Source organism: Pseudomonas abietaniphila, assembly GCF_900100795.1.
Classification (GTDB): Bacteria; Pseudomonadota; Gammaproteobacteria; order Pseudomonadales; family Pseudomonadaceae; genus Aquipseudomonas; species Aquipseudomonas abietaniphila.
On record NZ_FNCO01000004.1, the window covers coordinates 343,286 to 400,956 of the forward strand.

General features: G+C 58.9%; 46 protein-coding genes, 1 tRNA gene and 2 pseudogenes (2 of these 49 running past the window's edge). 23 read left to right on the forward strand and 26 right to left on the reverse strand.

The genetic code is table 11. The features are described from left to right. Positions 1 to 1,357, reverse strand: the 5' portion of a protein-coding gene (dibA, locus tag BLS87_RS10750; protein WP_074752462.1) for a phosphodiesterase DibA. Its footprint begins 566 nt before the window's first position; the window shows 1,357 of its 1,923 coding nt (coding positions 1-1,357); the start codon lies at positions 1,355 to 1,357; the stop codon falls past the left edge of the window. A gap of 181 nt (positions 1,358 to 1,538) precedes the next feature. Between dibA and desA the strand changes: the two genes are divergently transcribed. After that, a complete protein-coding gene (gene desA, locus BLS87_RS10755) occupies positions 1,539 to 2,723 on the forward strand; it encodes a delta-9 fatty acid desaturase DesA (RefSeq protein ID WP_074752463.1) in 1,185 nt (394 codons plus the stop codon). A 142-nt stretch (positions 2,724 to 2,865) separates the two neighbouring features. After that, positions 2,866 to 3,843, forward strand: coding sequence for a GGDEF domain-containing protein (locus BLS87_RS10760; RefSeq protein WP_074752464.1), 978 nt, complete (start codon positions 2,866 to 2,868; stop codon positions 3,841 to 3,843). 45 nt (positions 3,844 to 3,888) lie between these two features. On the opposite strand, the gene BLS87_RS10765 is transcribed toward BLS87_RS10760, so the two are convergent. The 4 genes from BLS87_RS10765 to gabD all read right to left on the reverse strand — a co-directional run bounded on the left by BLS87_RS10765 (position 3,889) and on the right by gabD (position 8,917). After that, positions 3,889 to 4,329 (reverse strand): hypothetical protein, encoded by a 441-nt coding sequence (locus BLS87_RS10765; RefSeq protein WP_074752465.1) that lies wholly within the window; start codon positions 4,327 to 4,329, stop codon positions 3,889 to 3,891. A gap of 188 nt (positions 4,330 to 4,517) precedes the next feature. Further along, positions 4,518 to 5,738 (reverse strand): HDOD domain-containing protein, encoded by a 1,221-nt coding sequence (locus BLS87_RS10770; protein WP_074752466.1) that lies wholly within the window; start codon positions 5,736 to 5,738, stop codon positions 4,518 to 4,520. A 157-nt stretch (positions 5,739 to 5,895) separates the two neighbouring features. Further along, positions 5,896 to 7,176: a 4-aminobutyrate--2-oxoglutarate transaminase gene (gene gabT / locus BLS87_RS10775; RefSeq protein WP_074752467.1), complete on the reverse strand. Its 1,281-nt coding sequence runs from the start codon at positions 7,174 to 7,176 to the stop codon at positions 5,896 to 5,898. A 298-nt stretch (positions 7,177 to 7,474) separates the two neighbouring features. Further along, on the reverse strand, positions 7,475 to 8,917 hold the full coding sequence (gene gabD / locus BLS87_RS10780) for an NADP-dependent succinate-semialdehyde dehydrogenase (protein WP_074752468.1): 1,443 nt from the start codon (positions 8,915 to 8,917) through the stop codon (positions 7,475 to 7,477). A 340-nt stretch (positions 8,918 to 9,257) separates the two neighbouring features. Between gabD and BLS87_RS10785 the strand changes: the two genes are divergently transcribed. Beyond that, positions 9,258 to 9,334 (forward strand) — tRNA-Arg (locus BLS87_RS10785). A gap of 115 nt (positions 9,335 to 9,449) precedes the next feature. Here the strand turns inward: BLS87_RS10785 and BLS87_RS10790 are convergent. From BLS87_RS10790 to tagH, 13 genes are all read right to left on the reverse strand, one after another. Beyond that, positions 9,450 to 10,175 carry a DUF4431 domain-containing protein gene (locus BLS87_RS10790; RefSeq protein ID WP_074752469.1) on the reverse strand — a complete coding sequence of 242 codons (726 nt, stop codon included), beginning with the start codon at positions 10,173 to 10,175 and terminating at the stop codon, positions 9,450 to 9,452. A 218-nt stretch (positions 10,176 to 10,393) separates the two neighbouring features. After that, the gene (tagQ, locus tag BLS87_RS10795; protein WP_074752470.1) at positions 10,394 to 11,323 is read right to left on the reverse strand and encodes a type VI secretion system-associated lipoprotein TagQ; all 930 of its coding nucleotides are present in this window, start codon (positions 11,321 to 11,323) and stop codon (positions 10,394 to 10,396) included. 82 nt (positions 11,324 to 11,405) lie between these two features. Beyond that, a complete protein-coding gene (locus BLS87_RS10800) occupies positions 11,406 to 13,130 on the reverse strand; it encodes a formylglycine-generating enzyme family protein (RefSeq protein ID WP_074752471.1) in 1,725 nt (574 codons plus the stop codon). After that, entirely contained in the window at positions 13,123 to 14,325 is a 1,203-nt protein-coding gene (locus BLS87_RS10805) for an FtsX-like permease family protein (RefSeq protein ID WP_074752472.1), read from the reverse strand. The genes BLS87_RS10800 and BLS87_RS10805 overlap by 8 nt, the downstream gene beginning before the upstream one ends. After that, a complete protein-coding gene (locus tag BLS87_RS10810) occupies positions 14,325 to 15,041 on the reverse strand; it encodes an ABC transporter ATP-binding protein (protein WP_074752473.1) in 717 nt (238 codons plus the stop codon). Before BLS87_RS10810 ends, BLS87_RS10805 begins: the two co-directional genes overlap by 1 nt. Further along, the gene (locus BLS87_RS10815) at positions 15,041 to 18,133 is read right to left on the reverse strand and encodes a serine/threonine-protein kinase (protein WP_074752474.1); all 3,093 of its coding nucleotides are present in this window, start codon (positions 18,131 to 18,133) and stop codon (positions 15,041 to 15,043) included. Before BLS87_RS10815 ends, BLS87_RS10810 begins: the two co-directional genes overlap by 1 nt. Positions 18,134 to 18,144: 11 nt before the next feature. Next, entirely contained in the window at positions 18,145 to 18,876 is a 732-nt protein-coding gene (locus BLS87_RS10820) for a PP2C family protein-serine/threonine phosphatase (RefSeq protein ID WP_074752475.1), read from the reverse strand. Next, entirely contained in the window at positions 18,877 to 19,530 is a 654-nt protein-coding gene (gene tagF, locus BLS87_RS10825; RefSeq protein WP_074752476.1) for a type VI secretion system-associated protein TagF, read from the reverse strand. It abuts the gene before it with no gap. Further along, on the reverse strand, positions 19,527 to 23,030 hold the full coding sequence (gene tssM / locus BLS87_RS10830) for a type VI secretion system membrane subunit TssM (RefSeq protein ID WP_074752477.1): 3,504 nt from the start codon (positions 23,028 to 23,030) through the stop codon (positions 19,527 to 19,529). Before tssM ends, tagF begins: the two co-directional genes overlap by 4 nt. Continuing rightward, on the reverse strand, positions 23,027 to 24,358 hold the full coding sequence (locus BLS87_RS10835; protein ID WP_074752478.1) for a DotU family type VI secretion system protein: 1,332 nt from the start codon (positions 24,356 to 24,358) through the stop codon (positions 23,027 to 23,029). The genes tssM and BLS87_RS10835 overlap by 4 nt, the downstream gene beginning before the upstream one ends. A gap of 6 nt (positions 24,359 to 24,364) precedes the next feature. Next, positions 24,365 to 25,699, reverse strand: a complete 1,335-nt coding sequence (gene tssK / locus BLS87_RS10840; RefSeq protein ID WP_074752479.1) for a type VI secretion system baseplate subunit TssK — start codon at positions 25,697 to 25,699, stop codon at positions 24,365 to 24,367. Between the two features lie 15 nt (positions 25,700 to 25,714). After that, a complete protein-coding gene (gene tssJ, locus BLS87_RS10845; RefSeq protein WP_074752480.1) occupies positions 25,715 to 26,221 on the reverse strand; it encodes a type VI secretion system lipoprotein TssJ in 507 nt (168 codons plus the stop codon). 56 nt (positions 26,222 to 26,277) lie between these two features. Beyond that, positions 26,278 to 27,642 (reverse strand): type VI secretion system-associated FHA domain protein TagH, encoded by a 1,365-nt coding sequence (gene tagH, locus BLS87_RS10850; protein WP_074752481.1) that lies wholly within the window; start codon positions 27,640 to 27,642, stop codon positions 26,278 to 26,280. Positions 27,643 to 28,112: 470 nt separating this feature from the next. Here tagH and tssA point away from each other — a divergent pair, with 470 nt between their 5' ends. From tssA to tssI, 9 genes are all read left to right on the forward strand, one after another. Next, entirely contained in the window at positions 28,113 to 29,132 is a 1,020-nt protein-coding gene (gene tssA / locus BLS87_RS10855; protein ID WP_074752537.1) for a type VI secretion system protein TssA, read from the forward strand. 105 nt (positions 29,133 to 29,237) lie between these two features. Further along, positions 29,238 to 29,768, forward strand: coding sequence for a type VI secretion system contractile sheath small subunit (gene tssB / locus BLS87_RS10860; RefSeq protein ID WP_074752482.1), 531 nt, complete (start codon positions 29,238 to 29,240; stop codon positions 29,766 to 29,768). A 15-nt stretch (positions 29,769 to 29,783) separates the two neighbouring features. Further along, positions 29,784 to 31,277 carry a type VI secretion system contractile sheath large subunit gene (gene tssC, locus BLS87_RS10865; protein WP_074752483.1) on the forward strand — a complete coding sequence of 498 codons (1,494 nt, stop codon included), beginning with the start codon at positions 29,784 to 29,786 and terminating at the stop codon, positions 31,275 to 31,277. Between the two features lie 77 nt (positions 31,278 to 31,354). Then, positions 31,355 to 31,843 (forward strand): Hcp family type VI secretion system effector, encoded by a 489-nt coding sequence (locus BLS87_RS10870; protein ID WP_074752484.1) that lies wholly within the window; start codon positions 31,355 to 31,357, stop codon positions 31,841 to 31,843. 78 nt (positions 31,844 to 31,921) lie between these two features. Beyond that, the gene (gene tssE, locus BLS87_RS10875; protein WP_143024353.1) at positions 31,922 to 32,443 is read left to right on the forward strand and encodes a type VI secretion system baseplate subunit TssE; all 522 of its coding nucleotides are present in this window, start codon (positions 31,922 to 31,924) and stop codon (positions 32,441 to 32,443) included. Beyond that, positions 32,440 to 34,299, forward strand: a complete 1,860-nt coding sequence (gene tssF / locus BLS87_RS10880) for a type VI secretion system baseplate subunit TssF (protein ID WP_074752485.1) — start codon at positions 32,440 to 32,442, stop codon at positions 34,297 to 34,299. Before tssE ends, tssF begins: the two co-directional genes overlap by 4 nt. Continuing rightward, complete coding sequence (gene tssG / locus BLS87_RS10885; protein ID WP_074752486.1) at positions 34,263 to 35,342, forward strand: type VI secretion system baseplate subunit TssG; 1,080 nt, start codon at positions 34,263 to 34,265, stop codon at positions 35,340 to 35,342. The genes tssF and tssG overlap by 37 nt, the downstream gene beginning before the upstream one ends. Further along, positions 35,335 to 38,013 carry a type VI secretion system ATPase TssH gene (gene tssH / locus BLS87_RS10890; RefSeq protein WP_074752487.1) on the forward strand — a complete coding sequence of 893 codons (2,679 nt, stop codon included), beginning with the start codon at positions 35,335 to 35,337 and terminating at the stop codon, positions 38,011 to 38,013. Before tssG ends, tssH begins: the two co-directional genes overlap by 8 nt. Positions 38,014 to 38,144: 131 nt before the next feature. Further along, entirely contained in the window at positions 38,145 to 40,085 is a 1,941-nt protein-coding gene (gene tssI, locus BLS87_RS10895; protein WP_074752488.1) for a type VI secretion system tip protein TssI/VgrG, read from the forward strand. Positions 40,086 to 40,106: 21 nt separating this feature from the next. Here the strand turns inward: tssI and BLS87_RS10900 are convergent, their stop codons facing one another. The 6 genes and pseudogenes from BLS87_RS10900 to BLS87_RS10925 form a co-directional block, all read right to left on the reverse strand. Continuing rightward, positions 40,107 to 40,532 carry a GTP pyrophosphokinase gene (locus tag BLS87_RS10900; protein ID WP_208605154.1) on the reverse strand — a complete coding sequence of 142 codons (426 nt, stop codon included), beginning with the start codon at positions 40,530 to 40,532 and terminating at the stop codon, positions 40,107 to 40,109. 103 nt (positions 40,533 to 40,635) lie between these two features. Next, positions 40,636 to 40,926 carry a hypothetical protein gene (locus tag BLS87_RS10905; protein WP_244165826.1) on the reverse strand — a complete coding sequence of 97 codons (291 nt, stop codon included), beginning with the start codon at positions 40,924 to 40,926 and terminating at the stop codon, positions 40,636 to 40,638. Between the two features lie 140 nt (positions 40,927 to 41,066). Next, a pseudogene (locus BLS87_RS34615) lies at positions 41,067 to 41,328 on the reverse strand (hypothetical protein). 225 nt (positions 41,329 to 41,553) lie between these two features. Then, on the reverse strand, positions 41,554 to 41,886 hold the full coding sequence (locus tag BLS87_RS10915; RefSeq protein ID WP_074752491.1) for a hypothetical protein: 333 nt from the start codon (positions 41,884 to 41,886) through the stop codon (positions 41,554 to 41,556). After that, positions 41,883 to 43,091: a PAAR domain-containing protein gene (locus BLS87_RS10920; RefSeq protein WP_074752492.1), complete on the reverse strand. Its 1,209-nt coding sequence runs from the start codon at positions 43,089 to 43,091 to the stop codon at positions 41,883 to 41,885. The genes BLS87_RS10915 and BLS87_RS10920 overlap by 4 nt, the downstream gene beginning before the upstream one ends. A 44-nt stretch (positions 43,092 to 43,135) precedes the next feature. Continuing rightward, positions 43,136 to 43,570, reverse strand: coding sequence for a DUF1795 domain-containing protein (locus BLS87_RS10925; RefSeq protein WP_074752493.1), 435 nt, complete (start codon positions 43,568 to 43,570; stop codon positions 43,136 to 43,138). A 280-nt stretch (positions 43,571 to 43,850) separates the two neighbouring features. Between BLS87_RS10925 and BLS87_RS10930 the strand changes: the two are divergent. The 7 genes and pseudogenes from BLS87_RS10930 to BLS87_RS10960 form a co-directional block, all read left to right on the forward strand. Next, positions 43,851 to 44,984 (forward strand): annotated as a pseudogene (locus BLS87_RS10930) (RHS repeat domain-containing protein); the annotation flags it as partial. Between the two features lies 1 nt (position 44,985). Next, positions 44,986 to 45,384 carry a hypothetical protein gene (locus BLS87_RS10935; protein ID WP_074752494.1) on the forward strand — a complete coding sequence of 133 codons (399 nt, stop codon included), beginning with the start codon at positions 44,986 to 44,988 and terminating at the stop codon, positions 45,382 to 45,384. Between the two features lie 278 nt (positions 45,385 to 45,662). After that, positions 45,663 to 47,360, forward strand: coding sequence for a molecular chaperone HscC (locus BLS87_RS10940; protein WP_074752495.1), 1,698 nt, complete (start codon positions 45,663 to 45,665; stop codon positions 47,358 to 47,360). 563 nt (positions 47,361 to 47,923) lie between these two features. Then, positions 47,924 to 49,198 carry a hypothetical protein gene (locus BLS87_RS10945; protein ID WP_143024354.1) on the forward strand — a complete coding sequence of 425 codons (1,275 nt, stop codon included), beginning with the start codon at positions 47,924 to 47,926 and terminating at the stop codon, positions 49,196 to 49,198. Between the two features lie 214 nt (positions 49,199 to 49,412). Beyond that, positions 49,413 to 50,111 carry a sulfotransferase family 2 domain-containing protein gene (locus BLS87_RS10950; protein ID WP_074752497.1) on the forward strand — a complete coding sequence of 233 codons (699 nt, stop codon included), beginning with the start codon at positions 49,413 to 49,415 and terminating at the stop codon, positions 50,109 to 50,111. Next, positions 50,104 to 50,763: an adenylyl-sulfate kinase gene (gene cysC, locus BLS87_RS10955; RefSeq protein ID WP_074752498.1), complete on the forward strand. Its 660-nt coding sequence runs from the start codon at positions 50,104 to 50,106 to the stop codon at positions 50,761 to 50,763. Before BLS87_RS10950 ends, cysC begins: the two co-directional genes overlap by 8 nt. 108 nt (positions 50,764 to 50,871) lie before the next feature. Beyond that, entirely contained in the window at positions 50,872 to 52,002 is a 1,131-nt protein-coding gene (locus BLS87_RS10960; RefSeq protein ID WP_074752499.1) for a mechanosensitive ion channel family protein, read from the forward strand. A 175-nt stretch (positions 52,003 to 52,177) separates the two neighbouring features. Here BLS87_RS10960 and BLS87_RS10965 read toward each other — a convergent pair whose 3' ends face one another. Next, complete coding sequence (locus BLS87_RS10965; protein ID WP_074752500.1) at positions 52,178 to 53,665, reverse strand: YdgA family protein; 1,488 nt, start codon at positions 53,663 to 53,665, stop codon at positions 52,178 to 52,180. 217 nt (positions 53,666 to 53,882) lie between these two features. Here BLS87_RS10965 and BLS87_RS10970 point away from each other — a divergent pair, with 217 nt between their 5' ends. After that, positions 53,883 to 54,575 carry an HAD-IA family hydrolase gene (locus tag BLS87_RS10970; RefSeq protein ID WP_074752501.1) on the forward strand — a complete coding sequence of 231 codons (693 nt, stop codon included), beginning with the start codon at positions 53,883 to 53,885 and terminating at the stop codon, positions 54,573 to 54,575. Between the two features lie 31 nt (positions 54,576 to 54,606). On the opposite strand, the gene BLS87_RS10975 is transcribed toward BLS87_RS10970, so the two are convergent. Beyond that, the gene (locus BLS87_RS10975; protein WP_074752502.1) at positions 54,607 to 55,572 is read right to left on the reverse strand and encodes a LysR family transcriptional regulator; all 966 of its coding nucleotides are present in this window, start codon (positions 55,570 to 55,572) and stop codon (positions 54,607 to 54,609) included. Positions 55,573 to 55,884: 312 nt separating this feature from the next. Between BLS87_RS10975 and BLS87_RS10985 the strand changes: the two genes are divergently transcribed. The 3 genes in view from BLS87_RS10985 to BLS87_RS10995 are tightly spaced (at most 22 nt apart) and all read left to right on the forward strand, a layout consistent with a single transcriptional unit that may run on beyond the window. Further along, positions 55,885 to 56,763, forward strand: coding sequence for an amino acid ABC transporter permease (locus tag BLS87_RS10985; protein WP_074752504.1), 879 nt, complete (start codon positions 55,885 to 55,887; stop codon positions 56,761 to 56,763). 20 nt (positions 56,764 to 56,783) lie between these two features. After that, positions 56,784 to 57,548: an amino acid ABC transporter ATP-binding protein gene (locus BLS87_RS10990; protein WP_074752505.1), complete on the forward strand. Its 765-nt coding sequence runs from the start codon at positions 56,784 to 56,786 to the stop codon at positions 57,546 to 57,548. A gap of 22 nt (positions 57,549 to 57,570) precedes the next feature. Then, on the forward strand, positions 57,571 to 57,671 hold the beginning of the coding sequence (locus BLS87_RS10995; RefSeq protein WP_074752506.1) for an ABC transporter substrate-binding protein. It continues 721 nt past the right edge of the window; only the first 101 of its 822 coding nucleotides appear in the window; it begins with the start codon at positions 57,571 to 57,573; the stop codon falls past the right edge of the window.

Consider the following 57,671-nt stretch of genomic DNA (forward strand, 5'->3'; position numbering starts at 1 on the left):
CCCAGTTATCTATATCGGCGATCAAGCCGCTTTGCTCGGCGATCGGAATGAATTCGCCCGGAGACACCATGCCGCGCTGAGGATGCTGCCAGCGCACCAGCGCTTCGACCCCTTCGATGCGGCGGGTCTGCAGGTTATGGATCGGCTGATAGAACACGCGCAATTCGTTCTGCACGATGGCGCGACGCAACTCGCCGGTCAGCTCCACGCGGCGCTGGGCATGGGCCGTCAATTCTTCGGTGTACAACGCATAACTTTCCCGGCCCTGACTCTTGGCCTGAAACAACGCAGCGTCGGCGTTGCGCAACAGCTGTTCGGCACTCAATGCATCGTTGGGAAAAATGCTGATGCCGATGCTCGCCGTGAGGAACAGCGCTTGAGCGTCGATCAGGAACGGTTCGCGCAACCCGTCCAACACGCCCTGCGCCAGCTCAGCAGCCTGCACGGCCTGCTGAGGATTCTCGAGGAGCACGGCGAACTCGTCGCCACCGAGCCGAGCAAGCGTCACGCCCTTCTCCATCAATTGCGCGAGTCGCTCGCTGACGGCCTTCAACACCTCATCGCCGATGTTGTGACCCAGGCTGTCGTTGATGTGCTTGAAATGGTCGAGGTCGATCAGCAGCAGCGCCAGATTCTGTTTGTTGCGCCGGGCATGGGTCTGCGCCTGCTCCGCACGGTCGGCGAACAGCAGCCGGTTGGGCAAACCGGTCAGCGCGTCGAAATGGGCCAGATGAGCCAGTTCGCGTTCGGAATGCTTGATACTGGTGATGTCCGAGAACACGGCGACAAAATGGGTGATCGAGCCGCGGTCATCTTTGATCGAGCGAATGCTCTGCCATTGCGGATAGATTTCGCCGTTCTTGCGTCGATTCCAGATCTCGCCGCTCCACTGCCCGGCGGCGAGAATGGTCTTGTACATGCGCTCGTAGAAATCCGGGCCGTGGCGCCCGGATTTGAATTTGCTCGGGCGCATGCCGAGCACTTCGTCCTGCTGGTAACCGGTGATCGACATAAACGCCCGGTTCACGTGCACGATCACGCCGCCGGAATCGGTGACCAGTACGCCTTCCAGCGTGCTGTCAAACACGGCCGCGGCCAGACGCAGATGCTGCAGATCCCGATCCTGCTGTTTCCGCGCGTCAATGCCGATGAAGCCGAGCAATCGGGAACGGGCAAGGTAGATCGAACCCGCGCTGAGTGCCAGCCAGGCATAACCGCTCATCAGTTGGGCACGCGCCAGCTGAATCGAATCTTCGATCAGGAACGGCAGCACGTAGTCGCTGAACATGAGCCAGAAAATGGACAGCAGCCCATACATCAGCGCGGTTTTCAGCGCATCTCGGGTGATAGATGACATAGAAAAGTCAAAAACCTTACGAAAGTACGGGATTATAGAGTAAGAAACATCCTGCGACGCTTATCTAAAACAGCGACTGGTTTTATCTGGTGGCTAAGTGATAATGCGCGCTGCTGTACGGGGTCTGTACACACAACGACCTCCTCACCTGTTCACGTTACAACCGAGGGCAACTCAGCCTATGTGGAACAACGGTCTGCTCGACCTTTCCGTCTGGCAATTGGTCGCAGTCACCCTGGCGATGACACATATCACCATTGTCAGCGTCACGGTCTATCTCCATCGCTATTCAGCTCACCGCTCGCTCGAACTCAACGCCGGGCTCAAGCACTTTTTCCGCTTCTGGCTGTGGCTCACCACGGCGCAGAACACCCGCGAGTGGACCGCTATCCACCGCAAGCATCACGCCAAATGCGAAACCGCCGATGACCCGCACAGCCCGGTCGTCAAAGGGTTGTCTACCGTGCTGCGCAAAGGCGCCGAGCTGTATCGCGCCGAAGCGGAGAACCCGGAGACGCTGCGCATCTACGGCAAGAACTGCCCGGAAGACTGGATCGAGCGCAACCTGTACTCGCGCTACCCACGCCTGGGCGTGATGATCATGGGTGTGATCGACCTGGCGCTGTTCGGGGTCATCGGCATCACCGTCTGGGCCATTCAGATGATGTGGATTCCGGTCTGGGCGGCTGGCGTGGTCAACGGTCTGGGTCATGCGGTCGGCTATCGCAACTTCGAGTGCCGCGATGCGGCGACCAATCTGGTGCCGTGGGGCATCCTGATCGGCGGCGAAGAGCTGCACAACAATCATCACACCTACCCCAACTCGGCCAAACTGTCGGTCAAGCGCTGGGAGTTCGACATGGGCTGGGCGTGGATCAAGCTGTTCTGCTGGCTGCGACTGGCCAAAGTGCAGCGGGTCGCACCGATCGCGCATCGCGTCGAAGGCAAGGGCCATGTCGACATGGACACGGCCATGGCGATCCTCAACAACCGTTTCCAGATCATGGCGCAGTACCGAAAGCTGGTGATCGCTCCGTTGGTGGCGCAAGAGCTGGCCAAGGCCGATGCCTCCGTCCGCCATCAGTTCCGCCGTGCAAAACGGCTGCTGTCGCGTGAAACCAGTCTGTTGGACGACAAGCATCAAGTGCGTATCCAGAGCATGCTCGAGCACAGTCAGGCGCTGAAGGTGATCTACGAGAAGCGTCTGGCGCTGCAGCAGATCTGGGCCCGCACCAGCAGTAATGGCCACGACATGCTCGCGGCCATCAAAGAATGGGTCCACGAAGCCGAAGCCAGCGGTATTCAGTCCCTGCGCGACTTCGCCGACCAGCTGAAAACCTACTCCTTGCGCCCTCAGCACGCCTGATGCCGTTGATCGGCGCACATCCGTCCGGATGTGCGCCTGTCGGAACTTCATGCCACTAAATCTATCTGACTAGCACCTTCGCACTATGCTGTGTGGAGATGTTGTGGCTGTGCGCCGCACCTTATTTTGAGATGCAGTGCTCATGGACAATCAGACACCCCCTAACGCCATCCCCGCAGCAGCAGAAACCCTGTTGGCGCTGATGCACGCCCAGGCGGAAGTGGCGCGCTTGAGCGAGCGCGAACAGCTCTTCAGTTCCTTGCTGGTCAGCGTCAACGCCGTGCTGTGGGCGTTCGATTGGCAGACCCAGCGCATGATCTACGTCAGCCCCGCCTACGAGCGTATCTTTGGCCGTTCGGCCGGGTTGCTGCTGGCCGATTTCGGCGAATGGCGCGACAGCATCTATCCGGACGACCTTGATTACGCCGAGCGCAGCCTCAGTGAAGTGCTGGAAAAGGGCTCCATCGAGGACCGCGAGTACCGCATCATCCGGGCCGACGGCCAGGTGCGCTGGCTGAGCGATAAATGTTTTGTCAGTCATCAGGCCGAGCACGGGCAGCGCCTGATCGTGGTCGGCATCGCCGAAGACATCACCGAGAAGAAGCAGCTCGAAGACGAACTCCAGCGTCTGGCGACCACCGACGTGCTTACCCAGAGCAGCAACCGCCGGCACTTCTTCGAGTGCGCACAACGCGAATTCGAACAGGCCCGTCTGCAAGGCACGCCGATGGCGTTTCTTCTTCTGGATGTGGATGACTTCAAACTCGTCAACGACACGTACGGTCACCAGGAAGGCGACATCGTGCTGCAGCGCATTGCAGAGTGCGGACGAAAGACGTTGCGCCGTGGCGATCTGTTCGGACGTATTGGCGGGGAGGAGTTTGCGGCGGTGTTCCCGGGCTGCGCGCCGGACATGGCCAAGCAGATTGCCGAGCGCCTGCAACGGGAAATTCAGCGACTGTCGTTCCAGCGTGACGACAAAAGCTTCGGCATCACGGCCAGCCAGGGTCTGACCAATCTGGGCAATCAGGACCAGAGCCTGGAAGCCCTCTTCGCCCGTGCGGATGCGGCGATGTATCAGGCCAAGCGTCAGGGCAAGAATCAGATCGTATTGGTGTAAAGCGGGCGGTGATTGCTGTCCACACCACCGCCTGCCGTCCAGCCGTTATCGAATGCTCTTGATGCTGCCTTTGTTGCCGGTGACCTTGACGTTCACCTGCTTGAAGATGAAGTAGTCGTTGACGGTGACTTCATAACGAGGGGCGACGAGCAGATCCGCACCTGAAGACTTCACAGCCTTGTAAGCCGCAGCGGCCTTGGCGTTCGACACCGGATCAGGCAGTGGCAGGCCCATGGAGGAGCCGCCGGCTGCACCATAGGTCACGCCGTCTGCGAACTGGTTATCGCCGCCCAACGCCAGCCAGCCAAACAGAATGTTGGTGGACGATTCGCCGCTGATGGCTTCGCCCACTTTCACGTCGGCTTTAAGATCGGTTTTGACTTCGCCCGAAAGCGGCGCTGCGGGCTGGCTTACGTTGTAGCTCACGCAGCCACTGGTGGTCGCGATCAGTGTGGCGACTGCCGCCAACGTCCATATTTTCTTCATGTGGATCTCCCCTCGTTCTTGATCAGATAGTTGCAGCGACGCAACTATAGGGAGGAGATCAGCTGATAAAAGTCAGGCATTTCCGAAAGAAAAGTCAGACGTGCCAACTGACAGCAGATGGAAATTTCACACACAAAACGCTCGCGAACGAGTTTTCTGCCGAAACGGATGAGCGATCTGTCGTCGCATCAAGCCACCAGCTTACTGCGTACCCTCTCAAGATCCGACACGTTGATCTTCAGCAGCCGCGCAGACTTGCTCTTGGCGAGTGCTTCCAGCGGGTCTTCTTCTCCGAGCCGTCCCATCTGCCCGGCCAGGTTCATCGCCAGCACTTCGCGGGTATAGACGCCGGTGTTGTATTGATAGACCGCTGCGATCAGTTCACGTAGCTCCAGAGGCAGGCGCCATCGCGTGCGCAGCGCCGAACCGAACGCCGCCGCGTACTGTTCCAGCGCATGCGCAATGGTGACGTCATCCAGCGTGCCGCCGGCATGAACCCACTCTTGCAGACAGCGGATCACGGACAGATCACCCAGCCCTCTCAGCAGCCCTGCGCAATAGCAACGCTCGTGGTCCAGGTCCAGGGTGCGGGCCAGAATCCGCGCGTAACCGGCCGTACGATGCGAGACATCCCAGATCTGACTGGCCTGAAGGATCAGCGCGGGGTCGGTCAATATCGCACCGCGCTTGAGCGCCAGACCTTGAACCAGGTTCGCGCTTTGCGTAGCCCCTAACGTCGCCAGCGCTTGTGCCAATGTCTGCTGCGGTTTGCCCTGATGCTGCGAAGCGCTGTTAGCGGCCGCGATCAAGACAGCCGTGACGTGCGGGTCATTGATCAGTTCCAGCTCCAGCTTTTTGAGGTCGACGCCTGCCGGTGTGCGGCTGCGTGCAATGACGTCGCGCACATCGACGTACAGCGGGCCGCCGTCGGCCAGCTCACGGCGCTTGTCCAGAAACGCATCCAGACCCATGCCCGGCGCCAGTGCAGGCACCGCGCAGGCGACGTGCGCGCCGTCGGGCGAGAGCAGGATCGTGAGGCGCTGGCGCAGGCTGTCCATGTTCAGCGGTTTGGTCAGATAGGCAGTGGGCGCCAGTTGCACGGCTTCGCGCACACTGGCGCTGTCGTTGCGACTGCTCAACAGAATAAAACGCACGGGAGGCTGACGTTTGAGCATTCGCACGCCACGCAGCAGAGCCAGGCCATCGACGCCTGGCAGTTCGCGAGAGGCGATCACCAGATCGGGAATGAAGCCGCGCATGAGCTCGACCGCCTGCTTGCCGTCCGGGCACACATCCAGTTGTGCATCGCAACGCACATCCAGCACCAACTCGCTAAGCATCTCGCGAGTCCATGGGTCCGCTTCGGCAATCAACACGCGAGGTACAGCAGGTGCCTCTACGACGGTCATCATGACTCTCCGGCATCAGTCTCCGTACATTAGTCAAAGACCGGCGCCTGAGACAGACCAAAAGCGAATTTTCTGACGTCAATAAACGAAAAAACCTGCCGAAGCAGGTTTTTTCTAACGATTTGGTCACATTTTGATCAATTGTGACCTCAGCGATTTAGGCGATTTCAGCGAAGCATTCTTCGATGATCTTCAGGCCTTTGTCCAACTGCTCGTCCGGCGAGGTCAGTGGAACCAGCACGCGTAGAACGTTGCCGTAGGTGCCGCAGGACAGCAGGATCAGACCCTTGTCACGCGCCTTGGCAACCACTTGAGCCACTGCCGCAGCGTTTGGCTTGTGTGTGTCGCCGTTTTCGAAGCACTCAAGCGCGATCATGGCGCCCAATGCTCGGACTTCGCCGATGACAGGGTATTTCGCCTGAATGGCGCGCAGACCGGTGACCAAACGCTCGCCGACAGCCTTGCAACGGTCCAGCAGGTGCTCTTCTTCGAAGACTTCCATGACCGCCAGCGCAGCCGCGCACGCAATCGGGCTACCGGCGTAGGTGCCGCCCAGACCGCCCGGAGCGATGGCGTCCATGTACTCGGCCTTGCCACACACACCGGCCAGCGGGAAGCCGCCAGCGATGGATTTGGCGAACGTTGTCAGGTCGGCAGCAACGCCCATCTGCTCCATCGCGAAGAAGGTGCCGGTACGGCCAGCGCCGGTCTGCACTTCGTCAGCGATCAGCAGGATGCCGTGCTTGTCACACAGTTCGCGCAGGCGAGCCATGAACGCTTTCGGCGCCACGTAGAAACCACCTTCGCCCTGAACAGGCTCGATGATGATGGCCGCGATGTCTTTCGGCTCGGCGTCGTTCTTGAAGATGCGTTCGATGCTGGCGATGGAGTCGTCAACGCTCACACCGTGCAGCTCGTTCGGGTACAGCGCGCGGAAGATGCCGCCTGGCATCAGGCCCATGCCTGCGGAGTAAGGCACGACTTTACCAGTCAGGCCCAGGGTCATCATGGTGCGACCGTGGTAAGCGCCGGTGAAAGCAATCACACCAGCACGGCCAGTGGCTGCGCGAGCGATCTTGACGGCGTTCTCGACCGCTTCGGAACCGGTGGTGACCAGCAGGGTTTTCTTGTCGAAATTGCCCGGGACCTTGGCGTTAACCTTTTCGCACAGCTCAACGTACGGCTCGTAAGCCAGCACCTGGAAGCACGTGTGGGTCAGCTTGGTCAGTTGCTCTTGCACGGCAGCGACGATTTTCGGGTGCAGGTGACCGGTGTTCAGTACCGCGATACCACCGGCGAAGTCAATGAACTCACGGCCTTCAACGTCGGTAACGGTAGCGTTCTTCGCGTGATCGGCGAAGATCGGGTGAATCTGACCAACGCCACGCGGAACAGCGGCTTCACGGCGTTTCATCAAGGATGCGTTTGTTTTGCTCATGGTTTCCTCATTCACCGCTCATCGGGCGGCGTGGTTCAAGGATCAAGCAGCGGGGGTCAACAGCGGCAGCATACGATGATCGACTGTCGCGGCCTCCCGGCCACCAAATGGGTTTTGGTGCTACAAACACCTGCGGGACGTCGCTCTCGCGCCTCGCAGGTTGAATATCTTCCGTCACTTTGAAGCGTAGCGAGCGACGGTCAGGCAAGGCGGCAAGGTTCAAAAAACACGGAGTTGGCTCCAGCCAATGAGTATTTTTTCGAACCTTGCCAACACAGCCTCACCGAGCGCAGTGGCTTCAAACAGAGAGGCAGAGGTATTTGATTTCCAGGTAATCTTCGATGCCGTACTTGGAGCCTTCACGGCCCAGGCCCGACGCTTTGACACCGCCAAACGGCGCGACTTCGTTGGAGATCAGGCCGGTGTTGATACCCACCATGCCGTATTCCAGCGCTTCGGCCACACGGAATACACGGCTCATGTTCTGCGCGTAGAAATACGACGCCAGACCGAACTCGGTGTCGTTGGCCATCGCAATCACTTCAGCTTCATCTTTGAAGCGGAACAGAGGCGCCAACGGACCGAACGTCTCTTCCTTGGCCACAGCTGCGTCTTTGGGCACGTTAACCAGAATAGTCGGTTCAAAGAAGTTGCCTTCCATGCTGTTGCCACCGCTCAGCACTTTCGCGCCTTTGCTCAGTGCATCAGCAATGTGTTCCTTGACCTTGGCGACCGCTTTTTCATCGATCAGCGGGCCTGTGGTGGTGCCTTCGGTCATGCCGTCGCCGACTTTCAGCTTGCCCACAGCGGCCTGCAATTTTTCGGCGAATGCGTCGTAGACCGAATCCTGTACATAGATGCGGTTGGCGCAAACGCAGGTCTGACCGTTGTTGCGGTACTTGGAGATGATCGCCCCTTCGACGGCCTTATCCAGGTCCGCGTCGTCGAACACGATGAACGGCGCGTTGCCGCCCAGCTCCAGCGAGACTTTCTTGATGTCGTGAGCACATTCAGCCATCAGCTGACGACCGATTTCGGTCGAGCCGGTGAACGACAATTTGCGCACGATCGGGTTGCTGGTCAGCTCGGAGCCGATGTCGCCCGCGCTGCCAGTCACCACGCTGAACACGCCCGCCGGAATGCCCGCGCGCCCGGCCAGTTCAGCCAGCGCGAGTGCAGAGTAAGGGGTTTGCGACGCGGGTTTGAGGACCATGGTGCAACCGGCAGCCAGCGCTGGACCGGCTTTACGGGTGATCATCGCAGCCGGGAAGTTCCACGGGGTGATCGCGGCAGTCACGCCGATGGGTTGCTTCAGGACGATCAGGCGCTTGTCCGGCTGATGACCAGGAATCACGTCGCCATAGACGCGCTTGGCTTCTTCAGAGAACCACTCAATAAAGGAAGCGGCGTAAGCGATCTCGCCTTTGGCTTCGGCCAGCGGCTTGCCCTGCTCCAGGGTCATCAGTTGACCGAGGTCATCCTGGTTTTCAATCATCAGCTCGAACCAGCGACGCAGCTTGCTGCCGCGCTCTTTGGCGGTCAGCGCACGCCAGGCGGGCAAGGCTTTATCAGCGGCTTCGATGGCACGGCGGGTTTCGGCTGCGCCCATCTTGGGGACGGTGCCCAGAATCTCGTTGTTCGACGGGTTGTTGACCTTGATGGTCTGGCCGCTGTCGGCATCGGCCCAGGCGCCATTGATGTACGCCTGCTGGCGGAACAACTTCGAATCTTTGAGCTGCATGTCGGCCTCCTAAACAGCACCGCGCAAGGCGGAGCGAATTATTGATTATTCAAAGGCGCCTCAGCCGAGGCTGCCGTCAGGAAAACATTCGCCGGGCCCCGCACGCACGGATCGCGAAAAGCGCGGGTGATCGAACGGGAGCGTTTGAAATCTCAAACGAATCCTAGGGACTACAGGGGTAAAGGACAATAGTCCGTTCGAAAAAAAGAACGCAAACCGTCGCATCGGCGAAAAATTCGGATCAACGCCCCCTCCAACATCCAGAAACGTGTGAAATCGACAACAGTGACTCGCCAGCATGGACGCACGCAGGCCAGATGAGTATCATGGCGCCCGCGTTGCACCTGTAGCTCAGCTGGATAGAGTACTGCCCTCCGAAGGCAGGGGTCGTGGGTTCGAATCCCGCCAGGTGCGCCATTTTTGATTTCAGGTCGTCAGAGACGTTCTGAGAATCTGCCCGATATAAAGAAGCCCGCCGATGTGCGGGCTTTTTTGTTTCTGCGGTGCGGCGGTGCGGCGTGCGCTGAAAACACTATTCCTCCGCATCACCCAACCCCAACACCACCTGCGCCTGATCCAGCCACACCGACTGGGGCTTTCCTCCCTCGGCCGTGTATTGAGCAAGCACCCAGCCGCCGTTGGCGATCACGGTCACGCTGACCGGCGTGCCTTGGGCGAGAAACTCCCGTTTGCTCGTGCACGTCGGGTTGGGTGCCTGGTAGACCCAGGCCTTGCCGCCAATGATCTTGCCCTGCAGCGAGGGGCTGTAGGTTTCTTCGTGCATGCCGACTTTCTGGTTGAGCAGCTCGCAGTCGACCGGCGCGCCGGCCATGCCGCTCATGAGTTGCACTTGCTGCATCAAGACCTGCGTGTGGTGAAAGCCCGTGACGGCGCCGAACAGTGTGCCTTTGAGTACGACGGGCTGGTCGAGGTACGGACGCAGGTTGTCGTAATCAGTGGGTTGAAGAACCAGTTGCACCAGCGTCTCGTTGTCTTCGACGTCGATGTCGGCCTCGTTTTCGTTGCCTTTCATGCACAGCGGCTCGGCCAGCGACAGATAGAAACCCACTTGCGGCTCATCACCGGTTACCACGTCTTCAAATCCCGGAGGGCCGGGAAACACCTGACGGGTCAGGGTGCCGCTTAGGGTTGCATCGGCGGGTTCGTATTGATTGCAGGTGGCGGCCTGGGCCACGGAAAAAGGCGACAGGCAAACGACAAGGAACGGCAGAGCACGAAGACAGGGGGTGACAGTCATAGAGGTAGTGTCCGGCAATACGCGAGGATTCATGCTCGTAGGTTAGAGAACTCTCCGACACTCGCCAGCTTTCCCGAGCAAGATTACGGGACAGGCACAGACGCCCACCCCGTTTGGGTCAATTCCTTGCGGTAATTGCTGGGCCCGGCTTTCACACGCCCTGATAGACAGGCCCTGCTCATCAAGCGGGGCCTGTAGTGAAGCACTGACTCGCTATATCAAACGTTCGGGCAAGGCACTGGGGCCCAGTCGCCGAGGTCCGGGTTCTTGCACATGGCGTTGACTTGCGACTGACCGGTCGCTGCAACCTGCTGGCTGACAGCCTGCTTGGTTTTGGCGTCTTGCAACGTCTTCTCGGTGCTGACCGCTTCCTGAGGCACCTTCGGCAGTTTCTTCTTCACGGGGGCCTTCTTCTTGCTGCTCTTGGTGGTCACAGACGTTGTATCCGCAGCCGCGACGGTGGCGACGTCAGTACGCTGAACGCCGACGTTCTGCAGGTCTTTTTCATAGGCTTGGGTGTAGTTGCTGAGGTCTTCACCCGCGCGGCCGTTTACCGCCGTGATGAGGTCGTTGGACTCTTTCAGACCGGCGACGATTTCAGCCAGACGCTTGCGGCCTTCGGTGTCGTCCATGGTCTTGGCCTTGCGCGCCGAGAGCAGCTGGGTGAATTCGTTCTGATAGCACGACTGCGATGCCTTGGCGTACGCCGTGCTGCGGTCGATGTCGGCAGCGCTCTTGTTGATATCGGTCGCGTAGGAGCCAATACGCTGGTTGTCGTCGGCAATCTGCTTCTGCTTTTCGGTGTAATAACCGGCGGCACCACCGACCAGTGCGCCGCCTGCAGCGCCAATGGCGGCATTGCGTGCGCGATCCTCGGAACTGCCCACCAGCGCACCGGCCAACGCACCGCCCAAAGCGCCCACCGCCGCGCCACCGAAGACCGACTTGGTCGTGTCCGAATCAGTGTCGCGCAAGTGTTGCACCGGCTCGTAGCAGCTTGGGTAATAAGCGACTTTGGTGCTGGCGCCGACCTTGGAGACGGGCGAACTGGCACATCCCGTCATCAGTACGAAGCCAAATCCTGCGGCCACCAACAACAGCCCACGGCACTTGGGGGTCGAAATAACGGGTTTACGGGATAACTGCATGGTGATGCTCTCTTTTTAGTTTTACAACGCCGGCGCGGCAAAGACCGTCCGGACTCCCTTTACGCTCGCTGAATGGCGGCCGTCATGGCTGAGCGGCCGACGCGAGCAACTCCTTCAAAATCGTCTGTGGGTCCGCGCGCCTCTGCTGGCGGTAACGCCCCACGTGACGAACGAATAATGTGGCGCGGGCCACCAGGCTCTTCCCCAGTACGGGCTTGCGATTGAGCTCTTCTTTCACGCGCTGGAACTGCGCCTGGATCACCGCGTCGGTGTAGCGGGTTCCGGTGGCAAGGTTGTCGATGTAGATGGCCACGGCGCCATCGAGCGCGCTGCTGCCGTTTTCGAGGGCCACGGCAAAAAGCCTGGCGCTGGCTTCGTCCTTGGCGTCGACGGCCTGCTTCCGGCTTTTTCTGAGGTTGGTCAGGCGGATGTTGTAGTTGTTGATGGTTTCAGCCACCAACGCCGACGACTGAATCAGGTTGCCCGCCGCCTCTTCACGCTGCTGAGCGATCAGCGACACATTGCGCTTGAGCTCTTCGTTGACCAGACCCAGCTCGGCTTGCAGCCGGGCATCAGTACTGTTGGAAATAATGCTGTCCAGACGTTGGGTCGGGTCTTGAGCATCGTCGATGGCATCGGTCAACGAGGCCAGACGCCCCTCTTTCTGCCATTGCTCGAAAAGCTCCTTGTAGCGTGAGCGAGGTGCGGAAAGTGCGCCAAGGGCGACTCGAAACCCCGTCGTTGCGTTGCGCTGCTCCGTCCCATCGGCCGCGAACAGCGGGTATTCGCGCCGCATGCCAGTGAACAGCGTGCCCTCGCCTTCCAGGTAATTGCCGCCCTTGGCGACAAAGCCCCCATACGCCCCCTGCCGCCGCCCCGCATGCACCAGCTGAAAAGACTCCTGGACCATTTCGGCGGCGTTGCCAATGACGTCGAACAGGCCGATCGGGTTGGGCCGTTTCGTACCCACGGGCATCAACCGGGCCGCCTGTCCCGTACCGCCCGCGACCTGATTGAACACCGCCCAGTCGCCCAGCGGCCCGTCCTCTTCGCTGCCTTCGACCCGACGCGGGAACAAACGCCCTTCCAGCTCCTGGCGACTGACGGCCTGGCCGCCACGCGCTGCGTACTCCCATTCGACTTCGGTCGGCAGCCGCACAAAGGCGACGCCGCCATCGTCATCGTTTTTTGCGCGCCCGCTCACGGGCAACAGATCGCTGTGGTGTTTCATCAACCAGGCGCTGTACACCGCCGAAAAACGCTCGGCCTCGAAGCGCGACAGCCTGACCTTGGGCAAGCGTCCGACCATGCCCTCGGGCGCTTCGCAGGTGGAAGCTGGCTCGCCACTGGCGAGCGATTGGGCCTGAGACATGACCTGTGCATATTGGCGTGCCGTGACCTCATACTTGCCGATGAAATACAGCATTGGTTTGAGCGGTGTCGCCGCGTCGGTTTTGGGTAACTGAGGACGGATGGTTTTGCGCCAGTCGGCAGACAGATCGTTGAGCGTGAACTGGCCGTTGATGAAGTCCCGACGATAGCCGGCAATGAACGACTGTTTATAGCCCGCTTCGCCTTCGCTGAACGGGTAACCCAGGCTGATCTCACGGTCATCCAGCGTGCCTTGGGCCAGGACATAGACGTAGCGAAAGACCATCTCACCGTCGCACGGCAGCGGCAGAACGACGTCATCTGCCAGCGGTTTCGGGTTATCCAGCGTGTCGCCGTCAGCCGCTATCGTCAGGGATGACAAGCCCAGGGCGGCACCGCACGCCAGTACAATGAACGTCCGTCGTAACTCAAACATCTCTGATTCCTTCCGACGCTTCGATACGCGCCACCTGCCAGCCACCCAGTGCCGCCGCCAGCGCGCTGGCACTGAGCACGGCGAATGCAGCCACGCAGTAATGACGTGCCTGCAAATGGCTGGCGTGTTCACCCGGTATCTGCACGAACAGTGTGTTGATGCCCTGCTCGGCAAGACCGTAAAGCCCCATGCTGACCACCGTTGCCAACCCCCCGCTGTAGAACGCTTGCAGGACCACGAACAGCAGCAATGATCCGGTGCTGAAGCCCAGCAGCCGCAACACCGACAGCTCACGCCGTTTGCGCTCCACCGCCGCCAAAGCCCCCGCGAACACAGCTGCTACGGCCCCCGCCATCGCCAGCGCGGCGATGATCCAGAAGACGATGGACAAGTTGCGACTCAAGGACTTCACCTGAGCGATGGCGGACGCCTGTGTCGAGACGAGCACATGGTTTTCGGCGAAATACACCCGCAGCGGATCGACGTCATCAAGGCTGCGGGCGTAGAGACGAAATGCGGGAAAGATGCGTTGTCCATCGACGGCAGGGGCATTGCCCGACCAGCCAAAGGCCTCCACCGCGCGCCCGTCGCGGTAATCTTCCACGGCCTCCAGCAGCGCCATCGGGGCGAAGATTGCGTCGCGCGCGAATGCCTCCAGCGGCAGCACCGAAGTGATGTACAGCCGAGTCCGTTGCGCTTGGCGCTGGCCTGAAAGCTGACGGCTAAACGTCGCTTCGACCACGTCGCCAGGCTTGGCCCGCAGTTTCTCGGCAGCGGTCTGGCTGAGCGCCACCCGATCCAGTCCCGCCGGCGCCGCCACCTGACCGAGTAACGGATCACCTATCGCTGTGGGAATCATCTCGACGCCTACCACTTGAGCCTGTGTCGGCATCGACAGGTCGGCCGTGGCGGCAATCTGGCGGGTACGAGGGATGGCAAACGCCACGTCTGGTCTGCGTGCCAGCGCCTCAACAAAAGCGGCATTGAAACGCCCGCCGCCCATGGGAATCACTTCACGCACCTGCGGGTCACGCTCAAGGCGCTCCGTCAGGCTGCCCACCAATCCGGATTTCAAGCCGAACAGCACCAGCAGCGGCGCGACCACCGCCACCAGTGCCAAGACCGTGCACGCCGACAATCGAGCATCGGCGACGTAATCCTGCCAGGCGAGAGAAGCCACCAGTGCGATTCGCATCAATGGTCACCTTCCAGCGTCGCGGTAACGCCACCGTCATCGTCGCGAACGCAGGTGATCTGCAGCCTGTGCAGACCGGCTTGCCGAGCCAGATGCTCATCGTGAGTCGCGATCACACAGCAGGCGTTTTGGGCACGGGCCTGACTTAACAACAAGTGCATGACGCGCGAGGCATTCAGTGGGTCGAGGGCCGCAGTGGGTTCGTCCGCCAGCAATAATCGGGGGTTGTGCGCCAGAGCACGGGCACAGCTCACGCGTTGACGTTGCCCCACCGACAGCGCTCGAGGTTTTTTGTCGAGTTGCTCACTGACTTCCAGGTGTGTCGCCAGTCGCTCTACGCTGCCGTCATCCCTCATCCCCAACAACTTGCGGGACAGGTCGATGTTGGCGCGAACGTCGAGATAACCCAACAGACCGCCGGTTTGCAGCACGTAGCCAATCCGCCGACTGCGCAATTCGGCGAGACGATTTTGTCTCGCATCGCGCCAGAGAGCGGCGATATCGACCGGGTGCTCTTCGTCCAAGACGTCGAATCGGTGTGATTGATCCGGTGAAAGCACCAGCGCCAACAAATCCAGCAGCGTACTTTTGCCGCAACCGCTCGGGCCCACCAACGCCAGTTGCCGACCCGCAGCCAGCTCCAGATACGGAATCACCAGGCTGTAACGCTGGCTGCCTTCGCCTCGCGTTTTGCGCACGTCTCGCAGGCTCAACATCACGGCAGCGTCGACAATGGCACGCGGTACAACGCATCACCCGGCTCGGCATCGCCGAAACGGACCCAGTTGGCGAGGTCGTTGTGAAAGGTCTCATAGAGACGAATCTTCGAATCCAGCTCGTCGATGAAGTCTTCCTGTTCGGCCACGCTCAACGACAACCACAGATCCTGCGTCATGCTCAGCGATTTGCTGCGATACGGCAGCCCTTCCAGGTATTCGCCCAGCACACCGCTTTGTGCAAGGTTGCCGCCTTTGCGCAACCCCGACGGATCGCGGCTCATGTAGGCGCTGGCGCTGGCGACTTCCTGGAAGAAATCCTTGGGCGAACTTTGTGTCTTGCGCGCAGCGTCAACGATCAGCTTCAGTGATTGCTGCAAGTCGTTGAGCTGCAATTTGCTCAGCATTACGCACACCTGAAACGCAGGAAGCGCGGGATTTGTGAGGTCGCGGTCGGCGGTCCAGGCACTGACCAGCTGCGGCGCTCGTACGCCGGACTGCTGACCGAGGAAATCCATGCGCATGGCGTAACCAATCGCGGCTGATTTATCGGCCACCGACGGCGCGGCGGGTAACGACGGAGTAACTTGCGGTTGATTGCTGCGCACCTGTTGAACCAGATCGGCGAACACCGAGCCGATCTCGGACACGCGCTCACCGAACTTCTGCACATCGCCACCCGGCACCGGCACGTAGAGATCGCCAATCTGTGGGTTCGCGTCCGCGGTCAACGTGCGGTACTGCTGCTCGGCGAATGCGTGGTTCCTGATGCCGGCGTCGGTTTTCAGATGCAGCGCATAAATCTTGATCTGCTTGCCCAGCGCGGCTTGTCGCACCTCGGCCTCATTCATCTGAGTGCTGCTGTGAGGGTCGTTCTTGCGCAACGACCCCGCATCGCTCACCAGCAGGATCAAACGACCGCCATAGCCAGACCAGTCCATGCCGTTCACGGCCTGCATCACGCCCGCAAAAGCGTCTTCATTAAACGAATGGCTGGAGACATGGGTGGCCTTGACCTTGCTAGCCAGCTCAAGAAAGCGCTTGGGATCACGGCCTTGGTCCAGCGTAATGAGCGTTTTGCTGATGTACTCCAGACCCGGCGTCTGGCTGACGTTATTGCGAAAGCCCACGAGACCGAAGCTGACGTTGTCCAGCTCGCCCCGCTTGGCGATCTGGTTTTGCAGCTCGGCGATGACGTCTCGGACCTGATCGATGTACGGCTGCATCGAGACCGATGTGTCCACGACCAGCACCACGCCTGTGCGGAACACGTCCTTACCTGCGGACGCCTTGATTCGCTCGCCGGACGCGTTCCTTTGCGGGGCGGTCCCTGGATCTATGGAGGCCACGTTCAGCAGTTGAACGGGCTGTCCGTTCTGGTCAAAGGTCTCTTTGGCGTCGAAGATCGGCAAGAGGTAAAACTGACGTTGCGGAACAGCCTTGGCTACGGGCTCCAGGGCCAGGACCTGATGCGTGTCGTCTTCGTTTTTTTGCGCATTGAGCAACAGCTTTTTCGCAGCAGAAGGATCGGTTAACAGCCGCTCCAACTGACTCGGCTCACGCAGAAACATCGCTGGAGAGCGGCCCGATCGCTCGCTGAATGTCAGCACCAGACTCTGCTTCCACTCGCTGACCTGCTCCGCTGGCAACCACCCCTCGCTACGCCCGTCGCTGGCGGCCCCGACGCGCAGCCATGGAACGCCGTTGACGTTTTTGCGCTGGTAGACATAGAGCACCGAGAACGCCGGAAGCGACGACTCGCCCGCCAAGGCCCCTGCGTCGGAAGAAAGACGCGCGTCAGGCTTGCTCAAGACGCGTTGAAACAGTGTTTTCTTGTTCGCCATCAGCAGCGGGCGATCGCCTCCATCGGCATCCGGAACGGATGAATAACTAGCCGTAGCGGGCGATCCAGCGGACGACGTGTTGTATGGGGGCACCACGCTGGAGATCAGAGCGACCGGCGTGTCAGCGACAACCGATTGGCTCGGCGTGACCGAAGCCGTCGGTACCACAGCCGGATTGTCGGCACTCAACCACCCGTAACCACCCGCTCCCAAACCCAATGCAGCGACCACGGCAACCGCGAGCAGTGCGATGACCGGCCCCTTGCGCTGCTCGGACGTATTTGAAGATACGCGCACGGGCTCTGGGTGTACCAACGGATCCGGGGCCCCGGAGGAAGTCGCCGGAATGTCGATAGACACAGGCGTCAAGCCACCCAGCTCGTCCGTGGACGGCCGACCAGGCATGTCGGTCGACGGCGACGGCAGCGAGCGCACCATGGTCGCGTCCGGGTTTTCCGGAGGCAGATGGTCCAGCGCGGCAATCAGCCCGGCCGCATCGGCAAACCGGTCTTCACGATCCTTGGCCAGGAGTCGAGCGAGAATGTGCTGGTAGCGTCCATGGTGAATCGGCAGCTCGGGCAGCGGCTCGGTCAAGTGTGCGAGCGCCGTGGAAAGGGCGTCGGTGCCGTTGTAAGGCAGTTTGCCGACCAGCATTTCGTAGAGCACGACACCCAGCGCATACAAATCTGCGCGTCCATCTATCTCAAGGCCACGTGCCTGTTCCGGGCTCATGTAGCTCGGCGTACCCACGGCAAAACCGGCCTGCGTGAACTGCGTTCGATCATCCAGCGATTTGGCGATACCGAAGTCCGACAGCACGGCCGAACCGTTGGCGCGAAACAGAATGTTGGCCGGTTTCACATCTCGGTGGACCAACCCTTGCGCATGGGCATAACCCAGTGCCGAGGCGATCTGGCGCACGTAGGTCAGGCTCTGGTCGGTACTCATGCCCGCAGCGATTCGCTCTTTCAGCGTGCCGTTGGGCAGGTACTCCATGGCCATGTAAAAGAGATCGCCAACATTGCCGATGTCATGAATGGTCACGGTATGCGGGTGCGACAGCCTTGCCAGCATCTTGCCCTCACGCAGAAAGCGCTCGCAGAACGTAGGGTCGGCAGCCAGCGTCGCAGCCATGATTTTCAGCGCGACCTTGCGCTCAAGCGAGCGCTGCGTGGCGAGATAAACGGTGGCCATGGCGCCTTCGCCAACCTCGCCGTCTATGTCGAATCCAGGGATCAATATGTCCATAGCGTGGGTCTTCAAGAAGCTTTCACGACGATGGCCGTGATGTTGTCGGGGGCACCCCGAGTCAGTCCCAGATGCACAAGGCTGCGGACCACTTGATAGGGGTCGGCATGTCCCAACACATCGCGAATTTCGCGATCTTCTGCGGTCTTGTTGAGGCCATCGCTGCACAGCAGATAGGTGTCGCCAGGCTGAACGTCGAGATTGACCATCGCCAGGTCCAGCGTGTCTTCGACGCCGATGGCACGGGTGACGAAGTTCGCGCGCGGATGCACGCGGGCTTCGGCTTCGCTGAGCAGACCGCTGTCCTGCAGCTCCTGCACATAGCTGTGATCCCGGGAAATGCCCTGCAATTTGCCATCGCGCAGCCGATACAGGCGGCTGTCACCCGCCCATAGGCAAACACCCTGATTAGACTGAGCCGCCAGCACCACCACGGTGCTGCCCATCAGGGTGACTTCGCGCCTCAGGGTTTCTTCTCGCACCGCCGCGTTCACTTGGATCAGTGCGGTACGCAGTGCACAGGTGTAAATCGCCAACGATTCCGATGGCGAAACGTGACGCAGGCTGTCGACGATCAGACTCGCGACATAATCCCCCGCTGCATGCCCGCCCATGCCGTCGGCGATGGCCCACACGCCGTTTTCAGGTAATTCCAGAAACGCGTCTTCATTGATCTGGCGCACCAGGCCGACATGGCTATAGCTGGCAGAGCGGTAACGGATACTTTCAGGCAGTGCGGACATCTAGATTGATGCTCCTTGTCCCAGCAAATAACTGCCGAACTCGGCGGCATCAGGCAGCCCCGGGCAGCGCATAAGTCCGGGAGCAATACGTTCGCAGCCCCTGCCCCACCAAAGGCTGGCCCCCACGCATGCGGTTTCGGCAAGCGCCCGGTGACGTGCTTGTGGGTCACTCGCGCCAGTGCGCTGCAGCCCCGCGAAAAGATGGATGGGCTCACAGGCAGTCGTCGGCAGAAAACCGAGCACGGAAACACTGTCGTCGAAGGCTGAAAAATCGGTGTCCTCTTCCAGCGTCGCCAGCATCAGGGCTTCGACCTGCTCGAACCAGCATTCAGGCGCACTGACCAACGCCGCGAGGGACTGGTCAGGCTCAATGGTCTGCGCGATGGTCAGCGGAAAATAACGCCCGACCCGGTCGATGCTTGGCATCAACACACCCACTACGGCTTGCGGGCCGCACACATCGGGCGCCAACACAAAACGCCACAGAGGGCTCACCAGATAAGCGTCGAGCCAGTCCGCGCCGAGCTGTTGTTGGCTGACATGCAATCCGGCCGCAAGCCACGCGTCCCAAGGTTCAACAAAACTCTGCGGCAAGCCGCGACTGACAAAGTCGCCGCGACTGGCCAACTTGCCGTAAAAACCAAGCGTCGTCATAACCGCTCCGGCAGACTGAAGCCGCTCAACACACGGCTTTTGAACGGATTGAAAGCGCTGTTGGCACGTAGCTCGTAGGAAATACTGGCGTTGTCGACGCGCAGCCGCAGGTTGAAGCGATCAGGCGACCCGCCGCTGACCAGATCTGATCGCTCCAGCAAACGGAACCAGGCCCACGGGCCATCCAGGGTGATACCCGAACGACCGCTGGCGGCAGGTGGTGAAATCGACAGGCGTACGACGCCGATACTGTCAGGGTTAGGCCACTGCATCGCGACCGGACGACTTGGGCCGTGGTCGTAGCTGATCTGCTGGCCGTCAAGATCGAGCAGAAATTGCGTGATCGAAGCGTCCATCGCCACCGGCTTGAGCTCGAATCGTACGGTCGGCTGTACCCCGCCAGAGCGGAAGAACGCATCGCGGATAGCGGCCGCGCGCTGGAACGTCTGCAGCACCGAAGCATTGATCCCCAGCTTTTGTGCGGCACCCGGCTGCCATCGCCAGGCTGAGGCAGACGTATCGACGTAGCTTTGCAGGTACTTGCGGAAGTAATTGTCCATCACACCGCCGACGCCGAAAAACTGGCCGAAGTCGTCGAGTGTGGCATCACGTGCGCTACCCGGCGCCAGGGGGTACCGGCCACTCAGCGATTGGCGATAAACGCTCACCACATCGCTGACCCATGCTGCGTTCAGCTGATTGCGAACCCCGCCCATCATGGTATTGGTCGTCGAGCTGACAACCGATTTGATCAACCCTCGCACCGCAGGCGGTTGTCGGTCGGCATTCAGGTTTACCCGAGTGGCCGCTGCGCTCGCCGAGTTCTTTGCCTCGCCCAGCAACGCCTCGCCGCTGGCACCGACCATCGCACTGACCTGCACGTACAAGGCGTTCATGTCAGCCAGCAAACCATCAATAGCAGCGGGCTCACCCTCGCCTTGGCTGACAAAAGCGTTGAGCTCGGCAAAGTGTGAGGAGAAAGGGTCATCGACACTGGCAGGCGTTGCGAAAGCGCTCGCGTGCTCCTGTCCCAGTATCGAACCCAGTCGTTGCTTGAGCTGATCGACTCCGCCCTCAACCTTTTTGCCTTGCTCGGCCAGCAGCTTGTCTTCCTGCTGCAGGTTGGTTTCTTTGGCGACCGCCACCAACAGTTTTTTCAGCGGAGACGCGGGGCCTGAGATCACCCGTAGCACGTCGGCAGCCTGCGCCACGCTGGTGATCGGCACGAAATCGACGTCAGCCAATAACGCATCCCAGTGACGCTGGTAATCCTGGAAGTACAAGCGACGTACATCGCCTGCGAGGCTTACGGCATTCTGTTGATCCGCACGATCCAGTCCTAACACCCATTGCTCTTCCGCCAACGTTCCGGCCTGACTCAGGCTCGCCGCCAGAAACACTTCGCGATAACCCTTGGCCGTGAAGAAACCACTTAACGGGTCACCCAAGGGCTTGCCGCTCTTGCGTGCGAACACCAGCGCGGCGTCACGCCCGCCGGCGTCGGTCATTCGGAAAGCCGGGACACTCTCCGGCAGTTTCTGCCGCTTCACCCGGTCATACACCCGCTGCGCAACCGGCAATTGTTGCAACTGCCGACGCAAGTCATCGATCAGCCGCTGATCCAGACGCGCAGTCGGCGGGTGGCGCTCGAAAAGCGCCTGCAAATGCTCGCCCAATGCCTGACGCTGATCAGGCGGCAGATCACGGGGCAGACTCTGATCCCAGTCCAGCGCGACCCAGGCCTTGATGAAATCGGCGTCGTAGTGATCGCGGTCAGCAAGCATCAGGTAGGCCTTCAGCCCTTCATAAAGGAAATCCGAACTGCCACCGCTGCGCAGTTGCTCTTCCACGCGTGTAACCAGACGCGGGGCGAACACGGCGATCAGCAGCTTTCGATACACGCTGCCGGATTCGGCCTCCAGCATGGCGCCCTGATACAGCCCCAGGCCCCGCGACATTCCCGGCGGGTCGCCTGCCAGACCGCGCACGGCGTTCAGCAAAGGCAGCACGGCCAGAACGTCACGCTGAGCCGGACTCAGGCTCTCCACGCTCAGCCCCAGCGGCGCGACTTTCTCATTGACCTGAGTGATGTAAGCCTGGTTGGCGCGATAGCTGATCACCCAGAGCGTGCCGACCAGCAGTACCGCCGCGACGGTCATCGCCAATGCGGAGCGGGCGAGCCATTTGCGTCGGCGCTCGACTTTCGGATTCACGCCTACCAGCCCACGCTCTGCGAACGCCACCGCAGTAAACAGTTTTTCAATGAAGTAGCTGCGTCCGGTTCCGGTCTGCCGCGCCAAATGCTGGCGGTCCAGATTCATGCTCTGCGCCATCGCACCGATCAAACGGTCAATCGGGCTGCCTTCCTGAGTGCCGCTGGTGAAGTAAACGCCTCGCAGCAACGCGCGGTCTTCAAACGCATTGGGCTGGAACACACCGTCGAGGAAGGTCTTCAGGGTCTCTTTGAGTGCACCGAATTGCTGCAGAAACCCATAGATCAGATCCCGCCGAGCCGGATCGCGCTCTTGCTGCAAGCGCTCCACCAGACGCGCACTCAGCCGCTGTTCTAGCATCGCAAACTCGCTGAGAAAGTCCGCGAGCGGGCCATCGGCATGCTTGCCGTCATCAAGGGCGAACGTCATGCCCCAGACCTGCTTACGTTCCTCCTTGCTCAGGGCGTCGAAGAATTCCATGAAGCCAGGCACCAGATCGAGCTTGGTGAGCATCACGTAGATCGGGAAACGCACGCCAAGCTGGCTGTACAGCTCTTGTATCCGCGCCCGAATAGCCACGGCGTGTGCGGTGCGCTCAGCCTCACTGCCCAGCAAAAGGTCGGACAGGCTGATGGCAATGAAGGCCCCATCGACAGGTCGCCGCGAGCGTTGGGTTTTCAATAAGTCGAGAAACCCGAGCCAGGCCGCTTTGTCGACCGGGGCATGGCTGTCCTGTGTGGTGTAACGCCCGGCGGTGTCGAGCAGCACGGCTTGATCAGTGAACCACCAGTCACAATTACGCGTACCACCGACCCCGCGAATAGCGCCCGCACCCATCTGCGCCGCCAGCGGAAAGTGCAGGCCGGAATTGATCAACGCGGTGGTTTTACCCGAACCCGGCGGGCCGATGATCACGTACCACGGCAACTCATAGAGATTGCGTCGTTCGTCACCGCCCAGTTGGGCTTTTTTCAACAATTTGAGCGCGTCGTCCATTCGCTGGCGCAAGGTCGCAAGCTCTTCAGCAGTGGCGATACTGGCAGGGTCGGGTGCTGCTTCTGCGGCCAGACTTTCCAGCACTTTTGCCGCATGACGTCGGGCCTGAACAATGCGAAAGACTCGCCAGACGATCCATGCTACGAACAGCACAACGATCAACGCCCAACGCCGGCCTTCTGGCACCAGCACGTCAAGCAGCGGACCGACGAACCAGATGATCAGACTCAGCGCGATCAGGCCAAGAACCGGCACGACCCAGCGAAGGAAAAAACCAAAAAACGCCTTCACTCGACGCCCTCCGCCATTACAGTGATTTCAACCCGGCGATTCTTTGCGCGCCCTTCGGCTGTGGTGTTAGGCGCCAGCGGTTCGGTATCGCTGCGCCCCTCGGCGGAGAAACGCTCCGGCTGGCCCGTCTTGGCGGAGAGCATCTGTAGAACCTGCTCGGCCCGCGCCTGGGAAAGCGCCCAGTTGGAGGGAAATCGAAGGGTGGCGATGGGACGGTTGTCACTGTGGCCGGTGATCCGTACCTGACCTTTGACTTTGCGGATCGCGTCGGCGATGCGCAGCATCAGCGGTTGAAAGTCGTCGACGATGGTCGCGCTGCCGGACGAGAAAATTTCATCGCCTCGAATAGTCACCACCGATCGGTCGACGGCGTCTTCAACCACCACGCGGTTAGCCTTGATGTCTTCGACCAGAAACCCTGCCAAACGAGGCCGCTCGACGACCCTGGGCTGCACCACTGCAGGCGTGATGGCTTGCACGGGAATCTCGCCCAGCGCATGAATGCGTTTGAACACCGGCTCCGCATCGGCAGCCAGCTTGAGACGTAACCCAAACAACAGCAGTAACAGCAGCGCCAACCCGATTGCCACGCCGACCCAGGGCGGCATGAACTGCGACAAGCGATCTCGTACCACTGCCAACCCGCGCCAATGCGGCGACAGTTCACGTTCGAACTCGCCGCGAGCCCTGCGAATCGCTGCGCCGGTGCGCTCACGCAGGGCTTCCAGCTGGCTGCGGCCATCGTTCATGACGCGATAGCGGCCTTCGAAACCCAGGCACATGCACAAGTACAACAGCTCAAGCAGATACAGGCGTTCACGTGGGCTTTGCAAGCAATGCTCCAACAGCTTAAACACCTTCTCGCCGCCCCATGCTTCGTTGTGGACGGTAATCAACAGGCTCTGCTTGCCCCACTCACTGCTGCTGCCCCATGGCGTGCTGAGTACGGCCTCATCGAGAGCTGCACACAAGGCATAACGCGCGAGCATCACTTCATTGCGCACCACGCCCGTCGCTTCGGCGCGTTCTTCAAACTGGCGCAGATACGCGAGCAACTGGGCGCGCAAGCTGGCGGGGGCCGGGTGCGCGATGGTGCTCCGCAGTCGGGTGAGCAATGCGAGCAATGGAGCCGCAGCGGCTTCCAGTGGATTCAAACCTTTCCCCTGCCCGGTGGGTAAAGGCGCAGCAGGCATCGACAACGGTGGTGGCGGCGGTGAGGAATCAGCGCGACCGGCAGACTGCGGAGCGCGTCCACCCGGTCGCGGCATAAACTGGGTGCGATCGCTCGCCGGCAACGGAGGGTTGAAGGGTTCGTCGTGGGAAGGCATCTCGCTTTATCCTCGGATGGCCCAGAAGGCCAGGTTCAAGCCGGGGAACTCGCCCGCGATGTGAAACGCAAACCCACCGGAAGTCGCAAACTGCGCCCAGCACTCACTGCCACGATCGAGCTCGTAATAGGTAGAGCCCGCGTGAAACGGAATCTGCCGCGGGGCCACCGGCAACGGCAAGAGGTTCACGCCGGGGAGCTGCAGGTTGACCAGATCACGGATTTTCTCCACTGAACCGATCTTGCTCTGTTGAGCAAAACGCCCGCGCAACGTCTCACTGGGCATGTCGGCACGGACGACGAGGACGAAACTGGCGTTGTCGATCAACGTGCGGTCCGCAAGCATCGCGACATGAACGCCATAGGCTTTTTCGACGATGGGAATCGGCGTGGCCTTGCTGTCAATCAGCATCGAGAGTGCCTCACGCAGCGCCTGCATGACGGGAGCAAAGCTCGCAGCGAGATCGCCGTGCTGGTAGCGCAAGAACTCTTCCGGCCTGCGCCCCGACGTAGAAAAGGTCGCGAACTCGCCTGCCAGGCTCACCAGTTCGCTGTAAAAACGTTCCGGGTGCAATGGACTCAGCTGAGTCAGGTGGCTGATTAAGGGTTCGGCTCGATTGACCAGTTGCAAAAGCATGAAGTCTGCGATTTCCGAGGCACCGCCAGCGCCCGAGGCGACCACCCGCCCTGCCAACGCCGCGCCACGCTGGTGCAGCAATCCCAAAATCTCGCTGCGAAAAGCCGTCAGCGGTTTGGAGACCGTCACATCGAGGATGGGCGGGATGTAACTCTCGTCGACAACCAGCGCCCGATCCGCGCGTTTTTCCTTGATACTGACCAAACCGATCGCGGCGTAATCGCCAAGCCCGTCCTTGTCGGTCAACAAACGCAGGGCTCGCGCGGCGACGGCCACCGGTGCACGGTTCTCAAACGGAGCGTTATCGTCCCGAACTTCGCGGACCTGACTGACAAAGCGTGCGCCGCCAGGCGTCTCACCCTCATCGACCGTGTCGCGCTGCCCGGCGCGCTTGAGCGGCAAGGCCAGATACACCAGACCGTCGCGCAGGTCGTCGTCGATGTTCAGCGGGCTCGGGGCCAGATCGTCCTGGGGAATGTTGAACGGCGTGCCATCCGGCAACAATCCGCGCGCCGTCACGATGGCCAGCTTGCCTTGAGCCAGCAGACCTTGATCCAGCAACAGCTCGGAAAAGCCCCATGCTCCGGCCGACAACGGACGGCTGCGGGCGTCGATGAGATTTTCGAGGTAACGGTCATGCTGCTGAAAGTGCTGTGTTCCGATGAACATGCCTTCCGACCAGACCACACGATTGTTCCAGGACATGGATTCTCCAATTGCCTACAGGGCGGGGCGAGTTGGGTGGGTGTTGGAGTCGCTGCCGACGGCGCGTATGCCGAGCCCGATCCGGAATTCGCGGGCCTGCCGCGGCTCGACCATCAGAACGGTGCGCCAGTGGGCCTGATCGATTTCGCGGTAGCCCACCACCAGACCGATCTGACGTGTCGCGCTGTTGAGACTGCGATCCAGACTGAGCTGCTGGCCCGGCTGAACGAGTACTTCGTCTTGATCAATCAGATCGGCGCCCAGCGTGGTCTGCGCCCGCTCGGCCAGCGCGAAATAATCGGCGCGGGCAAAACTGGCGGTGTTTTTCAACTCATAGATACGCACGCGAACCGGCGAAGGCTGGCAATTTGCGCCGGGATTAAGGCCCGCAACGGCATCGAAATGCAGCGCAACGGTGGTGGCATCAGAGGCTTGTTCAACCGGCTGTGGCGATTCCGCGTTTTTGGCACAGGCAACCAGTAGCAGCGCCATGGCGGCTACCGACATAACTCTTCGAAACATCCTTCGTCCTCATGACGCACTGACTGTCTATCCGTTTTTTCCGTGGGCCGCGTCTCTCAGGAGCGGCTTAACCGTGCGCTGTGCTCTTCGTAGGCACGGCCAAATTCGCGACCGAACAAAACTTGAAAGTCCTCTTCTGCCTCGCGGGAAATCTGTGCGTAGCGTTCAGTGAACTGCTGCCAGTTCTGCGCCTGTTGTGAACCAAACAGGTTTGAAAATGCGCCGGACTTGCCCATGCGAGCTTCCAGCTCTGCGGGTTCGAAGCGCTTGAGCAATGCCTTGATCGCAGCCTCGACGCCGGCCATGACCGCCAACTGGTGTGCGCGCAAATCATCGAAGCTGTCCGCAATGGCCTGGTCCGGCGGCATGAACGCCCGATTGCCATGTCGCAGCAGCAACAGGAGCGCCTCATCGACATTCGGAGCGAATTTCAGAGGGTTGTTTTCCACAGGCCGAATCATCGTCTGCTGCAGACGAAACTCGCCTTTCAGGCTGCTGCGTGCGCGCAACACATCGATCAAGCCCTCGATCATCAGCCGGTAACTGCGACCGATGGACTCCATTTGCGCCTGTACCTGAGCAGGCTCGATACGCAGCTGATCGAGTCCGGCGCCGCGCAAAAACGCCGTGAGTAAATCGGGTTGATCACTGTTCGCTTGGTTTATGCACTGCTCCACCGCTGGCATGGACGGTGAGGCGCGGGACGGTTCGGGCCCCTGCTCCGGCGTTGGCGGGAGGACCGGCGATGTAGACATCGGCGTGGGCGCATCCGCGAAAAGGTCCCAGTCCTCCGGAATGACCCCGGGTGTCGACACAGGAACTGGCTGGGCAACCGGCTCCGGCGATGTGGCAGAAACGGGTGGACGGAAGTCGTGACGGTCCACCGGAGCGTGATCGGAGCGCGTCGCCGGGGGCACGTTTGACGGCGAAAGAAAATCAAACAAATCGGGAAACGTATCCTGTGCCGCGCCCCCTTGAAGATGCGCCGCAGACAGTGCTTCCAGCGGCGCCGGGGCAGCGCTGTTCTGGCGCCCCATCAGCGCCTCAAAATTGTTGGATGAATCCATACCCGCCAGACTCGAATCCGAGAGTTTTATTTCAAAATTTATTCGCGCACGGATCTCGTAGTCACCAATACGGATAACCTCGCCATCTTCAAGGGGTTCGCTGTTTCCGCGACGCAGGCGAACACCCGCGCTCACCAGCTCCACGCCATTAGTGCTGTGATCCGTCAGATAGTAGCGACCGTCTTTATATTGAATGACGCAATGCCTTGAAGAAACAAGACGTTCCGGATCTGGAAGAACCCAGTCATTTTCTTTTCCGCGGCCAATTGCCATTTCCCCGTTAACCATCGATTTTTCGGGGACTTGGCCGGGGGTTATCTTTTGATAACTGATGATAGTCAGACAGAGCGGCACGGCGTCTCCTTTCTTAAACTTCAAGTCCTTCGTGCCAGACTCGGAATTCTGTTCGCGGCAGTTGAATATCGTGCAAAAAAAGCTAGAAGCCCCAGAATTATGGCCCCCATGACTGGATTTTTCTGATTCTACACAGAGTCTCGCGACAACACTCATGGATGTATCCGGATAGTCCTGAGGGTTGTTACCGACATCACAACTGCCGCCGGCGGAGCATAGCTTACCTTGACAACCGATAACTTCCACAACAAAAATGCACAACTTCAAAAATACACGTGATGCCTCAGAGCCATTACAAACGACGCAAATAAGGATCTTTCTCTAGTTGCTGTAGGAAATTTCTCTGATAACTATATGATTTGTTCTGCAACGCCACGATCAGCATAGATATAAGGCTATTCCGTGATTAGCGTAGGAAGTTTCTCCGCTAACTATCTGACTTTCCCTCACCGATAAGGAGATCGACTTTGGTGGACGTTACTTTTTTGCTCGCCCCAGTTTCAGTCGATTCTCCCTGTGGTGATGACCTGGAATATGACGCGGACTTTCTGCAGCTGGAGCGCGACGCCCTAGGCAAGCCAGAGCGCACAATGGGCGACTCGGTCCAACCCGCAGAACCACCGCAGTGGCGCCAAATCGAACAATCCACCACCGATCTTCTGCAGCGCAGCAAAGACCTGCGCATCACTCATTTCCTTCTGCAAAGTGCTTTGGCCCTGAACGGGTTTTCCGGACTGGCCAACGCACTGACGCTGATCAACGGTCTGCTGGTCCGATACTGGCCTTCGCTTTACCCGCAGCTCGACGCCGATGACGATAACGACTCCACCGTGCGTATCAACGCACTCTCCGGCATCGCCTGCGATATGAACATTCGACTCCTGCGGGAGAGTTTGTTGACCCGTTCGCGGACCTTCGGACCGGTGAGCCTGCGCGCCGCGCTGAACGCCAGCGGCTTGCAAAGCTTCTCTGACGAACAACTCACCCCCGATAAGCTGGCAGGCGCCTTGCGCGACACGGATCCCGAACAGCTGTCCGCCGTAAGCTCCGCTTTGCAGGAAGCCCATGACGCGGCCGACGCCATCGAACGTTACGTTTCCGAGCAGGTGGGTTCAGCTCAGGGTGTGGACCTTTGCGCCTTGAAGCTGCCGCTTAAGCAAGCGCTGCACATCCTGGCCGAATACACCCCAGACGGTGTTGGGACAAACAAGCCCGTCGAAGGATCGGGGGAAGAAACCGCCGCCGAGAGCGCTTCGATTGCCATCGTTTCGCCCCGTGCCTCCGGAGACATCGCCCATCGTGACGATGTGGTGCGCAACCTCGACCGGATTCTCGACTACTACGCCCGACACGAGCCATCGAGTCCGTTGCCCGTGCTGTTGAGCCGGGCCAAAAACCTAGTGCACGCCGACTTCGCGGCCATTGTGCGCAACCTGATTCCCGACGGTATTTCCCAGTTCGAAAACCTGCGCGGCCCGGACGCCGAGTAACTCAGTCCGCTTTTGCAGGCTGTCTCAGGCAAGGATCACGCAACCCCGTTACCGGCCAACACCGATGACGCCATTCACGTCGCAGCAGCGACCAGGAGGAGCAACGTGGCGAACACCAGTTCTCAGAAATTCATTGCGCGCAACCGCGCCCCACGGGTTCAGATCGAGTACGACGTTGAGCTGTACGGCGCCGAGAAGAAGGTCCAGTTGCCCTTCGTGATGGGCGTAATGGCGGATCTGGCGGGCAAACCTGCCGAGCCTCTGGCAGCTGTAGCGGATCGAAAATTTCTGGAAATCGACGTCGATAACTTCGATTCCCGCCTGAAGGCAATGCAGCCTCGAGTGGCTTTTCACGTGCCAAACGAGCTGACAGGCGAAGGCAACCTGAGCCTGGATATCACTTTCGAGAGCATGGAGGACTTCAGCCCTGCGGCCGTGGCACGTAACGTCGATTCGCTGAAACAGCTGCTCGAAGCACGCACTCAACTGGCCAACCTGCTGACCTACATGGACGGCAAGACCGGTGCCGAAGACATCATCATGAAAGCGATCAAGGACCCGGCTCTGCTGCAGGCGCTGGCCAGTGCGCCAAAACCACAGGGTGCTGATTCACAAAGCACTGAGCCCAAGGCTTAATCAGGACGAACAATCATGACCGAATTGCTGCGTGATAATCAGCCCCAAACCAGCCTCAGCGAAGACGCCAACGCGTTTGCGTCGCTGCTGCTGCAAGAATTCAAACCCAAGACCGAGCGTGCCCGTGAAGCGGTTGAAACCGCCGTTCGAACGCTGGCCGAACAAGCACTCGCGCAGACCGATCTGGTGTCCAGTGACGCCATCACTTCGATCGAGTCGATCATTGCCGCCATCGACGCCAAGCTCACCGCGCAAGTGAACCAGGTGATCCATCACCCGGAGTTCCAGCAACTGGAAAGCGCTTGGCGTGGCCTGCACTACTTGGTCAACAACACCGAAAGCGATGAACATCTGAAGATTCGGGTGTTGAACATCGCCAAGCCGGAACTGCACAAGACCCTGAAGAAATTCAAAGGTACGGCGTGGGACCAGAGCCCCCTCTTCAAGAAGATGTATGAAGAAGAGTATGGCCAGTTCGGCGGCGAACCTTATGGCTGCCTGGTCGGCGATTACTACTTCGACCAATCACCGCAAGACGTCGAACTGTTGAGCGAGCTGTCCAAGACCTGCGCAGCGATGCATGCCCCGTTCATTGCCGCCGCATCGCCCACCGTGATGGGCATGGGATCCTGGCAAGAGCTGTCCAACCCACGCGATCTGACCAAGATTTTCACCACCCCTGAATACGCAGGCTGGCGATCTTTGCGTGAGTCCGAAGACTCCCGCTACATCGGCCTGACCATGCCGCGTTTCCTGGCGCGCCTACCCTATGGTGCCAAGACCGACCCGGTAGAAGCCTTCGCGTTCGAAGAAGACACCGACGGCGCCGACAGCGCCAAATACACCTGGGCCAATGCGGCGTATGCCATGGCGGTGAACATCAACCGCTCGTTCAAGCACTACGGCTGGTGCTCGCGGATTCGCGGGGTTGAATCCGGCGGCGAAGTGCAGAACCTGCCAGCGCACACCTTCCCGACCGATGACGGCGGCGTGGACATGAAGTGCCCGACCGAGATCGCGATCTCCGATCGCCGTGAAGCGGAACTGGCAAAAAACGGCTTCATGCCGCTGCTGCACAAGAAAAACACTGACTTCGCTGCGTTCATTGGCGCTCAGTCCTTGCAGAAACCCGCCGAATACGACGACCCGGATGCGACCGCCAACGCCAACCTGGCGGCGCGTTTGCCCTACCTGTTCGCCACCTGCCGTTTCGCTCATTACCTGAAGTGCATCGTGCGCGACAAGATCGGCTCCTTCAAAGAAAAGGACGAGATGCAGCGGTGGTTGCAAGACTGGATTCTGAACTACGTCGACGGCGACCCTGCTCACTCCACCGAAACCACCAAGGCCCAGCATCCACTGGCCGCAGCCGAGGTCGTTGTCGAGGACGTCGAAGGCAATCCGGGTTACTACAACTCGAAATTCTTCCTGCGCCCGCACTACCAACTGGAGGGCCTGACCGTTTCATTGCGTCTGGTTTCCAAGCTGCCGTCGGCCAAAGGCGCCTGATCTGACAACGAATCGAGCCGCGCTAACGCCGGCTCTGATTTAAAAACACCGCGGTGAAGACCTCGCGAGGAGAGAACATGGCTGTTGATATCTTCATCAAGATCGGCGACATCAAGGGCGAGTCCATGGACAAGGCCCATAAGGACGAAATCGACGTGTCGGCCTGGAGCTGGGGCATGTCCCAGTCGGGCAACATGCATGTCGGCGGTGGCGGCGGTGCTGGCAAGGTCAACATTCAGGACATCTCGCTGACCAAGTATGTCGACAAGGCAACACCGAACCTGATGATGCATTGCTCCAGCGGCAAGCACGTCGACAAGGTGACGCTGACCGTGCGCAAGGCGGGCGGCGAAAGTCAGGTCGAGTACCTGATCATCAACCTGGAAGAAGTGCTTGTCACCTCGCTGACCACTGGCGGGTCGGGTGGCGACGACCGCCTGACCGAAACCATCACCCTCAACTTCGCGCAGGTGCTGGTCGATTATCAGCCACAGAAAGCCGACGGCACCAAGGATGGCGGCCCGATCAAGTACGGCTGGAACATCCGCTCCAACACCAAGCGTTGATGTGCAACGCCCCAGAGCCAGAAGCCAAGGGGCGTTTGCTTTCCATTCGAATTCGAACCTGTACCCGGTGCCTGAAGTATGGCCTTGCCTTCCAACATGACCTCTCGCGACCGTCTGCAACCTTCGTTGCTTGACCGGTTGACCGACGAAGAGCCTGGCAATCTTCAGGAAAGCGCCGACAAACGCGTGCTCTCTTTGAATCAGCTGAAGGCCTCTGTCTTGCGTGACCTCACCTGGCTGCTCAACACCACCTCGTTGCTGACTGCCGATGCCACGCAGCACACGCCAGCCGGTACATCGGTCATCAATTACGGTCTGCCCGCGCTGGCCGGAAACAGCGTCTCGAGTATCGATGTGAGCATTCTGGAAAGTCTGATTCATCAAGCTATCGCGACGTTCGAGCCACGGATTCTGCGAAACACCCTGCGCGTGCGAGCGCAAACACTGCCGGACCAGATGAACCACAACGCTTTGAGTTTCGAGATCGAGGGCGATCTGTGGGCTCAGCCAGTGGCGCTGCCGTTGTTACTGCGAACGGATCTGGATCTGGAATCAGGTCACGTGCAGGTCGTACCTGCCGAACAACGGAGGCGCGCATGAATCCGCGTCTGCTGGAGCTGTACAACCAGGAGCTGCAACACGTGCGCGAAAGCGCGGCAGAGTTTGCCAAGGAATACCCGAAGATCGCCGGCCGCCTGACGCTGTCCGGGATCGACTGTGCAGATCCTTACGTCGAACGGCTGCTGGAAGGTTTTGCCTATCTGACCGCCCGCGTCCAGCTCAAGCTCGATGCCGAGTACCCGACGTTCACTCACAACCTGCTGGAGATCGCCTATCCGCACTACCTGGCGCCCACGCCGTCAATGACGGTCGTCCAGATGCAGATCAACCCGGACGAAGGCTCGTTGAGCGGCGGGTTTACCCTGCCTCGCGACACCGAGCTGCGCGCGACGTTGGGCCGTGATTCGCAAACCCCCTGCGAATATCGAAGCGCACACCCAGTGACATTGTGGCCCCTGAGCGTCAGTCAGGCCGACTACTTCGGCAATCCCACAACCGTGCTGGGACGGCTCGCGGCCAGCGAACCGAAGGCCAAAGCGGGTTTACGCATCACCTTGCGCAGTGGCGCCGAACTGCCGTTCAACACCCTGAGCCTGGATAACCTGCCGCTGTACCTCAATGGCGGGGACGAGCTTCCGTTTCGTCTGTACGAGCAGCTGCTCGGTAATGCCTGCGCAGTATTCGCACGCCAACCCGGCGCCGAGTGGGTCGAACGGCTCCCGAACGACGCGTTGAAATCCTGCGGTTTCGATGACCGGGAAGCCGCGATGCCTGTGGTTCCTCAGGCGTTCCAGGGTTACCGCCTGCTTCAGGAATATTTTGCTTTGCCTCAGCGTTACCTGTTCATTGACTTCAGCCAGCTTGGCAGAGCCGTTCAGCGGTGCACCGGACAAGACCTGGAACTGATCGTGTTATTCGACCGCTTCGACAAAAGTCTTGAAGGGAGCGTTGGATCCGAGCAGTTCGTGCCGTTCTGCACCCCTGCAATCAACTTGTTCCCTCGGCGGGTCGACCGGATTCACTTGTCTGATCGCGTCAATGAGCATCACGTGATCGCTGACCGGACTCGCCCGATGGATTTCGAAATCCATTCGCTGACCGGCGTGACCGGTTACGGGACAGGCCCAGAGCAAACCTTCCTGCCCTTCTATGCCGTACGTGACCCCTCGCGTTATGGCCGCGACAACGCCTATTACTCCCTGCGACGCGAGCCTCGCGTGTTGTCCAGCGAGCAGCGTCGAACCGGCACGCGCTCGACCTACGTGGGCAGCGAAACCTTCGTCAGCCTGGTGGACAGCCAGCAGGCGCCCTACCGCCATGACCTGCGCCAACTGGGGGTGAGCGCCCTGTGCACGAACCGTGATTTGCCGTTGTTCATGAGCACGGGCAGTGGCAAGACCGATTTTACGCTGGCGGACAGCGCGCCCGTTTCGTCGATTCGCTGCCTTGCCGGCCCCAGCCGTCCTCGCGCCAGCCACGCCCACGACCACAAGGCATGGCGTCTCATCAGCCAGTTGTCGCTGAACTACCTGTCACTCAGTGAACAAGGCCAAGGCGCTGCCGCGTTGCGCGAACTGCTTCGCCTGTATGGCGACAGCAACGATGCAGCGCTGCAGTTGCAAATCGAAGGCCTGCGCCACGTCAGCAGCACGCCTTGTACGCGGCGCCTGCCGATGCCGGGGCCCATCGTCTTCGGACGTGGTCTGGAAATTACGCTGGAGTTCGACGAAAACGCCTTCCGAGGCACCGGCGTTTTTCTGCTGGGTGCAGTGCTTGAGCGCTTCCTGGCGCGGTACGTCTCTATCAACAGCTTTACCGAAACCGTGATTCGTACCACCGAGCGCGGCGAGATCATGCGATGGAAAGCCAAGCCCGGTCGGCGTCCGACCCTGTGAGCACGCTCACTGACATGCACAAAGAGCCTTGGGAGTACGACTTCTTCCACGCGCTGCGCCGTATTGAAAGTGAATCGCCGCAACTGCCACGATTGGGCCATTCGATGCGTCTGGCAGATGATCCAGTGCGACTGGGGCAGCAGCCCGACTGCGCCTTCGCACCGTCGACAATGGCCGCACTGAACCCCGGCGACGATGGCAAACCGGCGCGACTTGAACAGTTTTTCTTCGGCCTTGGCGGTCCGAACGGCCCGCTACCTCTGCACTTGACCGAGTATGTGCGTGAGCGTCAGCGCAACCATGCAGACAGCACCAGCAAGCGCTTTCTCGACGTTTTTCACCATCGCCTGCTCTGTCTGTTTTACCGCGCCTGGGCGCAGGCACGCCCGACGGTCAGCCACGACCGACCCGAGGACGATTACTGGTCGGCGCGACTCGCCGCATTCAGCGGCCGCGGCATGCCGAGCCTGCTCAATCACGGCGTGATTCCCGACACGGCCAAGCTGCATTTCAGCGGCCATCTCTCGGCGCAAACCCGCTACCCGGATGGGCTCAAGGCGATTATCGAAGACTACTTCGGCCTGCCGGCGGCAATCGAAGAATACATCGGCCAGTGGCTTGAACTGCCGGAACGCAGCCGTGTCGCGGTCAGCGCCAATCGGCTGGGCGTCGACTTCTGTCTGGGGAGTCATGTCTGGGACCGCCAGCACAAATTCCGCATCCACCTCGGCCCGCTCAAGCTCGACGAATACATGGGCATGTTGCCCGATGGCGAGCCGTTCAAACATCTCGTGGCGTGGGTCGCCGAGTATCTGGGCCACGAACTGGATTGGGACCTGAACCTGATTCTGGAGCAGTCTCAGGTCCCGAGACTGCAACTCAACGGCCAGTTTCGACTGGGTTTCAACACATGGCTGGGGCAACCGGCGCAAGACGCCGACGAGTTGATTCTAGCCAGGCACTACGCCGATCACGCGGGCCCGGCAGAGCCAACATCACAAACCTCTCAACACCACCTCGCAGGGAGCACAGAACATGGGTGAGATCAGTCGCGCGGCGCTGTTCGGCAAGTTAAACAGCATCGGCTACAAGGCCATTGAAGCCGCAACCGTATTCTGCAAGCTACGGGGCAACCCATATGTGGAGCTGGCCCACTGGTTTCATCAGTTGCTGCAAATACAGGACTCGGACCTGCACCGCATCATCGGGAAGTTCAATGTCGAACCTGCCCGCCTGGCGCGCGATTTGACCGAAGCACTGGATCGCCTGCCACGCGGATCGACGTCGATGACCGATCTGTCCTCCCACGTTGAGGAAGCGGTTGAGCGAGGTTGGGTGTATGGCAGCCTGATGTTCGGTGAAAGCCAGGTGCGCACGGGCTATCTGCTGATCGGTATTCTGAAAACACCGAGTCTGCGCCATGGGTTACTGGCGCTGTCGTCTGAATTCGACAAGGTCAAAGTTGAAACCCTGAGCGAGCGCTTCGACGAATACGTCAGCGACTCTCCGGAAAACGCTCTGCGCGCCTGCGATGGTTTCAACGCGGGCGCGACACCCGGCGAGGCCAGCGGCGCCATCGCACCCAGCGCCATGGGCAAGCAGGAAGCCCTCAAGCGCTTTACCGTGGACATGACCGAGCAGGCGCGCAGCGGCAAACTCGACCCCATCGTCGGGCGCGATGAGGAGATTCGGCAGATGGTCGATATCCTCATGCGACGTCGTCAGAACAACCCGATTCTCACCGGCGAAGCAGGCGTCGGCAAAACGGCCGTCGTTGAAGGCTTCGCCCTGCGCATCGTCGCGGGGGACGTCCCGCCAGCGCTGAAAGACGTCGAGCTGCGCAGCCTTGATGTCGGTCTCCTGCAGGCCGGGGCAAGCATGAAGGGCGAGTTCGAACAGCGTCTGCGCCAGGTTATCGAGGATGTTCAAGCCTCGCCAAAACCGATCATTCTGTTCATCGACGAAGCCCATACCCTCGTCGGCGCGGGCGGTGCTGCCGGCACCGGCGATGCCGCAAACCTGCTGAAGCCAGCGCTGGCTCGCGGCACCTTGCGCACCGTCGCCGCCACAACATGGGCTGAATACAAGAAACACATCGAGAAAGACCCGGCCCTGACCCGGCGTTTCCAGGTCGTTCAAGTGGGTGAGCCTTCAGAAGACAAAGCCTTGCTGATGATGCGCGGCGTGGCGTCGACGATGGAAAAACACCATCAGGTGCAGATCCTCGACGAAGCGCTGCAAGCGTCGGTCAAGCTGTCTCACCGCTACATTCCGGCGCGCCAGTTGCCCGACAAATCCGTCAGCCTGCTGGACACCGCCTGCGCGCGGGTCGCGGTCAGCCTGCATGCCGTACCCGCCAAAGTGGACGACAGTCGTCGGCGCATCGAAGCCCTTGAAACGGAATTGCAGATCATTGCACGAGAGCACGCGATCGGGATCGATACCGGCGCTCGTCGGGCTAACAGCGAAGCACTGCTTAGCGATGAACGCCAACGTCTGATCGAGCTTGAACGCCGTTGGAGCGAAGAGAAATCACTGGTCGACGAGCTGCTTTGCACACGTGCCGAGTTGCGCGAAATCGCAGGCGTCGTCGATCAGGAAACGGGCGGCGAGCAAAATCATGCGTTGCGGGAAAAACTGGTCGACCTGCAGGCCCAACTCAGCGGTTTACAGGGCGAACATCCATTGATTCTGCCGACCGTGGATTTTCAGGCCGTAGCCTCGGTAGTCGCCGACTGGACCGGCATTCCCGTGGGTCGTATGGCCCGCAATGAACTGGAAACCGTGCTCAACCTCGATCAGCACCTGAAGAAACGCATCATTGGTCAGGATCATGCGCTGCAGATGATCGCCAAGCGCATCCAGACCTCACGGGCCGGCCTGGATAACCCCAGCAAACCCATCGGCGTGTTCATGCTGGCGGGCACTTCCGGCGTGGGCAAGACCGAGACCGCTCTGGCGCTGGCCGAGGCCATGTACGGCGGCGAGCAAAACGTCATCACCATCAACATGAGCGAGTTCCAGGAAGCTCATACCGTCTCGACGCTCAAAGGCGCTCCGCCCGGCTACGTCGGCTACGGTGAAGGCGGCGTACTTACCGAAGCGATAAGACGCAAACCTTACAGCGTCGTACTGCTGGACGAAGTGGAAAAGGCGCACTCTGATGTGCACGAAATCTTCTTTCAGGTTTTCGACAAAGGCGTGATGGAGGATGGCGAAGGTCGCGTCATCGACTTCAAGAACACGCTCATTCTGCTGACCACCAATGCAGGCACAGAGTTGATTTCGCATGTGTGCAAAGACGCGCAGAACGTCCCTGCCCCTGAAGACATTGCCAAAGCCTTGCGCCAGCCGCTGCTGGAGATTTTCCCGCCTGCGCTGCTAGGCCGGCTGGTGACCATTCCGTATTACCCGCTCAGCGACACGATGCTCAAGACGATTACCCGCTTGCAGCTCAATCGCATCAAGAAACGCGTGGAAAGTACGCACAACGTCGCCTTCGACTACGACGATTCAGTGATCGATCTGATCGTCTCGCGGTGTACCGAAACCGAAAGCGGCGGCCGGATGATCGACGCATTGCTGACCAACACCTTGTTGCCGGACATGAGCCGCGAATTCCTGACGCGCATGCTCGAAGGCAAGGCGATGGCGAGTGTGCGCATCGGCGTGCGGGATCACCAGCTGGATTATCAGTTCAGCGATGTCGGTTGAGCACCCTTAATCCCTGAAGGATCGCGCTTGCCCGCGAATGCGCTCGGTCTGAGACGAATGCATCAGCCGACCCAATGCATTCGCGCGCAAGCGCGCTCCTGCTAAAGCCATAAAAGCTATTGAGATAACCCATGCAATTCACGCAACTCACGCGCCTGGCGCAAGTCAGCAGCCCGCTGGGCCCGGACGTTCTGATCCTGAAAAACATGAGTGGCGGCGACGAGCTGGGGCGCCTGTTCGAATACGAGTTGCAACTGACCTCAAAGGACGACTCGATCGATCTCAATCAACTGCTGGGCAAGCCTGTAAGCCTGTCGCTGCAGCTCGGTGGAGGGAGCAGCCGCTACTTCCACGGGGTGGTTTCACGCTGCAGCCAGAACGTCGACACCGGTCAGTTCGCACGTTATCAGGTCACGTTGCGCCCTTGGCTGTGGCTGTTGACACGGACCACCGACTGCAAGATTTTTCAACACCTGACCATCCCGCAGATCATCAAGCAGGTCTTCCGGGACCTCGGATTTTCTGACTTCGAAGACGCGCTCTCCCGGCCCTACCGCGAGTGGGAATACTGCGTGCAATACCGCGAAAGCAGCTTCGACTTTGTCAGCCGTTTGATGGAGCAGGAAGGCATCTACTACTTCTTCCGCCATGAGAAAGACCGCCATGTGCTGGTGATGGCCGACGCCTATGGTGCTCACCACCCTGCGCCTGGTTACGACTCGGTGCCGTTCTATCCACCGGACGGCCAGCATCGCGAGCGCGATCACATCAGTGACTGGCGACTCGCACAGGCTGTGCAGCCCGGTTCGGTCGAGCTCAACGACTATGACTTTCAGCGACCTGGCGCGCGTATCGACGTGCGCTCGGCGATTCGCCGCCCCCATACGGCAGGCGACTATCCGCTGTACGACTATCCCGGCACCTACGTACAAAGCAAGGACGGCGAGCACTACGCTCTCACCCGCATCGAGGCGATCCAGAGTCAGCACGAGCGCGTTGAACTCAGCGGCAATGCCCGCGGCCTGGGTTCCGGCCATCTTTTCAGCATGAGCGGCTTCAGCCGCCAGGATCAGAACCGCGAATACCTGATCGTCAGCACCCGCTACCTGATCGCTCAGGAAAGTCTTGAAACCGGCAGCGCCTCCGCCGGCCTGCAATTTGAAAGCGCGCTGGGTTGCATCGCTGCACAACAAAGCTTTCGCCCGTTGCCGATCACACCGCGGCCCATCGTCAAGGGCCCGCAGACCGCCATCGTCGTTGGCCCAAGCGGTGAAGAAATCTGGACCGACCAGTTCGGCCGGGTGAAGGTGCATTTTTACTGGGACCGTCATGACCAATCCAACGAAAACAGCTCGTGCTGGATTCGCGTATCACAGGCCTGGGCAGGCAAGAACTGGGGCTCGATGCAAATCCCACGCATCGGGCAAGAAGTCATCGTCAGTTTTCTGGAAGGCGATCCGGACAGGCCAATCATTACCGGCCGGGTCTACAACGCAGAACAAACCGTCCCCTACGACTTGCCCGCCAATGCGACGCAAAGCGGCATGAAAAGCCGTTCGAGCAAAGGCGGCACACCGGCGAACTTCAACGAAATCCGCATGGAAGACAAGAAAGGCGCCGAACAGCTGTACATCCACGCCGAGCGTAATCAGGACATCGTGGTGGAGGTGGATGAGAGCCATTCGGTGGGGAATGACCGGAATAAAAGCGTTGGGCATAACGAGACGGTGACGATTGGTCTGGATCGATTGCGCGCGGTCCTACGCAACGACACGTTGCACGTTGGCGGCGCTAAGTCGGATAGCGTCAGCACCGGATATTTGATTGAGGCGGGCTCACAAATTCGATTGGTATGCGGTAAGAGCGTGTTGGAGCTCAACGCCAGCGGCGAAATTAATATTTCGGGCTCATCGTTCAAACTCTATGCCAGCGGTAAAGGGGACATTGATACGGGTGGACGGCTGGATTTGAACTCAGGCGGCGCGGGAGAAGTGGACGCCAAGGGCAAAGGCATCAAGAGCGTCATTGATGCAGCAGTAAAAGCCTTTTTCACGGGAAAGCCGAACGCGTGAGGTCGAGCGTCGAGATACAGGTCAAAGATTGTCGGAGAGGCGTCGTAACGCTTGGTGGTATTTAGCGACCCTCAGCAGATCCTTTTCGCTCAAGGTCGGCAACCTGGTGAGATCAAGGTTGTCCTCGATATCGGCGATCTTGACCTTCCTGGCCAACTCGTTAGGAATGATCCTTGAAATGAAATCGTTGTACTGCTCACTCGGGCGTTTAGAGAGGCAATCAATAGCTTCAATGGCATCCTCAGAAATGCCCAGCGCTCGCAGGTCCTCCAACGTGGTGTCACTGTCCTCGACTACATCGTGGAGCACACTGACGACCTGCGCATCCTGGTCGTCGAATTTCAGCATTAAACGCAGCGGATGTAGGATATAAGGCTTACCAGACTTGTCCACTTGCCCTGCATGAACCCGACAAGCTAATGCGATAGCCGCATCTATGATATTCATCGACGAAGAAAACCTTTTTCGTATAAATGGCAGGAAGTGATCCGGCGAGCGGGTAGCTTTCAGGTAATGTTCATCAACCACCAAGAAACTCAAAAGACCCAATCTAAACCTGCTCGACAACCAAAAAATCGGGCCCCAATTCAATACGAAGGCATGCTGCCAAACGATGCCCTTCAGCTTGAAATTCAGCTTCCAAGGCTTCGCTTTTGAATCCGGAATCCTGAGGAGAATCCAAATCCAATGTCTCATCATACGCACGTGCCCACTGAGCTAATCGAAGCCGAAGGTCATTCGAGAGGGGAAGCTCTTCCGGATCGACCTCTCCGACTTCTTCTGTAGACACATACCAAAGAGGGTGACATTGATAGTCCGCCATTGACTTGATCGTTTTCATTTGATAAATGCACCCCACTCATAATTGGACAAAGACCTCCGCTAGACATTATTAGCTTGATGTCATTTCCAGACTTTCTCTAACCAAAATAAATCGGCTGCCAACGACCATGACTGTCAGCGTCTAAGGGTGTTGCCACCTCAAATTATAGACCGTCTGTTTGTACTTGGCTTTACCATCAGAAGCTTGTCGAGCTCTCTACGCCGACAACGCATTACGAACGCCACGGCCGCTTCTAGATCAATTTGAAAGAGCTCAAACGTGGCACGGTCGATCTCGTAGTATTCCTCGTAGTCGACCATCCCATTACTAACAGGGAAGGACATATAAAAGCGGCCGCATGTCTCCTCGATTCCCAAGGAAAACATATGTTCACGACTGAAAAAAATCGTTAAATTTCATGGCACTCTCTAAAAAATTAAAGAATCCGCAATAAAGGCTTGAGCAGCAATTCCTCCTGCGTCTACCACTGCCTCACTGTCACGCAAGGGCTGATAGCCTCCCAGGAATCGACGCCGTTTCCGCCTATTTTGACGCCATCGGTTGGACTCGTCCGCGAAACCGAAATTTTTTTGCCCGTACCCACAGTCAAGCCCTCCACCCAAGCACTTTAAAGGTGGTTTACTTTCAGACGACTGCCAAGTGGTAATCGCCAGGCTTCGACCATGAGACCCGAATGAATTTGCCGCTGATCAAATTCATGTCTCTAAGAAACTCAAAAACCTCCGCCGGGCACCATTCCTTTCCATCGGAGAAAGCAACATCCATTGCTTGAAGCGCCTCGAAGACTTTCGCTTTATGCGCGTCATCCGTCGTAACAACGGTCAAAATTCCAGGCTCCGCGCCAGCCAAAAATCCTAGCGAGGCAACACTTTGATAGATATTGGGGTCCAGCATATTTAGACGAATGACATCATCATCCGCTTTCTCAACAAATGCTTTCAACTGCCCATTCATCATTGTACAAAAACCTCTGTTAACGTTTTTATCCCATCCATATCAGTGGTAGGGAGTGACTCGACGACCATTTCTGGCGCGCCACCTGGCAAATGCTTGCCTGGCCCTAGGAAATATTGATTGCCCTCCATCGGGCTTCTCGGCATACGGTCCAGAATATTCGCGACTTGCCTGATTTTGAAACCGTTTTGCAGCGAGCCTTTCTCTAAACCGAAAGCATTCTCCAATTCGGCTGCTTTTTGGGCGGAAATCGTCATTTTGGACGTACCTGAAAAATCACCAATTACGTCGGAAATACCCTTGTTATCGGAAATATAACTGCCGTTTCGACCAATAGTCGAATATCTGTCCCAGGAAATTGGGCTGACATTGAATCCGGTATTGTCTTTGAGCATTTGCGATTGGCGTTGGCGGGCCAGAATAATCCGCTGTTCGGCGGTAGCAGGTTCACGAGCAAGCTTCTGCCCTATACCCAGTAACGCCATACCGGCCACGCCCTGCAAAAGATCGCGATAGCCTGGACCAAGCCGATCACCCAAATCTCCAAGTAGCGCCATTCCGCCCAATACAGCGCCGCCGATAACGACGAACCCGGCGAGTGCAGCTGCACCCGACATTGCCGCAAGCACCAGCGCACCACCTGCAGCCAGCAGGCCCAGTGCTTCAAGGCCTGTGTGCATCCAGCCTTCGATGTCGAGAACGAAGGCAACCGATACCGTCGGGCCTCCGATGAATGTGTTCTCACTGCCACTTTTGATGTGCGCGCCACAGGTCATTTTGCTGTGGAGACGCGCGGCGGGCTTACCGTTGATGTAGACGGTCGCGCTGCCCTCAGCAATAAGCACAGGGAAAGGCCAATAAGGATGGCTGAGCGGAAGGCCGCTGCACGAGGAAGAGGCATCTTCATCCGCGCGCATGGCATTGCGGCTGTTGATATACACGTCGAGACTGCCGCGTATGAGCGTCCCGGTCGTGGGCTCCGGCAGATTGAAAATCGTGCTCAGACCTTTGACGATCTGGGCAGTCGACAAGCCGCCAGCGGCGATGGATCCGGCCATGATCGCGAGCGCCACACCGCCGGTCGCCACGGTCGCAGCGACCACTGCTGCACCGATGAATGCGCCCGCCACGGCACCACCAATCATTGCGCCAGCCCCAAAGCCGTGAGCTATCTCGTCTCCTAGACGTGCTGCGGCCTGTGCATCCATAGCGCTACCAACATCCTTGATTAATTGACGTGATCGTTGCCTGGCTACACGGCCGCCGATCTAGGCGTAAGCGTCGCCATTGCTTGCTTCCACGCCCGCTCGTGATGAATCAGATCGCCGGGGGTTGTGGTTAATGTAGTAATCAGCACTGCCGGCTTATGCTCCACAAATACTTGCCGCAACATCAACTCACGCCCCTCACGCTTCCAGCTGTAATCCAACAGGGTGGCGGCGTGACCATGCAACACAAAATCCCAAGTTTGAATGAGCTTAAATGCAGGCAATTGCTGCTCAGCGCTTTTCAACTGGTTAGCAACATACTCGGCGAATGAATCATTGCCTTGGCCAGCGTCACGGCTGATGACGAAACTGGCTTCACTGGCCCCGTTTACTGCGGGCAATTTAAAAATGTTGATACTTTGGTCTTGCCAAGACGCAGGAATTTCGAGTTCAGCTTCTTGTGTCCGATAGAGAGTCATGATGCATGTACTTTCCATGCAGGCGATTGAGCCGGCGAACGTGAAAATTTCAAGCAGTACTCCTCAACAAACTGGCGATGTGAGGGGATCATTCCACTTTCCGGGCAGCAAACATGAGAGAAAGCGGATGCTTAATCTGTAGTTCATTTCCGAAATTCCCGTGGGCACTCGGTTTGTGCTTCAGCTCCCAGCTAAATGTGACTCGCGGAAACCTGGGTGATCTTCACTTCGTGTAAACACCGGGTGTGTTGGTCGGGTGATGTCGGAGTGATAATGAATAAGTCAGGCCAGCATTCACGGTAACAGCGAAACCTTTGCCTACGACGCTGCCGCAAACCTCTTGGACGGGCCGCTTACCGGTGTAGGATGGGTGCAGCACAACAGGTTGCTGACGTATCAAGACAAGCGTTATCGCTACGACGGCTTTGGCCGCATGGTCGAGAAACGCAGCGCGCGACAGGGCACGCAACGATTCGTTTACGACGCTGAAAGCCGCCTGATCGAGGTTCACAATCCAAGCGGCAACGTCGTCTGTATGAGCTATGACCCGCTCGGCCGACGCATCGGCAAAAGCGAACACAATTCACAAGGCGTTTTGCTCGGCGAAACCCGATTCACGTGGGATGGCCTGCGACTGTTGCAGGAGCAGCGCAACAGCCAAAGCAGCGTGTACCTCTATGCCGAAGGCTACGACCCCATCGCCCGCGTCGATGGCTACGGCGAAATGGAGAAGATTCGCTACTACCACAACGACCTGAACGGCCTGCCCGAACAGCTCACCGAAACCGACGGCGCCACGGTCTGGCAGGCACGTTACCGGGTATGGGGCAGCACCCTGGAAGAAACCCGTGAGCCGTATTTCATCGAGGAGCAGAACCTCAGGTTTCAGGGCCAGTACCTTGATCGCGAGACCGGACTGCACTACAACACCTTCAGGTTTTACGACCCTGACATAGGCCGGTTTACTACGCCGGACCCGATTGGGCTGGCGGGCGGGCTGAATTTATATCAGTACGCGCCGAATCCGATTGGATGGGTGGATCCTTGGGGCTGGAAGCCATGCTTCCGCGATACCAAATCACAGGCACATGCAGAGACGATTATCCGAAAGCATGGCGGTGTTGCAGCAGGTGAAAATCGATACAAAATGCCTAATCGACGAGCCGCAAGACAGGCGGGGGCGGAGATTGCGGGCGACTTGGGTTCTAGGCCCCTTCCCATAACAAAAGCAGACTTTCGAGGAGGTCCACCTTCATGGAAAAACTCTCAAGGGAAGATTGGGATGAAGAATCAGTCAGAAACCGCTGGCTGGAGAGATGACTCGCCTGGACATCCTCAGTTAGGTGCTGGCCCCCATGTGAACGCCTGGAACATCGAAAAAGGCGTTACATCTAATCTTCATTTGGACTACTGAGATGAAAAAAATAGTCATACGCTCAAGTTCAGACTTGCAAAAAGCCTTGGAGGACGAGGTAAAACCATTTTGGTACACAGTGCTTCATGACAACGACCAATTTTCTGAGCTTGCAGAAAAGAATCCTTGGAATCAGGACGCTGTCGAGACTCAGAAAAAAGTTTATCTTTCAGATGATTGCGTAATTACCCTGCGCCCGGCGCGCTACGCGTTGAAGATTGACGGAGCGGGCGATTATGAAAAGGATCACTATTTTTTAGAGTTATCTAATCAAGACGGCTCCACCATCCTCAGCTCGGCTAGCGTTTACACGTGGGTGGATGTGAACGCAATGGCGTTTTGCTTCAAAGGGCTGTCATTCACTGCCGCGATGCGCGTCTGGAAATCAAAAAAGCCTTAAATATCCATCGGCGGGTGCGCATTGGGCACGGCGGTAAAATTGTTTTCTACAGCGAGCTCGCCTGCGCACTGAAGAACACCGTTACGACGGCGAAGACATAGCCAGTGAAGCACCTTTGCTATCGCTTAAACGGATGCTTGACCCTTCATCGAATCCCACCGGCTCCCGCCCAAAAAACTCAAGGTAAGCAAGCCAAGGCCGATACGAACTAATTACACCGTACCTTTCCCGTCTACCCAGCACAGACACACAGCAGTCCCGCAAGGAGCACGTTCGGCATGATCGTCGGTATAGATCTTGGTACCACCCACAGTCTGGTCGCCGTTTGGCGCGATGGGGCTACTCAATTGGTCAGTAATGCATTGGGCGAGTGGTTGACGCCGAGTGTCGTGGGGCTGGATGACGATGGGCATGTGCTGGTGGGCAAGGCCGCGCGTGAGCGGTTGCAGACGCATCCGGGCAGTACGACGGCGTTGTTCAAACGCCACATGGGCAGTGCGCATGAGGTGAAACTCGGTTCGCGCAGTTATCGCCCGGAAGAGCTGTCGGCATTAGTGCTCAAGAGCCTGAAAGCCGACGTTGAGCGTGCGTTTGGCGAGCCGGTGACCGAAGCGGTGATCAGCGTGCCGGCGTACTTCAGCGATGCCCAGCGCAAGGCCACGCGGGTGGCCGGTGAACTGGCGGGTTTGAAGGTCGAGAAGCTGATCAACGAGCCGACGGCTGCGGCGCTTGCCTATGGTCTGCACCAGAAAGAAGGCGAGACGTCGTTTCTGGTGTTCGATCTGGGCGGTGGCACGTTCGATGTGTCGATCCTCGAGCTGTTCGACGGGGTGATGGAAGTTCGCGCCAGCGCTGGGGATAACTTCCTGGGCGGCGAGGATTTCGATCAGCTGTTGCTGGAGCACTTCGTGACGCTGCACCGGAACGAGAGCGGTTTTCCGTCGGCTGTTGCGGTGAAACAGTCTCTGCGTCGCGAAGCGGAGCGCGTTCGCAAGGCGCTGGGACAGGACGCGAGCGCCGAGTTCGTGTTGCGTCATGCTGACCGCGAATGGCGCAAGACGGTGACGCAGGATCAGTTGATCGAGTTGTATGCACCGTTGCTGGATCGTCTGCGCGCGCCGATCGAACGTGCGCTGCGCGATGCGCGTATCCGGGTCGCGGACTTGGACGAGATTCTCCTGGTGGGCGGAACGACGCGCATGCCGTTGATCCGCAAGCTCGCCGCCAGCTTGTTTGGTCGCTTCCCGTCCATCAGCCTCAACCCTGACGAGGTGGTCGCTCACGGCGCGGCGATTCAAGCGGCCTTGAAGGCTCGGGATGCGGCGCTTGATGAGGTCGTGCTGACCGACGTCTGCCCGTACACCTTGGGCATCGAAACGATGCACCGTGTGGGTGATAACCGCTTTGAAGGCGGCCACTACCTGCCGATCATCGAGCGCAATACCGTGGTTCCGGTGAGCCGCGTTAAAACCGTTAACACTGTCAACGATCAGCAGCAGTACGTGGTGGTGAAGATTTTTCAGGGTGAAAGCCGCAAAGTGAAGGACAACGTGGCCTTGGGTGAACTGGAAATCGCGGTACCTCGCCGCCCTGCCGGCGAGGTTGAGATCGACGTACGTTTCACCTACGACAACAACGGCATTCTGGAGGCCGACGTACGTATTCCGTTAACGGGAGAAGCGCACACACTGGTAATCGAGAACAATCCTGGCGTGCTGACGCCTACTGAGATTCAAGAGCGGCTGAAGGCGCTCGACTCGCTGAAGATCCATCCGCGCGACCAGCAAGTGAACACACACATGACGGCCCAGCTTGAACGGCTGTATCAGGAGTACCTGGGCGATGCCCGGGAGCTTGTGGGGTCTTGGGCCAGCCAGTTCCAGCGTGTGCTGGAAACTCAGGACGAGCGAAAGATCAGTGAGGTGCGCCGACAACTCGCCGAGCAGGTCGAACGCTTCGAACGAGGGGATTGGTGAGCAGTATGAATCCTTGGACTTTGCTGGGCCTGGACGATGACGCCGATGAACGCGCCATCAAACGCCAATACGCCAAACTGCTGAAGATTACGCGCCCGGATGATGATCCTGAGGGTTTCCAGCGCCTTCGGGAGGCCTATGAACGCGCTCTGAGTTGGGCACGCAACCGTGCTGATGATGAGGACGATTTCAGTACGCCCACCACCACAGTTGAGCGCCTGTCAGACGCTTTCGCCGGGGCTGCACCAGTAGCCAAGCAACCGATACCGGGTGACACATTCATCATTGATCGGGCGGCCCCTGATCGGATTGCAGAGTCCATCGTGCATCAGACTGCGCGCGAGTTGCTGGAGCAAACCACCGCGCAGAATCTTCAGCAGCAACACCAAAACGCAGTGACACAGAACTGCGATCTGCTATTCCAGCAGTGCCTGCTGGAGCGCTGTCTGGAGGGCGACCCATCGGACCTCGACCTCCTGACAGTTGCCGTGATCCATTTGCGTTGGCTGACGCCTTGGCAAAGCATGCGTATCAGCGCGGACCATGAAGTTCAGCTGACGCATATGTTGCTGGAAAACGAAAGCGCCAGGCTTGAGCAGATGCTCGCTGACGACCAAGAGCCCGCTTTCCTGGCGGCACTGGAGCAACTGGCCCAGCGCCCTTGGCTGGCAGCCCTTGAGCGTCGCGACCAGTTCCAGCGCTGGGCAATGTTTTTTCTGCACAATCACAAAGGCTGGACCGCCGCCCTGTTTGACAGAGTTTGCACGCTGTTCGGTTGGGACGACGGCAAAGGGGTGTTCCCAGAACCTGAGTTCATCTGGCGACACTTGATCGAGCGGTGTGAGAAATACGCTTACATTGAGCACTTGCAGAAGCTGATCAACAACGCCAATACCGACAATGCTGAGGGCAAGGCCGCCCGGATGGTTCTCAACCCGGGCCGCAAAGTAGAACGTCTGCGCTTGGCACGCTTCTTCGGCGCAGACGATTGGATCGCCTGTGAACGCTTGTGCTCGACTCTCAAAAACCGCTACCCGGACGTGGTAGCGGAATTCCCCAACGCCGATTTGGAAAGCTGGCGTAGCCTGCAGGTTGCCCCAATGATCCCGGCCCTTTGGACTTGGTTCGGCTGGCTGTTGTTTTCATTGTTTTTCATGGTGCCCGACGCGATCATGTCCGGAAAAAAACTGGATGGCATCGGTGCGACATTTATTCTGCTGATATTTCCCCTCACTGCGGCAGTTGTGTGCCGACTACTGGCAGGAATATGGGCTCACGTGGTGAAGGTGCTTCAAACCACTGATGAATGGCTAAGCGACCGCCTGCTTCCAGAGTGGTTGCACTGGCCGGCATCTCAGGCACTTCTTTTGCGCCATGGCACTCCGCTGATATTGGTCGGCGCAACGGTAAGTTTGCAAGGTCCCGCCGCTCTGCTGTGCTACACACTGCTAATGCTGGCCTGGATATTCCTGTCGCCCTATCGCCACCCTCAGATTTATGCGCCAGCCAGAGAAGCGATCAAGACGTTCCTGCATTTCAATCAAGGCAAGATCCTTCTTTCGGTCGCCGTGATCGCTGCGTCCATAATATTGGTCAGCATCTACCCGCCTCAGCGCCATGACTTGCGTATCCCAAACGCAGGACAAACCGCATCGGCTGCCAGTACGCTTGATTGCAGCAGTGATCAGGCCATGGAATTGATGGACAAGGAGTGCAAGAACTCACTGATGCCTGAGCGCTGTGCCAAGAACACCCGTGAGCAGAAGATCAGCCAGTGCTGGCGGATCAGGGCACGCTTGCAGGGCAGCCTGGACGGTCAGCACGCAACCCATCCCTAAAAGCAACAATGCTGTTTACGGCAGAGCATACAATGCCGTAAACAGCCCAACGACTTACGCATCATTATAAACAGTCTGAAAAGTACCAAACTCCCTACAAAAATCTACAATCGCTTACATCAAAATCTTCAGCGTAAAGTATTTGCAAAGTTTCGCTCATGTGTTTTTACTACCTGTAATCTGAACGTCGCTTCATACTTCGTTACAGGCCACCCTGATGAATCATTTACTCTGGAAGTTATTCCCCAAGCAGCATCGTGAGTTTTTGCTGGAGCGGCTGTCGGTCGTGGATCGTCAGGTGATCAACAAGACGCTGTCGCGCAAGGCCCGGTTCCCCGAGGCTTTTGACCATTTCGAGTGCATTTTCATTCATGTGCCGAAATGCGCAGGCAGCAGCGTGGCGATGTCGATCTTCGGTGACACACCCACCGGCCATCTGCCGCTGTATTGGTATGAAAAACAATTCAAAGAACGCTATGAGCAATACTTCAAGTTTGGCTTTGTACGTGATCCATTACATCGAGCACTGTCGGCTTATCGTTATTTATTGCAGAACCCGCAGCAGCGGGATAGAGCCGCTTTCGAACTGGTCAGCCGTTATTCGCGGTTCGATACGTTCGTCGATGGCTGGTTGCACCCGGAGAATGTATCGAAGCAAATACACTTCGCGCCGCAATACCAGTTCCTGCAAAACAGCATGGGGCAGATTGCGGTGGATTTCATTGGCCGTCAGGAACATCTGGAAGCGGATTTCACCGCATTGTGCGAACACCTCGACATCAACGTTCAGTTGCGCCACCTCAACCGTTCTCCCGGGCCACGCTATCAGACGACCGGGTTGTGTTCAGACGCCTCGCGCAAACGGATCCGCGAGGTTTACGCCCGAGACTACGAGTTGTTTTCCTATGACTGATGCCCGCGCAGAACCCCGCCCAATGATCATCGCCTCGCCCCTGTCGGTGCCCCAGGCTGATCGTGAATCGCTCAAGCGCCAGCGCGCATGCTGTATCTGGTTCACGGGGTTGTCCGGCGCCGGCAAAACCACGCTGGGCAATCACCTCGACCAGACATTGGTCGCCCACGGGCTGCACAGTTACTTGCTCGACGGTGACCGTCTGCGCAGGGGCCTGTGTCAGGATTTAGGGATGAGCGAAGAAAGCCGACGGGAAAACGTAAGGCGCATTGGCGAGGTCGCCAAACTGATGGTCGATGCCGGGCTGATCGTGATTGTTTCTGCGATTTCGCCCTATCGGGAAGACCGCGACGCCTGTCGGCAGCATTTCGCCGAAGGGCAGTTCATCGAAGTGCACGTCAGTACACCGTTAAGCGAATGCATGCGCCGAGACGCTAAAGGCTTGTACAAGGCCGTGCGCGAGGGGCGGATCCGTAACTTCACCGGCATCGACAGCCCTTACGAAGCGCCTATGGAGCCTGAGTACGTGGTCGACACCAGCGTCGATCACGGCAGCCAGTTCATTGACCAGTTACTCGCGCAGTTGCTGGAGACCCGCCCACGCAGCGGCGCCTATAGCGCCTTTACCGGCTCGCACGCTCTGGCACGCTGATCTCGGGAGGGATGACATTCGGGCAATTGTCCTGCGACCGGGGAACGATGAGGAACTGAGGGGTTCACACTCCTTGTCTTTGAACCGTCTTCCTCACGAGTGACCTGTATGGAACGCGTACTCCCGGACGCCTGGCTCAATGCCCTGCCGTTGCCTTGGCTCAATACCCTGATCGCCGCGACCGTTGCCGTGTGCATCGCACTGGTGGTGCGCTGGATTGCGCTGGTGATACTTCGACGCGTCGCCAAATCGTTCGTCTTCGCCCAACAACTTATCCACCGCGCAGAACCGCCTACGCTCTGGCTTATCCCGCTGCTGGCGCTGCAGACCGTATGGACGTCTGCGCCCGATGATCTATTGCTGATCAATGGCGTGCGTCATCTCAACGGCATGCTGGTTGTGGCGGCGTTCACCTGGCTGGCACTGGGTTGTGTAAAGGCCATCGGTGAAGCCGTGGCGATCCGCAACCCGCTGGACATTGAGGACAACCTTCAAGCGCGACGCATCCAGACGCAGGTGCGGGTGCTGGTGCGCTGTTTGAATGTGCTGGTGTTGCTGTTCGGCACCGGTTTGATCCTGATGAGTTTTCCGCCGGTGCGACAGATCGGCACCAGTTTGCTGGCTTCCGCCGGGCTTGCAGGCCTGGCGGCGGGTTTCGCGGCCAAACCGGTGCTGGGCAATCTGATCGCCGGGTTGCAGATCGCTATTTCACAGCCGATCCGGTTGGACGACGTGGTGATCGTCGAGGGCGAATGGGGACGCATCGAGGAGATCAGCGGCACCTACGTCGTGCTGAAAATCTGGGATGAGCGGCGGATGGTGATTCCGCTGCAATATTTCATCGAGAAGCCGTTCCAGAACTGGACCCGCAGCACGTCGAGCCTGATCGGGTCGGTGTTTCTGTGGGTGGATTATTCGCTGCCGCTGGAAGAGCTTCGGGCCGAAACGGAGCGCATCTGCAAAGACATTCCGCATCTGTGGGATGGTCGAGTCTGCGTGCTGCAGGTCACTGATACAACGGACAGGGCGATGCAGTTGAGGGTGCTGTTGAGTTCGGTGGATTCGTCGCGCAGCTGGGATGCCCGCTGCCACATGCGCGAGCGGTTGATCAGCTTCGTCGCCAAACAATACCCGCAATGTCTGCCACAGCTGCGGGCGGAGATGTCGTCACGTAACGTGAAGCCTGAGCGAGACACTCATGAGCCGCCAACCGAGATCGCGCGTCAGCCACCGGTGTGACAGCGGTCGCCTGGAAGCCTTGGCCCTTCAAGATCAAATGTAGGAGCCGGCTTGCTGGCGAATGCACGGTGTCAATCAGCAGAGTCATTACTGATCGACCGCGTTCGCCAGCAAGCCGGCTCCTACAGATTCTGTCGCCTGTGCGGAGTAAAAGACTGCACCAGACGACCTGACCTCACTGCGCCTGATTGAACATCACTACTTTGCCCATCATGGCGGCGGCAAACTGTTGGGCACTCATTTTCACGCCGTTGAAGTCCACCACGTCGTTGGCGTAGTGCAGGCTGGAAGTGATGTTGTCACCTTCGACTTTGCCCACTTGCAACATGATCGCCATACCGCCAACCGACTCGGCAGCGCCTTTGGCCTGTTCGGCGATGGCGGCGTGGTCGGTCTGTCCGTCCGACAGCGCCTGCAAGCTGGCCAGATCCTGAATCATCGGTTTGGACAGCAGCAGTTTGGCGTCCAGCTGAGTCACCAGCTGTTTGAGCAGCGCGGCGCCCGGCTGATCAAGCGAGGTCGGGTTGCTCAGGTCCATCGACAGGCTGAAATGACTCTCGCCATTGGCGGTTTTCAGCGACAGCTTTTCCAGTTCGATGTGCGGCTTGGCTGACAGCAACTTGCCGACTTCAGCCTGCACCAGCGCCTGATCCGCCGGGCTCAGGTGTGGCGTGTAGGACTCACCCATGGCCGCCGCGGCTTGGGCCTGTGGCTGGACTTTTTCCTGATAGATCTGCAACAGGGCCTTGGTCGACGCGATGTCGAAGTTGGCGAACTTCCAGACCATCTGCGATGAGCCAATGGCCTTGCCGTCGAACGTGATGTTGCCGATGTCGTAGGTGACTTGCGCGTTCAGGTTGCCCTCGACTTCCTGCAACAGACTGGTGTTGACGAAGTCCTTGAACTGCACCGGCGGACGACCTGCGGCCTGGAATGTCGCCGAGCTCACTTTGGCGTCGCTGTGACCCAGGTAGAAACCCGACTTGCCATTGGTTCCGCCGGTGTTGAACGTCAGATCACGCAGGGACAGGCTGACCGGTCCTTCTTCGGAGGTCGCGGTGACGTCCAGGCTGCCCAGCACGCCGTTGGCTTCCAGCTTCTCGCCGTTGGCGCTGCCCGATGCGTTGAGGGTGAAACCCGAGAATTTGAATGAGCCGTTCTGATCGTCGAACTGGAATGGCAAGAATTCGATGCGGCCCAACGCAGCGCGATCGTAGCCCATGCTGAAGTGCCCGGTCAGTGGCGCTTGATCATGGGTCATGGCGAACCACTTCTCGGAAAACACGTTCTTTTCGAGCGCCATGTTGCTGGCCGCCATGACCGGCACCAGATTCAGCGACTTCACGCGGCTCCACGGAAAAGGGCCGTGCTCGATGTTATCCACAAACAGCAGCTCCACCGGCTGACCGCCATTGAGCTTGGGGTTCTGGACGATGAATTTGTAATGCGCGGTGCTGGTGAAGAAGTGGCGATCCAACGACAGCAACTCGACGCTCGCACTGCCTTCGTGGCCAACGAACGCGGCCTGAATTTGCTGATTACCTTGCTGGACAGCATCACCGAGCACGCCTTCCAGGCGAGTCCCCGTGTACCACGCACCGGCAGTGATGAGTGCGCCTGCAACCACGACGACGCCTACGGCAATGTTGACTGATTTTTTCATGTGTCGACTCGAAGATGTCCGTTCTTGAAGAGAGGTCGTGTCTTCCCTGACCCCGAAAGGGTTTCGGCGTTGCGATGCAAGCGCCGAGCAGCACCTTGCGCTGCCGAGAGCCCGGCGAGATTAGCATCTGCCGAGGGTATTTTGCAGGTGTTGCGCCTAGCCACGGCCTTCGCCAAGGCGTTAGGCTGGGCATCAATCTGCAAACGGGATCGATGAGATGAGCAACGTGCAAAAGCCAAAGGGGCCGATCAAGGCGGTGATTTTCGACATGGACGGCCTGTTGCTGGACACAGAAGGCATCTATACCGAAGTCACCAATACCATCGCCAACTGGCACGGCAAGACGTTTGACTGGGCCGTGAAACAGCATTCCATCGGGCGTGGATCGCAGGATTTCGCGGAGTACGTGATCAGCGCGCTTGAGCTGCCGATGTCCCCGGAAGAATTCCTCACCGTCCGCCAACCGATGCTCGACGAGCGTTTCCCGCACGCCCAGCCGATGCACGGCGCCGAAGCGCTGGTGCGTCATCTCGCGAAACACAATATCCCGATTGCCGTGGGCACCAGCTCCTCGCTGCATTACTTCCACGCGAAGACGAGCAATCACCGCTCCTGGTTCGAGCTGTTCAAGCACGTGGTCACCGCTGACCACAAGGACGTGAAGGCCGCCAAGCCGGCGCCGGATATCTTCCTGACCGCTGCACGCCTGCTGGGCGTCGATCCGAAGGAGTGTGTGGTGTTCGAGGACTCGCCGTTCGGAGTGACCGCCGCCAAAACCGCAGGCATGTACGCCGTGGCCGTGCCGGACTCGCACATGCCGGTGGCTCAATATGCACATGCTGATCTGATGTTGGGTTCGTTGGCGGAGTTTGCGCTGGAAGACTGGGGTTTGCCGGGTTATCACGCCTAACGCGAGTCTGCTCGCTCCCGCCGTGCGCCCTTCAGACCACGCGCTTCAAATCCACACCCAACGCCTGCGCAAAGGCTTTCACGAGCGGGCTGCGCGGGGCGCTCTGGCGCAGGATGAGGTTGAAGGGCGTGCTCAGGTGAATGAGGTCTGGGCGCAAAGCCCGTAGCTGGCCGTCACGCACCAGATTGCGGGCGTAGTGTTCCGGCAGGAAGCCGATGAACCGTCCGGTCAGGATCAGAATCGCCACGGCTTCGACCTGCGAAGCAGACGCCGACTGGCTGTCGTAGTTGACGAAACTGGCCTTGTCCCGATGAATGGCGTAGCGGTGGTTTATCACCTGGTAGTGCCGAAGGCTGTCGATGTCCAGATCGCGCTCGGCCACGTCGAACAACGGGTGACCCAAGGCGCAGTAAGCGTGGGAAAGCTCCTCGTACAGCTCGAAATAATCGAACTCCTCACGACGCTGGTAGACCGGAACGATGCCCACACTCAAGCGCCCTTCCACGACACCGCGTTCGATGTCGTCGAGCTGCGAGGCATGCAAGCGCAGCCTTACTTTGGGCGCTTCATCGTGCATTGTTCTGAGCGAGGCAATTAACGGCGAACTTTTGTCGGGCATCGTGTTATCGATAACGCCAATACTCAGGTCGCCGATGAGTTCATTTTGCGCCGAACTAATCCGGTCTCTGAAAGTGTCCACCGAGGCAAATAGTTCGATGGTTGCCTGATAGACCAGCTTCCCCTCTTCCGTCAGATGAAACCCTTCCCGTCCTCGCGTACACAGTCGCATACCGATGCGGATTTCGAGGTCGGAAATCTGCTTGCTGATCGCCGCAAGGCCTACGTTCAGCTCGTTCTGCGCAGCACTGAAACCGCCCGCCTCGACCACGGCCTGAAAAACCCGAAGCAGCTTGAAGTCCATTCCACTGAGGGATAAAGGCGGTCGAATCCCCGGTTTTGGCGGCACGTTTCCAGAAGTGGAAAGTGGAGTTTCCATAATGCTTATTTACCTCGCCCGTTAGATTCAACAGGCTTTGACTCACAACAAAAACATGCCCGATTGATAATAATGAACACAGAAAATGGCGATTGGCAACCATACGCACGACGCCCCGATCAGTGACCCGCCCGCTGATTTAAAGACGATAAAACCTGACACTTTGATCAGGACTTGCAACTCGAAACTGCCCTCAACTCTCAGCGAACACCCCCACACCCCGACGCGTGTACACGCCGTGATCGGCAGGTTGGAAGGGCTGCTCACTGGCATCGAATACGCGCGGCCTGAACACAGCGTCGGAGAAACACCATGAACCAGAACCAGGCAGAGCAGCTGCAAGCCGAACGCAAGAAGTCCGAGAACGCGTTCGACATCACTCAGTACGAGCACGTGCCCCGGCGCTATTACGGGCGGATCTTCTTCGCGACCGTGATCGTGATTGCACTGGCAGGCCTGGCACGCGCATTCGCCAACGGGCAGATCGAGTGGGCTTACATTGGCCAGTTCCTGACCTCCGAAGCCATCTTGTGGGGCTTGCTCAACACCATCGTCATGTCGATTCTGGCGATGATCCTCGGCGTGGTGATTGGTGTGATCACGGCCATCATGCGCATGTCGGCAAACCCGATCCTGCGCTACGTAGCGATCATTTACACCTGGCTGTTTCGCGGCACGCCGTTGATTCTGCAACTGCTGCTGTGGTTCAACCTGGCCCTGATCTTCCCGGTGATCGGCATCCCTGGCGTGTTCCAGCTCGACACCGTCACGCTGATGACCCCCTTCGTCGCCGCGCTGCTGGGCCTGAGCATCAATCAGGGCGCGTATACCGCAGAGGTGGTTCGGGCGGGCCTGCTGTCGGTGGACACCGGTCAGTACGAAGCCGCCAAATCCATCGGCATGCCGCGCCTTCAGGCGCTGCGTCGGGTGATCCTGCCGCAGGCCATGCGCGTGATCATTCCGCCCGTTGGTAACGAATTCATCAGCATGGTGAAGATGACCAGTCTCGCCAGCGTGATCCAGTACTCGGAGCTGTTGCACAACGCGCAGAACATTTATTACGCCAACGCCCGCGTCATGGAGCTGCTGATCGTCGCCGGCATCTGGTACCTGGCGGTGGTCACCGTTCTGTCGTTCGGTCAAAGCCGTCTGGAACTGCGTTTCGCACGCGGCGCCGGCAAGCGTTCGTAATTCAGGCCCTGGAGATTCGTATGAGAAGCATCGTCAAAGCCGTCGGCCTGAACAAATACTACGACCAGTTCCACGCCCTCAAAGACGTCAGCATCGAGGTCGAGCAAGGCGAAGTGCTGTGCATCATCGGGCCTTCGGGCTCGGGCAAGAGCACGCTGCTGCGTTGCGTCAATCAGCTGGAAAAGATCGACAAGGGCGGCCTGTGGGTCGATGGCGAACTGGTGGGATACCGCATCGTCGGCAACAAGCTCCACGAGCTGAACGAAAGCCAGGTCGCGCGCCAGCGACTGAGCACCGGCATGGTGTTCCAGCGCTTCAACCTGTTTCCGCACATGACCGCGTTGCAGAACGTCATTGAAGGCCCGATCCAGGTGCTCAAGCGTTCGCCCAAGGAAGCCAACGAAGAGGCGATCGAACTGCTCGCCCGCGTGGGCCTGGCAGACAAGCGTCATTCCTATCCCATTGAGCTGTCTGGCGGCCAGCAGCAGCGCGTGGCGATTGCTCGTGCGCTGGCCATGCGCCCCAAGCTGATGCTGTTCGACGAACCCACTTCTGCCCTCGACCCGGAGTTGGTCGGCGAAGTGTTGTCGGTGATGCGCGACCTCGCGCACAGCGGCATGACCATGATCGTTGTGACCCATGAGCTGGGCTTCGCGCGCGAAGTCTCCAACCGCATGGTGTTCATGGACGGCGGCCAGATTGTGGAGGCCGGCACCCCGGAAGACATTCTAATAAGCCCACAAAACCCAAGAACCCAAAGCTTCATTTCTGCCGTTCGCACCTAAACCAGAACAAACGAGAACGACCATGAAAAAAATGATCCTCCCCACCTTGCTCGCCGGCCTGATGGTCTCCGCTTCGGTCTTGGCTGCCGTGCCCGCCAGCCTCAAGGAGAAAGGCGAAATCAC

Excerpts from the sequence above, each read along its gene's own strand:
- desA (WP_074752463.1), top strand. The coding sequence starts at position 1,539 with ATGTGGAACAACGGTCTGCTCGACCTTTCCGTCTGGCAATTGGTCGCA.
- BLS87_RS10760 (WP_074752464.1), top strand. The coding sequence starts at position 2,866 with ATGGACAATCAGACACCCCCTAACGCCATCCCCGCAGCAGCAGAAACC.
- BLS87_RS10765 (WP_074752465.1), bottom strand. The coding sequence starts at position 4,329 with ATGAAGAAAATATGGACGTTGGCGGCAGTCGCCACACTGATCGCGACC.
- BLS87_RS10770 (WP_074752466.1), bottom strand. The coding sequence starts at position 5,738 with ATGACCGTCGTAGAGGCACCTGCTGTACCTCGCGTGTTGATTGCCGAA.
- gabT (WP_074752467.1), bottom strand. The coding sequence starts at position 7,176 with ATGAGCAAAACAAACGCATCCTTGATGAAACGCCGTGAAGCCGCTGTT.
- gabD (WP_074752468.1), bottom strand. The coding sequence starts at position 8,917 with ATGCAGCTCAAAGATTCGAAGTTGTTCCGCCAGCAGGCGTACATCAAT.
- BLS87_RS10790 (WP_074752469.1), bottom strand. The coding sequence starts at position 10,175 with ATGACTGTCACCCCCTGTCTTCGTGCTCTGCCGTTCCTTGTCGTTTGC.
- tagQ (WP_074752470.1), bottom strand. The coding sequence starts at position 11,323 with ATGCAGTTATCCCGTAAACCCGTTATTTCGACCCCCAAGTGCCGTGGG.
- BLS87_RS10800 (WP_074752471.1), bottom strand. The coding sequence starts at position 13,130 with ATGTTTGAGTTACGACGGACGTTCATTGTACTGGCGTGCGGTGCCGCC.
- BLS87_RS10805 (WP_074752472.1), bottom strand. The coding sequence starts at position 14,325 with ATGCGAATCGCACTGGTGGCTTCTCTCGCCTGGCAGGATTACGTCGCC.
- BLS87_RS10810 (WP_074752473.1), bottom strand. The coding sequence starts at position 15,041 with ATGTTGAGCCTGCGAGACGTGCGCAAAACGCGAGGCGAAGGCAGCCAG.
- BLS87_RS10815 (WP_074752474.1), bottom strand. The coding sequence starts at position 18,133 with ATGGACATATTGATCCCTGGATTCGACATAGACGGCGAGGTTGGCGAA.
- BLS87_RS10820 (WP_074752475.1), bottom strand. The coding sequence starts at position 18,876 with ATGTCCGCACTGCCTGAAAGTATCCGTTACCGCTCTGCCAGCTATAGC.
- tagF (WP_074752476.1), bottom strand. The coding sequence starts at position 19,530 with ATGACGACGCTTGGTTTTTACGGCAAGTTGGCCAGTCGCGGCGACTTT.
- BLS87_RS10835 (WP_074752478.1), bottom strand. The coding sequence starts at position 24,358 with ATGCCTTCCCACGACGAACCCTTCAACCCTCCGTTGCCGGCGAGCGAT.
- tssK (WP_074752479.1), bottom strand. The coding sequence starts at position 25,699 with ATGTCCTGGAACAATCGTGTGGTCTGGTCGGAAGGCATGTTCATCGGA.
- tssJ (WP_074752480.1), bottom strand. The coding sequence starts at position 26,221 with ATGTTTCGAAGAGTTATGTCGGTAGCCGCCATGGCGCTGCTACTGGTT.
- tssC (WP_074752483.1), top strand. The coding sequence starts at position 29,784 with ATGACCGAATTGCTGCGTGATAATCAGCCCCAAACCAGCCTCAGCGAA.
- BLS87_RS10870 (WP_074752484.1), top strand. The coding sequence starts at position 31,355 with ATGGCTGTTGATATCTTCATCAAGATCGGCGACATCAAGGGCGAGTCC.
- tssE (WP_143024353.1), top strand. The coding sequence starts at position 31,922 with ATGGCCTTGCCTTCCAACATGACCTCTCGCGACCGTCTGCAACCTTCG.
- tssF (WP_074752485.1), top strand. The coding sequence starts at position 32,440 with ATGAATCCGCGTCTGCTGGAGCTGTACAACCAGGAGCTGCAACACGTG.
- tssG (WP_074752486.1), top strand. The coding sequence starts at position 34,263 with ATGGAAAGCCAAGCCCGGTCGGCGTCCGACCCTGTGAGCACGCTCACT.
- tssH (WP_074752487.1), top strand. The coding sequence starts at position 35,335 with ATGGGTGAGATCAGTCGCGCGGCGCTGTTCGGCAAGTTAAACAGCATC.
- tssI (WP_074752488.1), top strand. The coding sequence starts at position 38,145 with ATGCAATTCACGCAACTCACGCGCCTGGCGCAAGTCAGCAGCCCGCTG.
- BLS87_RS10900 (WP_208605154.1), bottom strand. The coding sequence starts at position 40,532 with ATGAATATCATAGATGCGGCTATCGCATTAGCTTGTCGGGTTCATGCA.
- BLS87_RS10905 (WP_244165826.1), bottom strand. The coding sequence starts at position 40,926 with ATGAAAACGATCAAGTCAATGGCGGACTATCAATGTCACCCTCTTTGG.
- BLS87_RS10915 (WP_074752491.1), bottom strand. The coding sequence starts at position 41,886 with ATGATGAATGGGCAGTTGAAAGCATTTGTTGAGAAAGCGGATGATGAT.
- BLS87_RS10920 (WP_074752492.1), bottom strand. The coding sequence starts at position 43,091 with ATGGATGCACAGGCCGCAGCACGTCTAGGAGACGAGATAGCTCACGGC.
- BLS87_RS10925 (WP_074752493.1), bottom strand. The coding sequence starts at position 43,570 with ATGACTCTCTATCGGACACAAGAAGCTGAACTCGAAATTCCTGCGTCT.
- BLS87_RS10935 (WP_074752494.1), top strand. The coding sequence starts at position 44,986 with ATGAAAAAAATAGTCATACGCTCAAGTTCAGACTTGCAAAAAGCCTTG.
- BLS87_RS10940 (WP_074752495.1), top strand. The coding sequence starts at position 45,663 with ATGATCGTCGGTATAGATCTTGGTACCACCCACAGTCTGGTCGCCGTT.
- BLS87_RS10945 (WP_143024354.1), top strand. The coding sequence starts at position 47,924 with ATGTTGCTGGAAAACGAAAGCGCCAGGCTTGAGCAGATGCTCGCTGAC.
- cysC (WP_074752498.1), top strand. The coding sequence starts at position 50,104 with ATGACTGATGCCCGCGCAGAACCCCGCCCAATGATCATCGCCTCGCCC.
- BLS87_RS10960 (WP_074752499.1), top strand. The coding sequence starts at position 50,872 with ATGGAACGCGTACTCCCGGACGCCTGGCTCAATGCCCTGCCGTTGCCT.
- BLS87_RS10965 (WP_074752500.1), bottom strand. The coding sequence starts at position 53,665 with ATGAAAAAATCAGTCAACATTGCCGTAGGCGTCGTCGTGGTTGCAGGC.
- BLS87_RS10970 (WP_074752501.1), top strand. The coding sequence starts at position 53,883 with ATGAGCAACGTGCAAAAGCCAAAGGGGCCGATCAAGGCGGTGATTTTC.
- BLS87_RS10975 (WP_074752502.1), bottom strand. The coding sequence starts at position 55,572 with ATGGAAACTCCACTTTCCACTTCTGGAAACGTGCCGCCAAAACCGGGG.
- BLS87_RS10985 (WP_074752504.1), top strand. The coding sequence starts at position 55,885 with ATGAACCAGAACCAGGCAGAGCAGCTGCAAGCCGAACGCAAGAAGTCC.
- BLS87_RS10990 (WP_074752505.1), top strand. The coding sequence starts at position 56,784 with ATGAGAAGCATCGTCAAAGCCGTCGGCCTGAACAAATACTACGACCAG.